This window comes from Aeromonas bivalvium, from assembly GCF_046078285.1.
GTDB classification, from domain to species: Bacteria; Pseudomonadota; Gammaproteobacteria; order Enterobacterales; family Aeromonadaceae; genus Aeromonas; species Aeromonas bivalvium.
Map to the genome: position 1 here is coordinate 277,497 of NZ_JBGXBV010000005.1, position 54,108 is coordinate 331,604.

At 62.4% G+C, this 54,108-nt stretch carries 62 protein-coding genes, 1 other RNA gene and 1 riboswitch (2 of these 64 running past the window's edge); of the genes, 27 read left to right on the forward strand and 36 right to left on the reverse strand.

From position 1 onward, the window contains the following. From flgA to ACEUCR_RS13990, 3 genes are all read left to right on the forward strand, one after another. Nucleotides 1-686, forward strand: partial view of a flagellar basal body P-ring formation chaperone FlgA gene (flgA, locus tag ACEUCR_RS13980; RefSeq protein ID WP_408790897.1) — the 3' portion only. 16 nt of this gene lie to the left of the window's left edge; the window shows 686 of its 702 coding nt (coding positions 17-702); the start codon falls outside the window, past its left edge; the stop codon is at nt 684-686. A gap of 76 nt (nt 687-762) precedes the next feature. After that, complete coding sequence (flgM, locus tag ACEUCR_RS13985; RefSeq protein WP_042001582.1) at nt 763-1,035, forward strand: flagellar biosynthesis anti-sigma factor FlgM; 273 nt, start codon at nt 763-765, stop codon at nt 1,033-1,035. Then, on the forward strand, nt 1,032-1,478 hold the full coding sequence (locus ACEUCR_RS13990) for a flagellar protein FlgN (protein ID WP_408790901.1): 447 nt from the start codon (nt 1,032-1,034) through the stop codon (nt 1,476-1,478). The genes flgM and ACEUCR_RS13990 overlap by 4 nt, the downstream gene beginning before the upstream one ends. Before the next feature lie 8 nt (nt 1,479-1,486). On the opposite strand, the gene lfiJ is transcribed toward ACEUCR_RS13990, so the two are convergent. From lfiJ to rsmI, 16 genes are all read right to left on the reverse strand, one after another. Beyond that, nucleotides 1,487-1,894 carry a lateral flagellar protein LfiJ gene (gene lfiJ / locus ACEUCR_RS13995; protein ID WP_408790904.1) on the reverse strand — a complete coding sequence of 136 codons (408 nt, stop codon included), beginning with the start codon at nt 1,892-1,894 and terminating at the stop codon, nt 1,487-1,489. Between the two features lie 9 nt (nt 1,895-1,903). Continuing rightward, on the reverse strand, nt 1,904-3,238 hold the full coding sequence (gene lfiI, locus ACEUCR_RS14000) for a lateral flagellar FliI-like assembly ATPase LfiI (protein WP_408790907.1): 1,335 nt from the start codon (nt 3,236-3,238) through the stop codon (nt 1,904-1,906). Then, nucleotides 3,231-3,923 (reverse strand): FliH/SctL family protein, encoded by a 693-nt coding sequence (locus tag ACEUCR_RS14005; RefSeq protein WP_042001570.1) that lies wholly within the window; start codon nt 3,921-3,923, stop codon nt 3,231-3,233. Before ACEUCR_RS14005 ends, lfiI begins: the two co-directional genes overlap by 8 nt. 12 nt (nt 3,924-3,935) lie before the next feature. Then, complete coding sequence (gene fliGL / locus ACEUCR_RS14010; protein WP_408790911.1) at nt 3,936-4,964, reverse strand: lateral flagellar motor switch protein FliGL; 1,029 nt, start codon at nt 4,962-4,964, stop codon at nt 3,936-3,938. Next, nucleotides 4,951-6,639 (reverse strand): lateral flagellar M-ring protein FliFL, encoded by a 1,689-nt coding sequence (gene fliFL, locus ACEUCR_RS14015; protein ID WP_408790977.1) that lies wholly within the window; start codon nt 6,637-6,639, stop codon nt 4,951-4,953. Before fliFL ends, fliGL begins: the two co-directional genes overlap by 14 nt. A 62-nt stretch (nt 6,640-6,701) precedes the next feature. After that, nucleotides 6,702-7,028, reverse strand: a complete 327-nt coding sequence (gene fliE / locus ACEUCR_RS14020) for a flagellar hook-basal body complex protein FliE (RefSeq protein ID WP_084205562.1) — start codon at nt 7,026-7,028, stop codon at nt 6,702-6,704. 10 nt (nt 7,029-7,038) lie between these two features. Next, entirely contained in the window at nt 7,039-8,304 is a 1,266-nt protein-coding gene (locus tag ACEUCR_RS14025) for a sigma-54-dependent transcriptional regulator (RefSeq protein WP_408790914.1), read from the reverse strand. Nucleotides 8,305-8,548: 244 nt separating this feature from the next. Next, nucleotides 8,549-8,636, reverse strand: a riboswitch (cyclic di-GMP riboswitch). A 192-nt stretch (nt 8,637-8,828) separates the two neighbouring features. After that, nucleotides 8,829-10,904 (reverse strand): lateral flagellar biosynthesis protein LfhA, encoded by a 2,076-nt coding sequence (gene lfhA, locus ACEUCR_RS14030; RefSeq protein WP_042001557.1) that lies wholly within the window; start codon nt 10,902-10,904, stop codon nt 8,829-8,831. 3 nt (nt 10,905-10,907) lie between these two features. Further along, nucleotides 10,908-12,044 carry a flagellar biosynthesis protein FlhB gene (gene flhB, locus ACEUCR_RS14035; protein WP_042001555.1) on the reverse strand — a complete coding sequence of 379 codons (1,137 nt, stop codon included), beginning with the start codon at nt 12,042-12,044 and terminating at the stop codon, nt 10,908-10,910. Next, a complete protein-coding gene (gene lfiR, locus ACEUCR_RS14040) occupies nt 12,041-12,823 on the reverse strand; it encodes a lateral flagellar biosynthetic protein LfiR (RefSeq protein ID WP_042001552.1) in 783 nt (260 codons plus the stop codon). The genes flhB and lfiR overlap by 4 nt, the downstream gene beginning before the upstream one ends. Next, entirely contained in the window at nt 12,820-13,089 is a 270-nt protein-coding gene (gene fliQ, locus ACEUCR_RS14045; protein ID WP_042001549.1) for a flagellar biosynthesis protein FliQ, read from the reverse strand. The genes lfiR and fliQ overlap by 4 nt, the downstream gene beginning before the upstream one ends. Nucleotides 13,090-13,091: 2 nt before the next feature. Next, on the reverse strand, nt 13,092-13,826 hold the full coding sequence (gene fliP, locus ACEUCR_RS14050; RefSeq protein WP_042001547.1) for a flagellar type III secretion system pore protein FliP: 735 nt from the start codon (nt 13,824-13,826) through the stop codon (nt 13,092-13,094). Then, a complete protein-coding gene (lfiN, locus tag ACEUCR_RS14055) occupies nt 13,826-14,203 on the reverse strand; it encodes a lateral flagellar motor switch protein LfiN (protein ID WP_042001545.1) in 378 nt (125 codons plus the stop codon). Before lfiN ends, fliP begins: the two co-directional genes overlap by 1 nt. Nucleotides 14,204-14,210: 7 nt before the next feature. Further along, complete coding sequence (locus ACEUCR_RS14060) at nt 14,211-15,083, reverse strand: FliM/FliN family flagellar motor switch protein (protein ID WP_392441275.1); 873 nt, start codon at nt 15,081-15,083, stop codon at nt 14,211-14,213. A 218-nt stretch (nt 15,084-15,301) separates the two neighbouring features. Further along, nucleotides 15,302-15,687: RNase P RNA component class A (gene rnpB / locus ACEUCR_RS14065), an RNA gene on the reverse strand. Nucleotides 15,688-15,749: 62 nt separating this feature from the next. After that, nucleotides 15,750-16,583: a 16S rRNA (cytidine(1402)-2'-O)-methyltransferase gene (gene rsmI / locus ACEUCR_RS14070; protein ID WP_111873087.1), complete on the reverse strand. Its 834-nt coding sequence runs from the start codon at nt 16,581-16,583 to the stop codon at nt 15,750-15,752. Nucleotides 16,584-16,668: 85 nt separating this feature from the next. Between rsmI and ACEUCR_RS14075 the strand changes: the two genes are divergently transcribed. From ACEUCR_RS14075 to dolP, 4 genes are read left to right on the forward strand one after another with little or no spacing between them, the layout of a single operon-like run. Beyond that, on the forward strand, nt 16,669-18,597 hold the full coding sequence (locus tag ACEUCR_RS14075; protein WP_408790921.1) for a penicillin-binding protein activator: 1,929 nt from the start codon (nt 16,669-16,671) through the stop codon (nt 18,595-18,597). Further along, the gene (locus tag ACEUCR_RS14080; protein ID WP_084205560.1) at nt 18,518-18,910 is read left to right on the forward strand and encodes a YraN family protein; all 393 of its coding nucleotides are present in this window, start codon (nt 18,518-18,520) and stop codon (nt 18,908-18,910) included. The genes ACEUCR_RS14075 and ACEUCR_RS14080 overlap by 80 nt, the downstream gene beginning before the upstream one ends. A gap of 9 nt (nt 18,911-18,919) precedes the next feature. Continuing rightward, on the forward strand, nt 18,920-19,510 hold the full coding sequence (locus ACEUCR_RS14085; RefSeq protein WP_042001540.1) for a D-sedoheptulose-7-phosphate isomerase: 591 nt from the start codon (nt 18,920-18,922) through the stop codon (nt 19,508-19,510). A gap of 16 nt (nt 19,511-19,526) precedes the next feature. Next, nucleotides 19,527-20,087, forward strand: a complete 561-nt coding sequence (gene dolP / locus ACEUCR_RS14090) for a division/outer membrane stress-associated lipid-binding lipoprotein (protein WP_374704014.1) — start codon at nt 19,527-19,529, stop codon at nt 20,085-20,087. A 57-nt stretch (nt 20,088-20,144) separates the two neighbouring features. Here the strand turns inward: dolP and ACEUCR_RS14095 are convergent, their stop codons facing one another. The 8 genes from ACEUCR_RS14095 to zapE form a co-directional block, all read right to left on the reverse strand. Continuing rightward, nucleotides 20,145-20,570, reverse strand: a complete 426-nt coding sequence (locus tag ACEUCR_RS14095) for a ClpXP protease specificity-enhancing factor (RefSeq protein WP_042001538.1) — start codon at nt 20,568-20,570, stop codon at nt 20,145-20,147. Continuing rightward, the gene (gene sspA, locus ACEUCR_RS14100) at nt 20,567-21,196 is read right to left on the reverse strand and encodes a stringent starvation protein SspA (RefSeq protein ID WP_042001535.1); all 630 of its coding nucleotides are present in this window, start codon (nt 21,194-21,196) and stop codon (nt 20,567-20,569) included. Before sspA ends, ACEUCR_RS14095 begins: the two co-directional genes overlap by 4 nt. A gap of 87 nt (nt 21,197-21,283) precedes the next feature. After that, on the reverse strand, nt 21,284-22,018 hold the full coding sequence (locus ACEUCR_RS14105) for a cytochrome c1 (RefSeq protein ID WP_042001532.1): 735 nt from the start codon (nt 22,016-22,018) through the stop codon (nt 21,284-21,286). Then, nucleotides 22,015-23,232 (reverse strand): cytochrome b, encoded by a 1,218-nt coding sequence (locus ACEUCR_RS14110; protein ID WP_042001529.1) that lies wholly within the window; start codon nt 23,230-23,232, stop codon nt 22,015-22,017. Before ACEUCR_RS14110 ends, ACEUCR_RS14105 begins: the two co-directional genes overlap by 4 nt. 2 nt (nt 23,233-23,234) lie before the next feature. Then, complete coding sequence (gene petA / locus ACEUCR_RS14115) at nt 23,235-23,825, reverse strand: ubiquinol-cytochrome c reductase iron-sulfur subunit (RefSeq protein WP_042001526.1); 591 nt, start codon at nt 23,823-23,825, stop codon at nt 23,235-23,237. 288 nt (nt 23,826-24,113) lie between these two features. Then, on the reverse strand, nt 24,114-24,506 hold the full coding sequence (gene rpsI, locus ACEUCR_RS14120) for a 30S ribosomal protein S9 (RefSeq protein ID WP_005336286.1): 393 nt from the start codon (nt 24,504-24,506) through the stop codon (nt 24,114-24,116). Between the two features lie 15 nt (nt 24,507-24,521). Continuing rightward, the gene (gene rplM, locus ACEUCR_RS14125; protein WP_005336289.1) at nt 24,522-24,950 is read right to left on the reverse strand and encodes a 50S ribosomal protein L13; all 429 of its coding nucleotides are present in this window, start codon (nt 24,948-24,950) and stop codon (nt 24,522-24,524) included. Nucleotides 24,951-25,217: 267 nt separating this feature from the next. After that, entirely contained in the window at nt 25,218-26,312 is a 1,095-nt protein-coding gene (zapE, locus tag ACEUCR_RS14130) for a cell division protein ZapE (RefSeq protein ID WP_408790925.1), read from the reverse strand. 139 nt (nt 26,313-26,451) lie between these two features. Between zapE and ACEUCR_RS14135 the strand changes: the two genes are divergently transcribed. From ACEUCR_RS14135 to ACEUCR_RS14190, 12 genes are all read left to right on the forward strand, one after another. Beyond that, nucleotides 26,452-26,832: a YhcB family protein gene (locus ACEUCR_RS14135; protein WP_408790929.1), complete on the forward strand. Its 381-nt coding sequence runs from the start codon at nt 26,452-26,454 to the stop codon at nt 26,830-26,832. 81 nt (nt 26,833-26,913) lie between these two features. Next, nucleotides 26,914-28,272 (forward strand): DegQ family serine endoprotease, encoded by a 1,359-nt coding sequence (locus ACEUCR_RS14140; protein ID WP_111873085.1) that lies wholly within the window; start codon nt 26,914-26,916, stop codon nt 28,270-28,272. Between the two features lie 107 nt (nt 28,273-28,379). Beyond that, entirely contained in the window at nt 28,380-29,501 is a 1,122-nt protein-coding gene (gene degS / locus ACEUCR_RS14145) for an outer membrane-stress sensor serine endopeptidase DegS (protein ID WP_042001512.1), read from the forward strand. Between the two features lie 294 nt (nt 29,502-29,795). Next, a complete protein-coding gene (locus ACEUCR_RS14150) occupies nt 29,796-30,152 on the forward strand; it encodes a transcriptional regulator (RefSeq protein WP_392441261.1) in 357 nt (118 codons plus the stop codon). Continuing rightward, a complete protein-coding gene (locus ACEUCR_RS14155) occupies nt 30,153-30,518 on the forward strand; it encodes an SFCGS family glycine-rich protein (protein ID WP_042001503.1) in 366 nt (121 codons plus the stop codon). Then, the gene (locus ACEUCR_RS14160; RefSeq protein WP_111873083.1) at nt 30,518-30,814 is read left to right on the forward strand and encodes a DUF4312 family protein; all 297 of its coding nucleotides are present in this window, start codon (nt 30,518-30,520) and stop codon (nt 30,812-30,814) included. Before ACEUCR_RS14155 ends, ACEUCR_RS14160 begins: the two co-directional genes overlap by 1 nt. 24 nt (nt 30,815-30,838) lie before the next feature. After that, the gene (locus ACEUCR_RS14165) at nt 30,839-31,615 is read left to right on the forward strand and encodes a DUF4311 domain-containing protein (protein ID WP_408790932.1); all 777 of its coding nucleotides are present in this window, start codon (nt 30,839-30,841) and stop codon (nt 31,613-31,615) included. Nucleotides 31,616-31,627: 12 nt separating this feature from the next. After that, a complete protein-coding gene (locus ACEUCR_RS14170) occupies nt 31,628-32,278 on the forward strand; it encodes a DUF4310 family protein (RefSeq protein WP_111873082.1) in 651 nt (216 codons plus the stop codon). A 49-nt stretch (nt 32,279-32,327) separates the two neighbouring features. Continuing rightward, the gene (locus ACEUCR_RS14175; protein ID WP_408790935.1) at nt 32,328-33,464 is read left to right on the forward strand and encodes an amidohydrolase/deacetylase family metallohydrolase; all 1,137 of its coding nucleotides are present in this window, start codon (nt 32,328-32,330) and stop codon (nt 33,462-33,464) included. Then, nucleotides 33,448-34,563, forward strand: coding sequence for a DgaE family pyridoxal phosphate-dependent ammonia lyase (locus ACEUCR_RS14180; protein WP_392441254.1), 1,116 nt, complete (start codon nt 33,448-33,450; stop codon nt 34,561-34,563). The genes ACEUCR_RS14175 and ACEUCR_RS14180 overlap by 17 nt, the downstream gene beginning before the upstream one ends. After that, nucleotides 34,563-35,303 carry a 2-dehydro-3-deoxy-phosphogluconate aldolase gene (gene dagF, locus ACEUCR_RS14185; RefSeq protein ID WP_408790938.1) on the forward strand — a complete coding sequence of 247 codons (741 nt, stop codon included), beginning with the start codon at nt 34,563-34,565 and terminating at the stop codon, nt 35,301-35,303. The genes ACEUCR_RS14180 and dagF overlap by 1 nt, the downstream gene beginning before the upstream one ends. 132 nt (nt 35,304-35,435) lie before the next feature. Beyond that, nucleotides 35,436-37,340: a BglG family transcription antiterminator gene (locus ACEUCR_RS14190; RefSeq protein ID WP_408790941.1), complete on the forward strand. Its 1,905-nt coding sequence runs from the start codon at nt 35,436-35,438 to the stop codon at nt 37,338-37,340. Nucleotides 37,341-37,349: 9 nt separating this feature from the next. Here the strand turns inward: ACEUCR_RS14190 and npr are convergent, their stop codons facing one another. The 10 genes from npr to ACEUCR_RS14240 all read right to left on the reverse strand — a co-directional run bounded on the left by npr (nt 37,350) and on the right by ACEUCR_RS14240 (nt 44,167). Continuing rightward, nucleotides 37,350-37,622: a PTS phosphocarrier protein NPr gene (gene npr / locus ACEUCR_RS14195; RefSeq protein ID WP_042001480.1), complete on the reverse strand. Its 273-nt coding sequence runs from the start codon at nt 37,620-37,622 to the stop codon at nt 37,350-37,352. Between the two features lie 19 nt (nt 37,623-37,641). Further along, nucleotides 37,642-38,508, reverse strand: coding sequence for an RNase adapter RapZ (gene rapZ / locus ACEUCR_RS14200; protein ID WP_042001477.1), 867 nt, complete (start codon nt 38,506-38,508; stop codon nt 37,642-37,644). A gap of 47 nt (nt 38,509-38,555) precedes the next feature. Beyond that, nucleotides 38,556-39,002, reverse strand: coding sequence for a PTS IIA-like nitrogen regulatory protein PtsN (gene ptsN, locus ACEUCR_RS14205; protein ID WP_042001475.1), 447 nt, complete (start codon nt 39,000-39,002; stop codon nt 38,556-38,558). A 2-nt stretch (nt 39,003-39,004) separates the two neighbouring features. Further along, entirely contained in the window at nt 39,005-39,292 is a 288-nt protein-coding gene (gene hpf / locus ACEUCR_RS14210; RefSeq protein ID WP_042001473.1) for a ribosome hibernation promoting factor, read from the reverse strand. Between the two features lie 21 nt (nt 39,293-39,313). Further along, nucleotides 39,314-40,753: an RNA polymerase factor sigma-54 gene (locus tag ACEUCR_RS14215; RefSeq protein ID WP_111873077.1), complete on the reverse strand. Its 1,440-nt coding sequence runs from the start codon at nt 40,751-40,753 to the stop codon at nt 39,314-39,316. A gap of 64 nt (nt 40,754-40,817) precedes the next feature. Beyond that, entirely contained in the window at nt 40,818-41,543 is a 726-nt protein-coding gene (gene lptB, locus ACEUCR_RS14220) for an LPS export ABC transporter ATP-binding protein (RefSeq protein ID WP_111873076.1), read from the reverse strand. A 3-nt stretch (nt 41,544-41,546) separates the two neighbouring features. After that, complete coding sequence (lptA, locus tag ACEUCR_RS14225) at nt 41,547-42,071, reverse strand: lipopolysaccharide transport periplasmic protein LptA (RefSeq protein WP_042001463.1); 525 nt, start codon at nt 42,069-42,071, stop codon at nt 41,547-41,549. Next, the gene (gene lptC / locus ACEUCR_RS14230; protein ID WP_042002244.1) at nt 42,058-42,618 is read right to left on the reverse strand and encodes an LPS export ABC transporter periplasmic protein LptC; all 561 of its coding nucleotides are present in this window, start codon (nt 42,616-42,618) and stop codon (nt 42,058-42,060) included. Before lptC ends, lptA begins: the two co-directional genes overlap by 14 nt. Continuing rightward, nucleotides 42,618-43,172, reverse strand: a complete 555-nt coding sequence (gene kdsC, locus ACEUCR_RS14235) for a 3-deoxy-manno-octulosonate-8-phosphatase KdsC (protein WP_408790943.1) — start codon at nt 43,170-43,172, stop codon at nt 42,618-42,620. Before kdsC ends, lptC begins: the two co-directional genes overlap by 1 nt. Further along, entirely contained in the window at nt 43,172-44,167 is a 996-nt protein-coding gene (locus ACEUCR_RS14240; protein WP_408790945.1) for a KpsF/GutQ family sugar-phosphate isomerase, read from the reverse strand. Before ACEUCR_RS14240 ends, kdsC begins: the two co-directional genes overlap by 1 nt. A gap of 206 nt (nt 44,168-44,373) precedes the next feature. Here ACEUCR_RS14240 and mlaF point away from each other — a divergent pair, with 206 nt between their 5' ends. Genes mlaF through murA form a run of 7 tightly spaced genes read left to right on the forward strand, consistent with a single transcriptional unit; the run spans nt 44,374 to nt 48,895 of the window. Continuing rightward, on the forward strand, nt 44,374-45,174 hold the full coding sequence (mlaF, locus tag ACEUCR_RS14245; protein WP_042001455.1) for a phospholipid ABC transporter ATP-binding protein MlaF: 801 nt from the start codon (nt 44,374-44,376) through the stop codon (nt 45,172-45,174). Then, a complete protein-coding gene (mlaE, locus tag ACEUCR_RS14250; RefSeq protein ID WP_042001452.1) occupies nt 45,174-45,953 on the forward strand; it encodes a lipid asymmetry maintenance ABC transporter permease subunit MlaE in 780 nt (259 codons plus the stop codon). The genes mlaF and mlaE overlap by 1 nt, the downstream gene beginning before the upstream one ends. Before the next feature lie 8 nt (nt 45,954-45,961). Continuing rightward, a complete protein-coding gene (mlaD, locus tag ACEUCR_RS14255) occupies nt 45,962-46,453 on the forward strand; it encodes an outer membrane lipid asymmetry maintenance protein MlaD (protein ID WP_042001449.1) in 492 nt (163 codons plus the stop codon). A 9-nt stretch (nt 46,454-46,462) separates the two neighbouring features. Beyond that, complete coding sequence (mlaC, locus tag ACEUCR_RS14260) at nt 46,463-47,095, forward strand: phospholipid-binding protein MlaC (RefSeq protein WP_042001446.1); 633 nt, start codon at nt 46,463-46,465, stop codon at nt 47,093-47,095. After that, a complete protein-coding gene (locus tag ACEUCR_RS14265) occupies nt 47,092-47,364 on the forward strand; it encodes an STAS domain-containing protein (RefSeq protein ID WP_408790948.1) in 273 nt (90 codons plus the stop codon). Before mlaC ends, ACEUCR_RS14265 begins: the two co-directional genes overlap by 4 nt. After that, nucleotides 47,364-47,621, forward strand: a complete 258-nt coding sequence (gene ibaG / locus ACEUCR_RS14270) for a BolA family iron metabolism protein IbaG (protein ID WP_042001440.1) — start codon at nt 47,364-47,366, stop codon at nt 47,619-47,621. The genes ACEUCR_RS14265 and ibaG overlap by 1 nt, the downstream gene beginning before the upstream one ends. A 17-nt stretch (nt 47,622-47,638) precedes the next feature. Then, nucleotides 47,639-48,895: a UDP-N-acetylglucosamine 1-carboxyvinyltransferase gene (murA, locus tag ACEUCR_RS14275; RefSeq protein WP_042001437.1), complete on the forward strand. Its 1,257-nt coding sequence runs from the start codon at nt 47,639-47,641 to the stop codon at nt 48,893-48,895. An 88-nt stretch (nt 48,896-48,983) separates the two neighbouring features. Here the strand turns inward: murA and pmbA are convergent, their stop codons facing one another. Beyond that, entirely contained in the window at nt 48,984-50,327 is a 1,344-nt protein-coding gene (gene pmbA / locus ACEUCR_RS14280; RefSeq protein WP_408790951.1) for a metalloprotease PmbA, read from the reverse strand. Between the two features lie 112 nt (nt 50,328-50,439). Between pmbA and yjgA the strand changes: the two genes are divergently transcribed. Next, nucleotides 50,440-50,964, forward strand: a complete 525-nt coding sequence (gene yjgA, locus ACEUCR_RS14285; RefSeq protein ID WP_042001431.1) for a ribosome biogenesis factor YjgA — start codon at nt 50,440-50,442, stop codon at nt 50,962-50,964. Nucleotides 50,965-51,028: 64 nt separating this feature from the next. Here the strand turns inward: yjgA and ACEUCR_RS14290 are convergent, their stop codons facing one another. Beyond that, nucleotides 51,029-54,108, reverse strand: the 3' portion of a protein-coding gene (locus ACEUCR_RS14290) for a transglycosylase domain-containing protein (RefSeq protein ID WP_408790954.1). 19 nt of this gene lie beyond the right edge of the window; the window shows 3,080 of its 3,099 coding nt (coding positions 20-3,099); its start codon lies beyond the right edge, outside the window; its stop codon occupies nt 51,029-51,031.

Genomic DNA, 54,108 nt, shown 5'->3' on the forward strand with positions numbered 1-54,108 from the left:
CGCTGTCACTGCCCGGGCAGGCTCAGACTACGCCCCGCCTGGATGTCGAGGCCCTGGCCCTGCGCCTGCAGCAAGATGCCACCCGCCTGCTCGATGACTATCTGGCGCTGCAGGGCTGGCAGGCCAGCCGGGTCGAGCGCGAGGTCTGGCTCGCCCCGGCGGCGAGCCACCTGCCCCCCTGCCTGCAGGCGCCCGAGCTGCAGGCAGGGGGTCTCTACCGCCAGCCCTGGGGGCGGCGCCCCTATCTGGTCAGTTGCGCCGAGCCCCAGTGGCAACTGAGGGCCAGGGTCGATGTACGTGTCTTCATGCCGCTCTGGGTCACGGCCAAAGAGATAGACAAGGGCCAGCCCATCCGGGCCCATGACCTGGTGGCAAAAGAGCTGGAGGTGAGCCGTATCCAGCGCGGCTTCACTCCGGCCAGCGTCTCGCTGACCCAGCAGAAGAGCAGCCGCAGGCTGCGCACGGGGCAGCTCATCGGCGAGCTGGATCTGCAGAAGCAGTGGGCGGTGCGTCAGGGGGAAGGGGTGCTGATCCGGGCCGGTCAGGGGGAGTTTGCCGCCACGACCCGGGGCGAGGCCCTGGAAGATGGCGCCATCGGCGATGGCATCAGGGTGAAAAACAGCAGCTCGGGCAGGGTGATCCAGGCCTGGGTGCTGAACAGGGGGGAGGTCGAGACGCGATTTTGAACCCGATGACGCCGCCGATTCAAGTTTTGGCAAGCGGCGGTCGCTTTATGTCAGCAGACCATCAGGAATTGTACCCATGAAGATCACCCGTACCGACCCCGTCCAGATCCAGAGCCCGCTGCCGCGCAAACAGGAGCCGGTTCAGACCGCACCCCAGAGCCGCCAGGGGAGCGAGAGCCAGATCAGCGCCACCGCCCAGACCATGGCCCACGCCAAGGTCGAACTGGCCAGCACCCCGGATGTCGACATGGCCAAGGTGGAGCAGATCCGCCAGGCCATCGGAGAGGGACGGCTTACCCTCGATCTGGCGGCACTGAGCCAGGCCATCCTGGACCTGCACCGTCGATGAACCAGGAGACCAGACCCCTGGATGCCAGACAGAGGGTCAAGCAGCTGCTGCTCGGGATCCAGCGCGATCTCGGCCGCTACAGCGATCTGCTGACCATGCTGCAACGCCAGCACCTGCTGCTGGCGACCCACGAGGTGGATGAGCTGACCCAGCACAACCTGCAGCAGACCGAATTGATGAAACAGATACAGCAGCAGGCCCAGCAACGCTGTCAACATCTGGGAGCCCTGGGACTGGCGCCGGATGAACAGGGCATGGCGAAGCTGATCGCCCGCCTGCCCGAGCCCCTGCGCCAGACCATGACGGGCCAGTGGCAGCAACTGGAGGCCAGCCTGCGTCAGTGCCAGCAGCAAAACGATCGCAACGGTCGCCTGCTGGCGGGGCAAATCGAGACGCTGCACACCCTGCTCGGCCAGACCCAGGAGTACGGCCAGGAGCCCTGAGCCGCCCCTCAGCGATCTCGGTGGCGCTGGCTGCTGAGCTCATCGAGCTGACGCTGCTCCTGCGCCTCCCTCTGCTGCCTGCCTGCCAGCTCTCGCCGCGCCAAGACCCCCTCCAGCCCCTTCACCCGACCAAACTGCCGACGCAGTTGCTGCTCGTGGCGCTCCAGATCGATCCGGGCCAGGGTCGACTGCTGCACCTGATGGGAGAGCAGGCGGCGCAACTGGCCATCCATCTGCTGGCGATTTTGCAGCAGCAAGGGGTGAAAGCTCCCACCCCCCTTGCCCAGGTTGCCTATCACCTCCTGCAGCTGCAAGGCCCGCTGCTCCTCGCGCCGGGCCAGCTCCCGCAGACGCTGGCGCTCCTTGCCCATCTCCTCCAGCGCCCCTTGCTGCAAACCCAGATAGCGAGTGAGCATGGCTTCTCCTTATCCCTGACGACCCAGGGCCTGACGCAGGCCGGCGGGGGCATCGGCCAATGGGGTGACCTCATGAATGCCCTGCTGCAACAGGGCCGCGATGGCCGGGTAGCGCTGCACCGCCTCATCCATCTGGGGATCGGCGCCCGCCTGGTATCCACCGAGGGGCAGCAGCTCGCGCACCTGCTGGTAGCGTCCCCACAGCTGGCGCAGGGTCACCGCCAGGGATTGCCACTCGGCGGGCACCACCTGAGGCATGACCCGGCTGACCGAGGCGCCGATGTCGATGGCCGGATAGTGCCCCTCCTCCGCCAGACGACGGGTCAGCACTATGTGACCATCCAGGATGGCCCGCGCCGCATCCACCACGGGATCCTGCTGATCGTCCCCTTCCGCCAGCACCGTATAGAAGGCGCTCAGGCTGCCGTTCGGCGCCATGCCGTTGCCCGCACGCTCCACCAGCTGGGTCAGCATGCTGAACACGGATGGCGGATAGCCACGGGTGGCGGGCGGCTCGCCGATGGCCAGCGCAATCTCCCGCTGGGCCTGGGCATAACGGGTCAGGGAGTCCATCAGCAGCAGCACATCCTGCCCCTGCTCGCGAAAGTACTCGGCGATGCGATGGCAGAGCTGGGCCGCCCGCAGCCGCATCAGGGGGGATTGATCCGCCGGGGCGGCGATGACCACGGCCCGGGCCAGCCCTTCGCTGCCCAGGCTGTGTTCGATGAATTCGCGCACCTCGCGGCCCCGCTCGCCGATGAGGCCCACCACCACTATCTGTGCCGTGGTGTTGCGGGTCATCATGCCAAGCAGCATGCTCTTGCCCACACCTGAGCCGGCGAACAGGCCGAGCCGCTGTCCCTTGCCGACGGTGAGCAGACCATTGATGGCCCGCACCCCGACGTCGAGGGGCTCGCGCACCGGGGTACGCAGCAGGGGGTTGGGCGGCGAGCTCATCAGGCTGACCCGCTCCCCCGCCTCGGCCAGGGGACGGCCATCCAGGGGTTGCAGCAGGCCGTCGAGCACCCGCCCCAGCAGGTGAGCTCCCACCCGTATGGTTTCTTCCCCCGGGATGGGCAGCACCCTGGCCCCGGCGTAGAGACCACTCATGGGCTGGAGCGGCATCAGATAGGAGACGTCGCGGTTGAAGCCAACCACCTCGGCCAGCAGGGTGGCGCCGCCGGCGCAGTCGACCCGGCAGCGCTGCCCCATCACCAGCTGGCAGCCCACCACCTCCAGGGTGAGCCCGGTCACCCGCACCAGCCGGCCGTAGTGGCGAAAGCCCGGGGCCGGCTCGAAGTCATCCAGGGCCGAGCTGAGGGCCTGCTGCAACCGGCTATCCATTCAGGCTGGCATCCAGGGCGCTGTTGATCTTGTCCAGGCAGGCATCGAGCCGCTCCGCCGTGTTGACCTCGATCACCGCGGCCCGGGTCTCCAGCCTGGCATCGCCGATGGCCAGGGCCCCATCCTGTTGCAGCGGCCAGCCGGCGCACTGGGTGACCCCCAGCTCGGCCAGGCGGCGCCTGTCCCCTTCGCTGAGGTAGATGGTCAGCTCTTCGGGCTGAGTGGGCAGGGTGGCCAGCGCCTGTTCCACCTGACTCAGCACCTGCTGGGGATTGAGGGTGAACTCGGCCTGGATGACCCGGCGCGCCACCTGCTCCACCAGCTGGGCCAGCACCTGCTTCTGTTGCAGCATGCGGGCCCGGCACAGGCTCTCCCACTGTTGCTGCAAGCGGGTGAAGGGCTGCATGGCCTCGTCGAACGAGGCGCGTCCCTCCGCCAGGCCCTGGGCCAGCCCCCTGGCCTGTCCCTGGGCCAGGCCGCGGCTCTCCCCTTCGATCAGGCCGCTGGTGAGCCCCTGCTGGTAACCCTCCTGATAGCCCTGATCCTGACCCTGCTCCAACCCTTGCTGGTAGCCTGACTCGAACCTTTCCTGCTCGCTCGGCGCCCCCTCCCCGCTCTGTCCCAGCTGGGGAAAGCGGTAGCGGCGGGTCGCCCCCGGAGCCAGCTTGCGCATCTTGTTAGGCATGCTCGTCTCTCATCAGTTGACCGTAGGCTCTTCGAACAGCTGGAACTCCAGCTCGCCCTGTTCCACCAGCTCGCGCACCAGCTGCATCACCTCGTCGCGGGCCTGTTCCACCTTGCGCAGGGAGACGCTGCCCTGATCCTGGATCTGGGCCTCGAGGGCCTGGGCCATCCGCTTGGGCATGGCACCGAGCACCACCTTGCGAAAGCCGGCCTCGGTGTTCTTGAGCGCCAGCGCCAGCAGATCGGCGGGCAGCTCCTGCACCAGCCGCTGCAGGGTGTCGTCGCTCTGGCGACGCAGGGCCATGAAGTCGAACATGTTCTTCTCTATCTCGAGGGCCATGTCGCCATCGCGCTCCCGCAGCAGGGCGAGCATCTGCTCCTTGTTGCCCTGATAACGGTTGAGGATGTCGGCGACCTGGCGCACCCCGTTGACCTTGGCGCCGGACTGATCCGCCACATAGGCCAGGCAGCGATCCAGGGTGAGACGCAGTTCCGCCAGCACGTGTTCGCTCACCGAGTTGAGCCCGGCCACCCGCACCAGCAGGTCGTCGTGGAGCGAGCCCGGCAGGGCATCGAGCACGGCCGAGGCGGTCTGGGGCGGCAGGAAGGCCAGCAGCACCGCCTGCATCTGCGGGTGTTCGTTGCGAAAGAAGCGGGCGAGCATCTCGGCGGGGACCCATTGCAGCCGCTGGATATCCTGGCTCATCACGTCCCCGTACAGGCTGTCGAGCAGGCTGCGGGAGAGGCGCTGACCCAGGGCCAGATCCAGGGTCTGCTCCAGGTACTCCCGGGAGGCGCTGGCGATGCCGCTCTGCTCCCGGTACTGGGTGAAGAATTGCTGCAAGGTCCACTTCGCCTCGATGGAGCTGACCCCGGAGAGGCCCGCCATCTTGGAGATGAGGCGCTGCACCTCGTCGCGCGACAGCTTCTGCATCACCTTGGCCGCCGCCTCCGTGCCCATGCTGAGCAGCAGGATGGCGGCCTTCTCCAGATTGTCTATGTCGATGTCTACTGCGCTCTGGTTCATATTAACGTTGCTCATTGCCGCTCACCCATGCCTTCACCACCTCGGCCACCCGGGCCGTGTCCTTGTCCACCAGCAGTTGCAGGTGTTTCAGCTGAACCTCAAGCTCGGAGCCGGGCTCAGGCAGGGCATCGAGATCCAGGGCGGCGAAATGGGGCTCCTGCTCCTCATCCGCACGGATGAGCCCCTTGCCATGGGGCGCGGCCAGGGCCTCGTCCCCCCGGCGCTGCAACGCCAGGCCCAGTTCCGGCTCCTGCTCTTGCTGGGCCTCCTCGTTCGGGGTGGCCACCGGCTGCTGGGTGCGCACCAGGTGCTTGACCAGGGGACGGATGCCGAAGAAGACCAGGGTCAGACCCAGCAGGCCACCGACCAGGTAACGCAGGGAGTCCTGCCAATAGGGGGTTTCCCACCAGCTGGATTCCGGGGGCGCCACCAGCACCTCGTCGGTGAAGTTGAACACCTGCAGGCTGATCTGATCGCCACGGCCCGAGTCGAAACCGACGGCGCGCTCCACCATCTGGCGGATCTGGCCAAGCTGGGCCTGGTTCCAGCCCTCTTTCGGCGCCGTCTGTTCGTTGAGCAGCACGGAGACGTTCATCCGCTCGAGGCGACCCTGCTGATAGCGGGTGTGCACCAGGGTGCGACTGTTCTCGTACTGGCGACTGGTCTCCTCGCGCTCGGTGCGGCTGTCATTCCTGGGCGCAGGTTCGGCCTTGGCCTCCCCTTCCCCTCCCTGCTCGGCCTGGGGGGCCGTCTCGGGGGGGCGATTGGAGAGGGCACCCGGGATCCCGAGCGCCAGGGCATCCACCGTCTTGTCAGACTTGCTGGTCTCCTTGGTGACCACGCCCTGGGGATCGAACTGCTGCTGGGTCTCCTCGACCGCATTGAAGTTGACGTCGGCGGCGATCTGCACCCGGAAGTTGCCGCTGCCCAGCATGGGATGGAGCATGTCGGTGGCCCGCTGGCGGATGTAGTGCTCCAGCTTGCGCACGTACTCCATCTGCTGCACGCTCTGCTTGCCAAAGCCCATCTTGTCCCCCAGCTCGCTGCTGAGCAGCTGGCCGGCCTGATCTATGATGGTCACGGCCCCCGGCTTCATGCCGGCGATGCTGCCGGCCACCAGGTTGGCGATGGCCTCGACCTGGCCCGCTTCCATCGACTGGCCCGGTTGCAGGTCCAGCATGACGGAGGCGCTGGGTTTCTCTTCGTCCCGGCCGACGAACAGGGTGCGCTTGGGAATGGCCAGGTGCACCCGGGCACTGCGCACCGCATTGAGGGAGATGATGGTACGCGCCAGCTCCCCTTCCAGGGCGTGACGATAGCGCGCCCCTTCCATGAACTCGCTGGTGCCAAGGCCCGTCACCGCATCCAGCCCCTCGAGACCGGATGGCATGGCGGCACGCACCCCGCGGGCCGCCAGGGCCATGCGGATGTGGGCCAGCTGGTTTTCCGGCACCAGCACCTGACCCGAGCTCTTCTCGAGCCGAAAAGGGATCTGCTCCTTCTCCAGCATCTCCATGATGTTGGCGGTGTCGTACAGTTCCTGTTTGCCGTACAGGGGCACGTAGTTCTTGCTGGCGGTCCAGAGGATCACCACTATGGTCCCCGCCACCGTGGCGGCCAGCAGGGCTATGGTCAGGATGGATTTGTTGTCACGGGACAGGCTGCGCCAGCTCTTGAGCCACGCCCGCATACGCTGTTGCACGCCCAGGATTTCCCCTTGCGAACCACTCACCAGTTCAGTCATCAGTAACCTCAGAGCGGCATGCGCATGATGTCGTCAAACCCTGTCATCAGCTTGTTGCGCACCTGCATCAGGGCGGAGAAGCTGAGGCCGGCTTTCTGACTGGCCACCATGGCCCCGACCAGGTCATCGCTCTGACCCGCATCGACCGCCGTCATCAGACGGGAGGAGATGTTCTGCTGCTCGTTGACCCGATTGATCACATCCCGCATGGCATTGCCAAAGGAGACCTCCTGTCCCCCCTGGGGCGCGATCTCGGGCAGTTCGCGCGTTACCCGCGTCATCTCCTGCATCTGTTGCAGCAGGCTGGTCTGCTGCGACATCATTTCAATCTTCACTGGCTATCCCTCAATTTTGAATCTGGAGTTCAATGTCTATGCCCTGCTCGCGCATCGCCGCCAACTTGTAGCGCAGGGCCCGGGTCGTCATGCCCAGGGCCTCGGCCGTGCGGGTGCGATGGCCGCTGAAACGGCGCAGGGTCTCCAATACGAACTGGAACTCGGCGTGGCGGCGGGTCTCCACCAGCCCGTCCGGGGGCGACAACGGCTCTGGCTGGCCCGGCTCTGCTCCCCCTGCCCCACCGGGCAACATCAAATCGATTGCCTGAATATGCAATCCTCGCGCCATGATGAGCGCCCGCTGGATGACATTGTCCAGTTCACGCACATTGCCGGGCCAGCGGTAGCTCAGCAGCTGCTGGCGCGCCTGCTGGCTCAGCCAGTAGCCCTGCCTGGGTGCATAACGGGCGATGAAATATTCAGCCAGCGGCACTATGTCCCCCGGCCTGTCCCGCAGGGCGGGCCAGCTCATGGGCAGGACATCGAGGCGATAGAAGAGATCCTCGCGAAACAGCCCCTCCCCCACCTGGGTACGCAGGTCCTTGTTGCTGGCGGCGATGATGCGCACATCCAGGTTGATCAGTTGATGGCTGCCCAGCCGCTCCACCTGCCGCTCCTGCAATACCCGCAGCAGCTTGGCCTGCAGTGCCAGGGGCAACTCGGAGATCTCGTCAAGCAGCAGGGTACCGCCCTGGGCCTGCTCGAACTTGCCGGGCTGGGCCGAGCTCGCCCCGGTGAAGGCCCCCTTGGCGTGACCGAACAGGATGGACTCGATCATGGGCTCGGGGATGGCGGCGCAGTTGATGGCGACGAAGGGCCCGTCTGCCCGGGGGGACATGTCGTGGATGTAGCGTGCCAGTCGCTCCTTGCCGGTACCCGATTCACCGCCGATGAGGATGGTGGCCTGGGTCTTGGCCGCCCGGCGAGCCAGCTGCAACACCTGACGGCTGGCACCGGACTCTGCGATGAGATCCGGGATCGGCTGGCGCAGGCGCAGGGCGCAGCGGATGGCGTCCAGCATCTGCTGGCGAGCGAATGGCTTGATGATGTAATCGATGGCGCCGGCCCCCATGGCCTCGGCGGCCAGATGGCCCTGATGCTCGTTGACCAGGATGACACTGTCGGTGTCGGTCAGCTTGCCCAGAAATCCCTTGAGGTTGTCGATGGGCGTGCTCACGTCCAGCAACAGCAGGTCGACTCTCTCTTCCTCCAGACAGGCCCGTGCCTGTCTGGCCGAATCGACCCTGGATACCCGATATCCCGAACTCTCCAGCATGGCCAGCACCTCTTCCCCGGCAGAAGAGTCTGGCTGAAGCAATAACAGATGAGGGTGCGCCCCAATGCCCGCTGGCGCTGGGGTGCATTTCAGAGAAACGTCCGAAAGCATATGAACCTGAACCTGTGATTGTGTGGTCGTCAATCAACAGAACTGAAGCGTCAAAACCGAGGAAGGAGTACACCACCGGTACGCCGCGCGCGCATCGGTTTGCCAATAGGTGTCATTCGTGACGGTACCTATCCCTGGTAACCCCGCTATCGTCGGCATGGATGCCATTAGACCGGAGGCTTTGCGTCCTGACTTTTCAGTTCAGTTTGCCTTTTTCATGCGATCTGCCCTCGCAAGGGCAGTCAGACTGGCGAGGGGCCGGCCTGAATAGCACTCATCAAATTGTTATAATTATCAGCAGGTTTTGACGTCCAGCGTCAAAACACGGCGCATCATAACAAGTTGCCATGACAGTTCAAGGACATATGCGGAATAGATTTTTCCTATCTGACTGAGATCACGGGCCTTTTGCTTCACCCCAGGGTGCCGATCACTTCCACCCTCAGCTCTTCCGGGATCTCGTTGTAGGAGAGCACCCTGAGCCCCTTGGCGAAAGAGGCCGCATAGCGGGCCAGCAAGGGCCTCAGCTGGGGCATGACCACCAGCACGGGAGGGTGACCCTGCTGCTGCAGCTGCTCCTTGACCAGGGGCATGTGCTGTTGCAGCTGGGACAACAACTGGGGATCGACCGGGAAGCTGTCCAGCGCCACCTTGCCCTGCTGCTGGGACTGGTTCATGGCCGCCAGCAGGGTCTGCTCCAGCCGATCGTCCAGGGTGAAGGTGGCCAGCTGCTCCCGCTGCCCTATCACCTGACGCACTATCTGGCGCTTGAGGGCGCAGCGCACGTCGGCCGCCAGCAGCACGGGATCCTTGGTCAGCTCGCTCGAGTCGAGCAGGGTGGTCGCTATGGTACGGATGTCGGTCAGGCTCACCTGCTCCCTGAGCAGTTGCCGGAATACCCTGAGCTGCTGCATCTGGCTCAGGGCCAGATTGAGCTCCTCCGCCAGACGGGGAGAGAGGGTCGCCAGATACTGGCCCAGCTTGCCCACCTCATCGTGACCGAACAGGGTATCGAGCTGTTCCCGCAGCAGCTTGCTGGCATGGGTGGCGATCACGGTGGCCGAGTCCACCACCGAGTAGCCCAGGTTGAGGGCCTTGGCCTTGTGATCCGGGGCTATCCAGACCGCATTCATGCCGTAGGCGGGATCCTGGGTCAGTTCGCCGTCCAGCACCCCGTAGGTCTCGCCGCTGCTGATGGCCATCAGTCGCTGGCAATCCACCTGACCGCTCGCCATGGGCACGGCGGAGAGCTTGATCCTGTACTGATCCGGTTGCAGTTGCAGGTTGTCGCGTACCCGGATCTCGGGCAGCAGGAAACCGTACTGCTCGGAGAGCGTCTTCCTGATCCCCCGCACCCGCACCAGCAGCTCGGCCCCCTTGTCCGCCTCGGCCAGGGGCACCAGCTTGTAACCCAGCTCGATGGCGATGGGGTCCACATAGGGCAGATCCTGCCACTCCAGTCCCTGGTGTTCCGGCTGCACCAGCTTCTGGCTGAGCTGCTCGGCGGCTTCCAGATCCGGATCCTGCTGGCGACGCAGGCTCACGCGCCAGCCGGTCCAGGCCAGCACGGCGGCGAAGCTGAGGAAGGCCAGCATGGGCATGCCGGGCACCAGCCCCAGGATCAGCATGATGGTGGCGGCGGTATAGATGACGCGAGGGGAGGCCAGTACCTGCTGGCCCACCTGATCGGACATCTCTCCCTCGTCACTGACCCGGGTCACTATGATGGCGGCCGCGGTGGACATCAGCAGGGAGGGGATCTGGGCGACCAGGCCATCCCCTATGGTGAGCAGGGCGTAACGCTGGAAGGCTTCCGCCACCGGCAGGGCATGCTGGAAGATGCCGATGGCCAGACCGCCCACCAGGTTGATGATCAGCACCAGCAGACCGGCGATGGCATCCCCGCGCACGAACTTGGAGGCCCCGTCCATGGCGCCGTAGAAGTCGGCCTCACGGGAGATCTCCTCACGCCGGGCCCGGGCCTGGTGCTGATCCATGATGCCGGCATTGAGGTCGGCGTCGATGGCCATCTGCTTGCCCGGCATGGCGTCCAGGGTGAAGCGGGCCGACACCTCCGAGATACGTTCTCCCCCCTTGGTGATCACCACGAAGTTGATGATCATCAGGATCACGAACACCACCAGACCCACCACATAGTTGCCGCCGATGACCACCTCACCGAACGCCTGGATCACCTTGCCTGCCGCCTCGTTGCCCTCATGGCCGTTGAGCAGCACCACCCGGGTCGAGGCGACGTTGAGGGAGAGCCGCATCAGGGTCGCCACCAGCAGCACGGTGGGGAAGACGGAGAAGTCCAGGGGGCGGCGCGCCGAGACGGAGACCAGCAACACCATGATCGCCAGCACTATGTTGAAGGTGAAGAGCCCATCGAGCAGCCAGCCCGGCAGCGGCAGTATCATCATGGCCAGTATGGCCAGCAGCATCAGGGGGATGGCCGTATAGGACTTGGTCAGGACACGCCAGTTCACAACTTACCTCTCGGGTTGACGCAATTCAGGGGGCACATGCAGGGGCGCCAGCGGGCCGGGTTTCTTGCCCCGTCCGGCCTGGTAGGCCTGCAACTGCAATACATGGTTCAGGACATAGGCCACGGCGGTATAGAGACCGGCAGGCACCTCCTGATCTATCCGGGTCGAGTAGTAGATGGCCCGGGTCAGCTCCGGCAGGCTCATCACCATCTTGTCGTGCTGCCTGGCCACCTGCCGGATCCGGTCCGCCATGCCGTCCACCCCCTTGGCAATCACATAGGGGGCATTGGCGCGGGCGGGATCATACTTGATGGCCACCGCGTAGTGGGTCGGGTTCACCACTATCACATCGGCCTGGGGCACCCGCTTCTCGATGCGGGCCCGGGCCAGCATGCCCTGCACCTGGCGGATCTTCGCCTTGATCTCGGGCCGCCCCTCGCTGTTCTTGTGTTCATCCTTGACCTCCTGCTTGGTCATGCGTAGCTGCTTTTGCATCGACCAGCGCTGATAGGGCACATCGAGCAGGGCGATCAGCATCTGGACGGCGCCGAGCAGGATGAAAGCCTGGGAGAGGATCCCCAGGGCCTGCTCCAGCGCCATCTGGGGCGGCATGCGGTTCATCTGCAACAGGGTCGGCCATTGATACTGCAATAACAGGGCCAAGGTTGAACCGATCAGCACCACTTTGAGGATGGACTTGAGCAACTCCATCAGGCTGTGGCTGGAGAACATCCGCTTGAGCCCCTTGAGCGGGTTGAGCTTCTCGCCGCTTGGCAGCACCTTCTTCCAGGTGAACACCATGCCCCCCGGCACCAGGCTGACCAGGATCAGCATCAAGGCCAGGAAACCGAACAGGGGCAGCAGGGCCAGCAACATGCCGAGCAGGGCCTCGCCGGTCCAGCTCATCATCATCTGGGGATCCCGTGCCCCCTGCCAGTCGAAGCGGATGGGGCGCTTCATCAGCTCGGCGAAGAAGCCGCCAAGCCCGGGTACCATCCATTGCAGCGCCAGGCCACCGAGCAACAGGAGCCCCGCCGAGCTCATCTCCCGGGAACGGGCGATCTGCCCCTCTTGCCGCGCCTTGCGCAGCTTCTGGCTGGAGGCCTGCTCGGTTTTGTCCTGGGCGCTCCCCTGACTCATCCCGCGCTCAATCCTTGCAGCAGCGCCAGCACATGGCTGACCAGGTCGAGATAACGGGCCGGCACCCCGCTGATGGAGAGCGCCAGGGTCAAGAGCCCCAGCAACAGGGTCATGGGGAACCCCAGGGAGAAGATGTTGAGAGAGGGGGCGGTGCGGTTCATCACCCCGAACGTGAGGTTGACCATCAGCATGGCCACCACGGCGGGCAGGGTCAGGATCAGGGCGGCCCCTATGCTCCAGCCAAACAGGCCGACGACCCCCTTGAGATCGAGCTGATAGAGGGAGGCACCGGGGGGCCAGTTGCGCAGGCTCTGCACCAGCACCTCCAGCACCACCAGATGGCCGTTGAGGCCGAGGAACAGCAGGGTCGCGAAGATGAGCATGATCTGGCTGATGATGGGAGCGGACTCGCCGTTGCTGGGATCATTCATCACCGCCATGGCCAGGCCCATCTGCATCGACAGTATCTGGCCCGCCATGGTCATCACCATGAACAGCATCTGGACGCAGAGCCCGAACAGCAGGCCGAACAACAGCTGCTCCAAGGCAATCAGGATGGCCTGCACCGAGAAGGGGTCGATCAACGGCATCCCCTTGAGCATGGGGGCCAGCAGCAGACTGAGCAGAAAGGCGAGCAGCAAGCGGACCTGGGGTGGCACCCGGCCATCGCCGAAGAAGGGCATCACCCAGAAGGCGGCGCCGATGCGAATGAAGGGCCACCACCACTGTCCCAGCCAGGCCGTCAGTTCGGCCGCACTGACCGAGATCAGCGAGTTCATCCAATCAGCCCGGGGATCTTGGCGAAGAGCTCATCAAACAGGGTGGTCACCTGGGCCAGCAGCCAGTGGCCGGTAAAGATCAGGGTCAGCAGGGTCACGATGAAACGGGGCAGGAAGCTGAGGGTCTGCTCCTGGATCTGGGTCGCCGCCTGGAACACGCTCACGATGAGGCCGACCACCAGGCCCGGTACCACCAGCACGGACACCATGATCACCACCAGGTTCACGGCCCCGCCCACCAGGGAGACGCTCTGCTCGGGGGTCATGGCTAGCCCCCCCCACCGAAGCTGGCGGCCAGGGTACCGACCGTCATGGACCAGCCATCCACCAGCACGAACACCATCAGCTTGAAGGGCAGCGAGATGATGAGGGGCGAGAGCATCATCATCCCCATGGCCATCAGCACGCTGGCGACCACCAGATCGATCACCAGGAAGGGGATGAACAGCATGAAGCCTATCTGGAAGGCGGTATTGAGCTCACTCAGGACAAAGGCGGGCAGCAGCACGCCGAAGGGCACCTGCGCCTTGGTGAGGGTGGTTGGCTCCCCCGAGATCCGCAGCATCTGCTCCAGATCCGGCTCCCGGGTCTGGGCCAGCATGAAGCGGCGCAGGGGCTGCTCGGCCCGGCTGACCCCCTCGGACAAGGAGATCTCGTCCTGGTCATAGGGCACGAAGGCGTGCTCGTACATCTCGGTCCAGACCGGTCGCATGATGACCAGGGTCAGGATCAGGCTGATGCCGATCAGCACCCGGTTAGGCGGGCTCTGCTGCAGACCCAGAGCCTGGCGCAAGATGGCCAGCACTATGATGATGCGGGTGAAACTGGTCATCATCAGCAACAGGGTCGGCAACAGCCCCAGCAGAGTCATGAAGAAGAGGATCTGCAACTTGATGTTGTAGTCCTCCCCCCCATCCGCCCCGGGGGCCACCGAGAAGAGGGTCATGTCCGCGCCAAGGCTCGGCAGGGCGACGAACAGCAGCAGCGGCAGCAGGGCGCGCATCAGTCGTCCATGCCACCCAGCAGCTTGGTATCGACCACGTCCACCAGACGCAGGCCGTACTTGCCATTGACCACCACCACCTCGCCCCGGGCCAGCAACTTGCCATTGACCCTCACATCCAGCGGTTCACCGGCCAGCTTGTCCAGCTCGATGACGGCGCCCTCCTCGACCCGCATCAGGTCGCCCAGGGGCACCTCGGCGCTGGCCACCTCCAGGGTCACCTTGACCGGGATCTGGCGAAAGAAGGAGAGATCCCTCGGCTTGCCATTACCGGTCGGCGCCTGGTAATCGGCCGCGCTCGGCATGCCGAGTTCGTCATCAAACAGCTGATCCAGGCCGTCGAGGTCCAGGGGATCATTGATGTTGTGTTCGTTCATCTCGTGCTTACTCCTCTATCACTGCCGTCACCTGATACACCAGGCTGCCTTTTTGCTCGGCAATGCGTCCATTGAAACAGGGGCGGCTGCCGATGAGGGCAGGCACCAGTTCGGGCATGTCCAATGCCAGCACATCGCCGACCTGGAGGCACTCAAGGTCGGCTAGGGTCATGGCCATCTGCCCCATCACCACCCGCAGCTGCACCGGCAGATGGGCCAGGGCCTGCGCCAGCTCACCACCGGCTGGGCGCTGAAAGGTCAACTGCTGCTCGGTTTCCGCCTGCACCCACCACAGGCGCCATTGGTGACTGTGCTCCCCCAGACTCAGGGTCGCCTCGCTGGACCAGAGCCCAGGCCCCAGGGGCAGCGCATCGACAGGCACAGGGGCAAGCTGCCAGCCCAGATCCCCAAGCCCCATGCAGGAGGAAAGAATGTCGACCTGGTATTGGCAGAGGCGATGAAGCAGACGCTGCTCCGTATCGCTGAGGCTCTTGGCCTGGCTGGGCTCCTCGTCAGCCTGTAGCTGACCTCCGAAGAAGATCACCGCGAGCCGATAGATGACCGGCGCCGAGATGGAGAAGAACACCCGATAGTCTTCATCGTGGCGAGCCCTGGCTTCGATCCAGAACTGCTGCTCCTCGGGGGGGAATTGGGCGGCGCTGACGAAATCCTGAAACACCAGATCGCACTCGGCGCTGTTGAAGAGTTGGGCCATGCATCCGGCCGCCTGCAGGGAGAAGGTCGCCAGGTGGGCATTCATCTGCTTGAGATGGCCCTGCTTGGCTCGCTCCACACCGAGCAGATCATAGCGAGGAAGCGCGCGCCCCTGCTCGGCCGGCAGCAGCCGGGAGGGTGTTAGCGTTACGCTGCTAGCTGACATTGCGAATTCACCTTAACCATGTACATGCCGCCCTGACCCCATGCCCGGATAGCGGGACGGGCAAGACGAGGGGACCAGTCGAGTTGAAGCGACCAAAATGGGCGGGAACTGTATTACAAAATCGAAAAAGGCGCCATCGGGCCGAACCGGGCCCATAAAGAAAAATCCCGGACCAGAAGGTACCGGGATTCTTGTGGGTAGCATCTACCCTGGAATAAGGTCGGAGTCGGCCTGTAAGCCGGGTTCTGTACCGGGTTGCCCCGGTGACAATCATTCCTCTAGGCCAGCAATCGCTCACTGGCTCCAGCAACCTACCCGCCCCCAACGCGGGCCGCGCCAATAGGGGCCTATTTGGTCTTGCTTCGGGTGGAGTTTACCGTGCCACGAACTGTTGCCAGTCGCGCGGTGCGCTCTTACCGCACCCTTTCACCCTTACCTGATCCCTTGCGGGCCATCGGCGGTTTGCTCTCTGTTGCACTGGTCGTAGGCTCGCGCCCCCCAGGCGTTACCTGGCACCCTGCCCTATGAAGCCCGGACTTTCCTCCCCTCCGCCCGTCTGTCCCGAGGGACACAACGACGAAGCAGCGATTGTCCGGCCGACTCCGAGGCGCGGATTATAGCCTCGCGAGGCGGACGGGGTAAACCGTCAATTCCGGTTTACGGCAATTAATAATGCTCCAGGCCGTATTTGTAGAGGGCGTTCTTCTTCACGCCGTGGATGTCGGCGGTCAGGGCCGCCGCTTTTTTCAGCGGCAGCTCGGCCACCAGCAGCCCCAGGGTGCGGATCGCCTCGGCAGGCAACGCTTCATCCAGCTTGCTGGCACCGGCGACCACCAGCACGATTTCGCCGCGGCAACGGTTCTCGTCCTCCCCCAGCCAGGCCAGCATCTCGGAGGCGGGCAGGCCGTGAATGGACTCGAAGGTCTTGGTCAGCTCGCGGCACACCACCACCTGACGCTCCCCCAGGATGCGGGCAATGGCCTCCACCGTCTCCTGCACCCGGCGCGGAGACTCATAGAACACCAGGGAGCGGGTATCTTCTATGACGGCCTGCAGCCTGTCGTCCCGGCCCTTGGCTTTCGCAGGCAGGAACCCTTCGAAGGCGAAGCGGTCGGTGGGCAGACCGGCGGCGGAGAGTGCCGTGATGGCGGCGCAGGGGCCCGGCAGCGGCACCACCTTGACTCCGGCCTCGCGACAACGGGTGACCAGGTGGTAGCCGGGGTCGCTGATGAGGGGAGTCCCCGCATCCGAGACCAGGGCGACGCTCTTGCCCTCCTTGATCTTCGCGATCAGGACGTCGGCCTTCTGTTGCTCGTTGTGGTCATGGAGGGGGAAGGTCGCCACCGAGATCTGGTAGTGATGCAGCAATATGCCGGTGTGACGGGTATCTTCCGCCGCCACCAGATCGACACGGCGCAGGGTGTCCAGGGCGCGCTGGGTGATATCCGCCAGATTGCCTATGGGGGTGGGGACTATATAGAGGGTTGGGGTATCACTCATGGGATCTCCGAGCGTCCCGACAATTGTGTCGCCATATTGGCCCGTTTACACTATGGGGAACTTCAACACTGGTCGGGGAATAAACTTGAACCGGGTTACAAAGCAGCTAAGTGTATCACGACTCTTCGGCATCCTACTCGCAGCCTTGCTGCTCGCGGGTTGTGCGTCGGAACCCAATCAACCGTCAGGGCAGGAAGGGGGCCTCTCCGCCTTCGCCAAACTGACCCAGACCCCGGATGCCTATCTCGCCAAGGTGGACCCGGCCAAGCCGGACGAAGCCTTCATCTGGCAGACCCTGGCCGCTCGCAGTTATCTGGCTCAGGGCCAGATCAACCCGGCCCAGGCCCTGTTGCAGCAGTTGCAAAAGCAGGCGAAGACCCCGCAGCAGCAAGCTCAGGCCCAGCTGCTGGAGGCTCATCTGTTGCTGGCCCAGGGCAATGCCAACCAGGCCTTGATCCTGCTGGAGGCCAAGCCGGCGGTGGAGCTCGATGGCGACACCCAGCGTGACTGGTATCGTCAGCGCACCGTGCTGCAGCTCGACATCAACAACAAGTTTGGCGCCGCCAAGTCATTGATCCTGCTCGAGCCCTACCTGAGCCAGGGGGAAATCGCCACCAACCACAAGCAGATCTGGTCCCTGCTCAAAAGCATGACCCCCTCCACCCTGCTGGCGCTGGAAGAGGCCCCGGCCCCGGATGTGGTCACCGGCTGGCTGCGACTGGCGGCCCTGGTCAACGAGTTTGGCGCCCAGCCGAGTCAGCTGGCACGCCAGCTCGACGGCTGGAAGCGTGACTTCCCGAATCACCCCGCCCAGCAGGACATGCCGGCCGGTCTCGGCGACCTGGCCAGCACGGCTGGGCTTGCTCCCCAGCAGATCGCCGTCCTGCTGCCCCTGTCCGGCAACCTGGAACAGCAGGGCTCGGCCATTCGCAACGGCATGCTGATGTCCTACAAGGAGCAAGGCGGTCAATACAGCCTGAACTTCTATGACACCCAGACCAAGGCCATCGGCGATCTCTACCGGCAAGCCCTCCAGGATGGCGCCGACATGATCATTGGCCCCCTGCTCAAGGACAGGGTCGACGAGCTGCTCAAGCTCAATCCGGCCGTGCCCGTGCTCGCCCTGAACGAGCTGGACAAGCCTGTGGTCAATGACAATACCTTCTATTTCTCCCTCTCCGCCGTCGCCGATGCGAGCCAGGCCGCCCACTACCTGTTTGGCCAGGGCTATCGCAAACCCTTGCTGATCGCCGCCCAGGGCCGCATCGGCTATGGCAGCATCAAGGCGTTCGAGCAGACCTGGAACGGCCTGAGCCAGGACAAGCCTGTGGTCGCCACCTTTGGCTCCCGCAAGGAAGTGCCCGGCATGGTGAAGAATGCCCTCAGTGGCCGCTCCACCGCGCGGGCCGGCGAGATAGTGCAGCTCAGCGATGAGACGCCCCGCAGCATAGACGTGGTCTACCTGGTCGCCAACAACCTGGAGACCCGGATGGTGAAGCCCTATGTGGATATCTCGGTCAATCCCATGGGCAGCCTGCCCATCTACACTGGACCGCGCGGCTATGACAGCGGTGCCACCGAGGTCACCTCCGAGCTCAACGGCCTGCACATCGGTGACATGCCGCTGATGCTGGGCGAATTCAACGAGCTGCGCGGCAAGGCACAGCTGCTCTGGCCACAGACCCAGGGCGATCTGCTGCGCCTGTTCGCCCTCGGCTATGACGCCATCAGCCTGAGCCCCAACCTGATGCAGATGCGCAGCGTCGGCGCCATGAAGCAGGCGGGCCTGAGCGGTCAGCTCAGCGTTGGCCCGGACGGGGTGATACAGCGTGAACAGAGCTGGGCCACCTATCGGGATGGCTCCCTGCTCGACGCCGCCGGCAACCCCATCGGCATGGAGCAACCCCAGCTCCCCGACACCCCGGAGTCCAGCGATGAAGCACCGGCTCAAACCCCTGATGCAGCGTTGCCTGAACCTGTTTCAGACGACGCAGACACAGGGTCAGCACTTTGAGTCCGCCGCGGCGGACTGGTTGCAGGCCCGGGGCCTGCAACTGGTCAGCCGCAACTACCGCTGCCGCGGTGGTGAACTGGATCTCATCATGCGCCAGGGCGAGACCCTGGTGTTTGTCGAGGTCAGATACCGGGCCGATGACGGCCATGGCGGTGCCGCCGCCTCGGTCACCCCTGCCAAACGGCGCAAGCTCATGCTGGCCGCGCGCCACTATTTGACGCACCATGGCATCAACGAGGCCAGCCAGGCCTGTCGATTCGATGTGCTGGCGTTCGAGGGCAACCAGCCTGACTGGATCCAGAACGCATTTTAAGAGGACCCCATGACAGATCGCATCAAAGAGAACTACACGGAAAGCATTCAAACCAAGATCGCCGCCGCCGAGGCGCTGCCGGATGCCATTCACACCGCAGCCCAGATGATCACCATCTGCCTGCTCAACGGCCACAAGGTGCTGGCGTGCGGCAATGGTCCCTCCGCCGCTTTGGCCCAGCTGTTCATCAGCGAACTGGTCAACTGCTATGAGACCCAGCGCCCCTCCCTGCCCGGCATGGCCCTGACGGCAGACATGGCCACCATCAGCGCCGTGGCCACCGACCACGGCTTCGAAGAGGTGTATGCCAAACAGATCCGCGCCCTGGGTCAACCCGGCGACATCCTGGTGGTCATCACCACCACGGGCAACAGCCGCAGCCTGATCAAGGCAGCCGAGGCCGCCCTCTCCCGCGACATGACCATAGTCGTGCTCGGTGGCGGCGATGGTGGCGAGATGGCCGGCCTGCTCGGTCCGAATGACGTGGAGATCCGGGTTCCCTCCTCCCGTCGGCCACGCATTCTGGAAGTCAACCTGTTGACCCTGCACTGCCTGTGTGATCTCATCGATCAGACGCTTTTCCCGCAACAAGAGGACTGACATCTTGAAAAAGACCATGATAATGGCCTTGGTGACCGGCACCCTGCTGCTGCAAGGTTGTGCGGCCGTGCTGGTCGGAGGCGCCGCCGGCACAGCATCGAGCGTGGGGGATCGCCGCACCCTGAGTACCCAGTGGGACGATCAGGCCATCGAGCTGAAAGCGGCCAACCTGCTGGCCGACAACAAGGCGCTCTCCGCGGCCAGCAAGATCAGTGTCTACAGCAACAACGGTCGCGTCCTGCTGGTCGGTCAGACGCCGACCGATGCCTACAAGCTGGCGGCGGGTCAGACGGTCGGCCGCATCGAAGGGGTGCGCCATGTCTACAACGAGTTGCGCCTGGGCAAGCCGGTGAGCATAGCCACCCGCAGCAACGATTCCTGGATCACCTCCAAGGTCCGCGCCGACATGCTGGCCGCCAAGAACTTCGACAGTACCAAGGTCAAGGTGGTCACCGAAAATGGCGAGGTATTCCTGATAGGCCTGGTGACCCGCAAGGAGGGGGAGCAGTCGGTCGAGATTGCCCGCCACGTCAGCGGCGTCACCCGGGTCATCAAGGCATTCGAATACGCCCAGTGAGCACCCTGAATAGAAAAACGCAGCCCATGGGCTGCGTTTTTTATTGGTTTCAAGCGATCACTTGATGACCTTGAGGCTCGGTCTGCCGCTCGGCCGTGGTGGCTCGGGATCCGGCAGTTCCTGCTCCTGTGCCTGTTCCAGCCAGAGATCATAGCCAGGCTCGGGCGGGAACAGGGTGCCCACACCGTTTTCCCTGGCATGGATGGCCAGAATGGCCGCCATCGGGATATAGACCTGCTGGGATACGCCGCCGAAACGGGCACTGAAGCTGACCGCGTCATTATCCATGTGGAACTGCATCACCGCCCGCGGCGCTATGTTCAGCACTATCTGCCCATCCTGGGCATACTGCAGGGGCACCTGCACATGGGGGATGTTGACGTTCACCACCAGATGGGGCGTCAGATCATTGTCCAGCAGCCAATCGAAGAACGCCCGTAACAGGTACGGGCGACTCGGCGTCATTGTCGGTTCCATGCTCATACGCCGGCGCGGATCTCGCGCTCGGCTTCGGTCAGGGAGGCCTGGAAGGATTCACGCTCGAACAGACGAACCATGTAGGCTTTCAGCTCTTTCGCGCCACGGCCACCCAGATCGATGCCCAGACTCGGCAGACGCCACAGCAAGGGAGCCATGTAGCAATCGACCAGACCGAACTCTTCGCTCATGAAATAGGGCATTTCGCCGAAGATGGGCGCGATGGCCAGCAGGTTGTCCCGCAGCTCGTTGCGTGCCGCCTCGACGTCGTTACCCGCCAGGATCTTGTCGGCCAGCGAGTACCAGTCCAGCTCGATGCGATGCATCATCAGACGGCTGTTACCACGGGCTACCGGGTAGACAGGCATCAGCGGCGGATGAGGGAAGCGCTCGTCCAGATACTCCATGATGATGCGCGAGGTGTAGAGCGCAAGCTCACGATCCACCAGGGTCGGTACGGAGTTGTAGGGGTTCAGCTCCGCCAGTTCATCCGGCAGGTTGCTCGGGTCAACCTGGCAGATATCTACGCTAACACCCTTCTCCGCCAGGACAATGCGCACCTGATGGCTGAACATATCGTTGGCACCGGAAAACAGCGTCATTACCGAACGCTTATTGGCAGCTACAGCCATTGAACCCTCCCGTCATTAAAAAGCAGAAACGGCAATGAAGTAGCTTGGACCTCATTGCCGTGCATTATATTACTCGGATCTGGTCGCTTAGTGAACGTCGCGCCAGAATTCCTTCTTCAACAGCACAGTGAAGATGAAGAAGATAGCGATAAAACCCAGCACCCAGAAGCCCATGCGTTCGCGCTCCAGTTTGACCGGCTCAGCCGAGTAGACCAGGAAGTTTACCAGATCCAGCACCGTCTGATCATACTCTTCGTTCGTCATTTCACCATTGCCGTCGGATTTGATGCCGACAACCTCGTGCACCTCCTGGCCATCGACCAGGCGGGTCTCCTGTTCCAGACGCGGCGTACCCTGGAGCGGTTCCAGCACGTGGGGCATGCCCACGGACGGAAACACCAGGTTGTTCACCCCGAACGGACGGGTCTCGTCCACGTAGAAGGAGCGCAGGTAGGTGTAGATCCAGTCAGCACCACGCACTCGGGCCACCAGGGTCAAGTCCGGCGGCGGGGCACCGAACCAGCGGGCCGCATCCTTCTCGGCGATGGAGCTCTTCATCAGATCCCCCACCTTGGCGCCGTTGAAGATGAGGTTCTCCCGCATCAAGTCCTCGGGAATATCCAGATCCGCGGCCACACGGTTGTAACGCTGGTACTGGGTCGAGTGGCAGCCGGCGCAATAGTTCATGAAGGTGGTGGCACCGCGCTGCAGGGACGCCTTGTCACTCAGATCATAGTGAGCCGTGTCCAGCGGCACGCTGGTACCCGCCGCCATGGCCAACCCGGGCAACAGCGCGAGCACAGCAAAGATTATCCTTTTCATTTGAATGTGACCCTCTCCGGCAGCGGCTTGGTGTTTTCATTTTTGCTGTAGAAGAACAGCAGGACAAAGAACCCGAAGTAGCCGAGTGAACAGATCTGTGCGATCAGCGTCAGGGTCGGCGTGGAGGGCAGCACCCCCAACACCCCGAGGATGAAGAAGCAGACCACAAACTGAGCGATGTTCAGCTTGTGCAACATGCTGCGGTAACGCACCGAACGTACCTTGCAGCGGTCCAGCCAGGGCAGCAGGAACAGCACCACGATGGAGAGACCCATCATGATGACACCGAGCAGCTTGTCCGGTACCGCCCGCAGGATGGCGTAGAAGGGGGTGAAGTACCAGACAGGGGCAATGTGCTCGGGCGTCTTCAAGCCATTGGCCACTTCAAAGTTCGGCTTCTCGAGGAAGTAACCCCACATGTCCGGCTTGAAGAAGATGATGGCGCAGAAGAAGAACAGGAAACCGGCCACGCCGATCATGTCCTTGACCGTGAAGTAGGGGTGGAACGCGACGGCGTCCAGCGGCCAGCCGTTCTCATCCTTGTGCTTCTTGATGTCGATGCCATCCGGGTTGTTGGAGCCTACCTCGTGCAGCGCCAGGATGTGCATGGCCACCAGCAGCACCAGCACCAGCGGCAAGGCGATGACATGGAGCGCAAAGAAGCGGTTCAGGGTAGCCCCCGAGATGACGTAGTCCCCCCGGATCCACAGGGTCAGATCGTCGCCGATGACCGGAATGGCACCAAACAGCGAGATGATGACCTGGGCACCCCAGAAGGACATCTGGCCCCAGGGCAACAGGTAGCCCATGAAGGCTTCTGCCATCAGCACCAGGAAGATCAGCATGCCGAAGATCCACAGCAGCTCGCGGGGTTTCTGGTAAGAGCCGTAGATCAGACCACGGAACATATGCAGATAGACCACCACGAAGAAGGCGGAGGCGCCGGTGCTGTGCATGTAGCGCAGCAGCCAGCCGTAATCCACATCCCGCATGATGTATTCGACGGAGGCAAAGGCGCCTTCCGCCGACGGGTTGTAGTTCATGGTCAGCCAGATGCCGGTGATGATCTGGTTGACCAGCACCAACATGGCAAGGGAACCGAAAAAGTACCAGAAGTTCAGGTTCTTCGGCGCTGGGTACTTGGCCATATGGTCGTTGTACATGGCCGTGAGCGGGAAGCGATAGTCAATCCAGCCCATCAATTTGGCAAACATGGTCAGGCCTCCTTGCCATCGGCACCGACCAGGATGGTGGTGTCGTTGAGATACTGGTACGGCGGGATCACCAGGTTCAGCGGAGCCGGAACTCCCTGGAACACGCGACCGGCCATGTCAAACTTGGAGCCATGACAAGGGCAGAAAAAGCCAGAGCTGACTCCCTCGACCTGCTCGCCGAAGCTGTCCGGCAGATAGGACGGGGAACATCCCAGATGGGTGCAAATACCGACGGCCACGAAGATTTCAGGCTTGATGGAGCGATATCCGTTGTGAGCGTAATCTGGCTGCTGGGGTTCGTCGGAGTTGGGGTCACGCAACAGTTGGTCGTGGGTGGGCAGGCCATCGAGCGTCTGCTTGGTACGATTGACCACCCAGACCGGCTTGCCGCGCCATTCGACGCGAATGAGTTGACCCGGTTCCAACTTGCTGATGTCGACTTCAACCGGAGCACCTGCGGCCTTGGCCTTGGCACTCGGGTTCCATGATTTTATAAACGGCACTGCGGTAAAAGCAGCCCCTACCCCACCAACGGCGACCGTTGACCAGGTAAGAAATCTGCGGCGACCGGTATCAACTGGCGCATTGCTCATCCAAAAACTCTCCCATGTGGACTCCGCGCATTCTTATAATGTCCCTGTTCCCCTGTGACAACAGCGGCGGAAGCAGGAGTTACAATTGTCACAGAAAAATCGAGGAAATTTTAAAGAAAAGATAACAAGTTGACAAGAAAGACAAGCGGAGGGCAAAAACAATAAAGACACAAATTTTTGTCTTTTGTGACGTGAAGTTAGCAATAGCGTGGAAAATGTTACCAATAAAAAAAGCCTGGCGACCGCCAGGCTTTTTTGACACTCGAAAGAGTGAGTACCAAAAGCGAATTAACGCTTGGAGTACTGCGGACGCTTACGAGCTTTGTGCAGACCGACTTTCTTACGCTCAACCTTACGGGCATCGCGAGTAACAAAGCCTGCTTTACGCAGTTCGGAACGCAGGGTCTCATCGTACTGCATCAGAGCACGAGTGATACCGTGGCGGATCGCACCAGCTTGACCAGAGATGCCACCACCGTTAACGGTGATGTACAGATCCAGTTTCTCGGTCATCTCAACCAGTTCCAGCGGCTGACGAACTACCATGCGGGCAGTCGGACGACCGAAGTACTGCTCCAGGGAGCGCTGGTTGATTACGATTTTACCGCTACCCGCTTTGATGAATACGCGAGCAGTGGAGCTTTTGCGACGGCCGGTACCGTAGTATTGATTTTCTGCCATGTTGCCAGTTCCCGATTAGATATCCAGTACTTGAGGTTGCTGAGCAGCATGAGCGTGCTCGGCGCCTGCGTAAACTTTCAGTTTACGGAACATGGCACGGCCCAGCGGGCCCTTCGGCAGCATGCCTTTGACAGCAGCTTCGATAACCATTTCCGGTTTACGCTGAATCAGCTTGTCAAAGCTGATTGACTTGATACCACCCGGGAAACCGGAGTGAGCGTGGTACATTTTGTCGGTAAATTTCTTACCGGTTACGTGTACCTTCTCGGCGTTTACCACGATGATGTAATCACCGGTGTCAACGTGCGGAGTGTACTCGGCTTTGTGCTTACCACGCAGACGAGCAGCGATCTCGGTTGCGATACGACCCAGAGTTTTACCTTCTGCGTCCACAATGTACCAGTCACGTTTTACGGTTTCTGGCTTGGCAACGAAAGTTTTCATTAAGTTAAACCCAATTACCTGTTACAGACCCAATTGCTTATGGGGGCTCTCCCACAAACAACAAACGATGGCCTACCTGTACCCCTTCGAATACAAGTAAAGCTTTAAAGTATTGCTGTCTTATCGACAGCTGTAACGTGGGCCGGGCGATTATAAGTGAAGTTGCCTTAAATATCACCTGCTAATTTCACTGCCATGAAGCTAGCAAATGTCGCCCGGCCCTACCTGCCGCAGATGCCCATCCGACTGGCAGGCGCGGTATTGTGACTAAGGAAGGTGCACTCTGGCAAGGTATTCGTGCGATTGCATCTCTTGCAGCCGTGAAAGACAGCGCCGGAACTCGAAGTCGAGCAAGCCGCTGCCATAGAGTTCGGCCATGGGAACCGCGGCCGAGACGATGAGTTTGACGTGCCGCTCATAGAACTCGTCCACCATGGCGATGAAGCGACGCGCCGCATCGTCCGAGCCGGCCCCCATGGGCTGAACCCCGGCCAGCAAGACGGAGTGGAACAGCCGCGACAGCTCAATGTAGTCCCCCTGGGATCGCGCCGTGCAGCAGAGCTCGTCGAAGCCGATGTAGAGCACGCCTTCTTCGGCACCCAGGCAGTTCAGTTGGCGGTGGTTTATCTCTATGGCTCCCGGCTGCGCCTGCTTTTTCCCCGCCAACTGCTGAAAATAACGGTCCAGGTTGGTCCTGGCCTGGGCGTCGAGGGGATAATGGTAGATCTCGGCCTGCTCCAGGGTACGCAGCCGGTAGTCGACCCCGCCATCGACATTGAGGATCTCGCAATGCTGCTCGATGAGCGCGATGGCCGGCAGGAAGCGAGCCCGTTGCAGGCCATTGCGATAGAGATCCTTGGGTGGAATGTTGGAGGTGGCCACCAGCACCACGCCATGACCAAACAGCGCCTGAAACAGGGTGCCGAGCAGCATGGCATCCGTGATGTCGGAGACAAAAAACTCGTCAAAGCAGATGATGTCCGTCTCATCGGCCAGGCGACGCGCGATGAGCAGCAGGGGATCGGCCTGCCCGGTCAATCCCTTGAGCTCATCGTGCACCCTGTGCATGAAACGGTGGAAGTGGACTCGCAGCTTGCGCTCCCCCGGCAGGCTGTCGAAGAAGGTATCCATCAGCCAGGTCTTGCCTCTGCCCACACCGCCCCACATATATAACCCCTGGATGGGTTGCCGCCCCTTGGGCTTTTGCCACCACCCCAGCAGGCCGCGGGATCTGGTCGGAGTCGGGCGGGCGCAGAAATCCTGATAGAGTCGCTCCAGGTGTGTCACTGCCATCGCCTGGGCCGGATCGGCCTGAAAATCAGCGCGTTGCAGATCTTGCTGATATTTTTGCTGCGGGGTCATCCTGTCAAACGCCTCCAAGTCCCTGAATTGAGGACAAAAGGGTATCACGGCCTCGGGGCGCACGGTATAGTGCCCCCAGGTCTGACGGCCATCCGAAGCCGTCATCCACATGTTGAATTAGCTGTAACAAGGAGCATCTATGAGTCTGTTAAATGGGATCTTGCTGGCCGTTGCCGCCCTGATTATCGGAGTCCTGATCGGTCGTTTTACCGTGCGCAGCCGCGATGCCGGTCGCCTCGAGCGCGAACTCAACACCGCCCGCAAGGACATGGAAAGTTACCAGGGCCAGATCAACAGCCACTTTGCCGACAGTGCCGCCCTGATGGAACAGCTGGCCGAGCAGTATCAGACCCTGTATCGCCACATGGCCGAGCAGAGCAAATTCCTGGCCAAGGCCGAGGAGCCGCTGTTCCGTGAGCCGGAAGTGGAAGCCGCTCCCGCCGACGAGGAAGCGAACCAGGGCCAGCCTCCGCGGGACTATGCCGGCAGCGCCTCCGGTCTGCTGAAGCAATCCAGTTGACACTTTTCGGGAACTAATCCCTTGATCTGCGGTCAGATCCTTGGCGAAAGTACAGTCAATTAACTGGGAGCTGTTATTCATATGCGTAAACCTCTTTCTCTGCTCAGCGTGCTAGCCCTCAGCGTCGGTATCGCCCTCTCTGCGGCCCCCGCCCAGGCGGCACTGCCCTCCTTGATGGGAAATCAGGATATTCCGAGTCTGGCCCCCGTGCTGGAACAGGTGACCCCTGCCGTGGTCAATATTTCCGTCTCCGGCAAGAAGATCACCAGACAGCGTCTGCCCGAGCAGTTCCGCTTCTTCTTCGGCCCCAACATGCCCAATGAACAGGTGAGCGAGCAGCCCTTCCAGGCGCTCGGTTCCGGGGTCATCATCGATGCCAAGAAGGGTTACGTGATCACCAACGCCCACGTGATCCACGAGGCGGACGAGATCAAGGTCAGCCTGAAGGATGGCCGCGAATTTACCGCCAAGAAGATAGGCGAGGACAAGCAGTCCGATATCGCCCTGCTGCAGATCAAGAGCGATGACCTGACCGCCATCAAGCTGGCAGACTCCGACGATCTGAGGGTCGGCGATTATGCCCTGGCCATCGGCAACCCGTTCGGTCTCGGCCAGACCGTAACCTCCGGCATCGTCAGTGCGCTCGGTCGCAGCGGCCTCAATATCGAGAACTTCGAAAACTTCATCCAGACCGATGCGGCCATCAACTCGGGCAACTCGGGCGGCGCCCTGCTCAACCTGCGTGGCGAACTGATCGGCATCAACACCGCCATCCTGGGCCCCAATGGCGGCAACATCGGCATCGGCTTCGCCATTCCGTCCAACATGGTGCGTGACCTGTCCGAACAGATCATCAAGTATGGCGAGGTGCGTCGTGGCCAGCTGGGCATCACTGGCGCCGAACTGACCTCTGACCTGGCCAAGACCTTTGGTTCCACCAAGCAGAACGGCGCCTTCGTCAACCAGGTCATGCCGGGCTCGGCCGCCGACAAGGCGGGTATCAAGGCCGGTGACATCATCTCCAGCATCGATGGCAAGGCGATCCGCTCGTTCGGGGAGCTGCGCGCCAAGATAGCCACCATGGGCGCGGGCAAGCAGGTCACCCTCGGCATAGTGCGCGATGGCAAGGAAGAGAGCGTCAAGGTCACCCTGAAACAGGCCGATGACAGCGAGGTGCGTGCCAGCGCCCTGCATCCCGCCCTGGAAGGGGCCAAGCTCAGCACCACCACGGATCCGGTGACCGGTGTCGCCGTGTCCGACATCGATGCCCGCTCCCCGGCGGCCGCGTCCGGCCTGCAGAAGGGGGACGTGATCATCGGCGTCAACCGGCTGAGGGTGAACACCCTGGCCGACCTGACCAAGGCGCTGAAGAACAAGCCGGATGTGCTGGCTCTCAACATCCAGCGAGGCGACTCCTCCCTCTATCTGGTGATCCGCTAGGACCACCCCTGCCTTGTAGCCTCCATCACCCGCGACCCAGGTCGCGGGTGATTTTTATTCATCGTTAGTGTTATTCTCTGCTGGCAGCGACCAGCAATGAGAATGACATGAAAATCCCACCTCTGATCAGTTACTTGGGCAAGTCGATCGCCTTTGGCCTCATGGTCGCAGCCCTGTTGCTGCTATTCTTTCCCACCCTCAGAGGCGGCGCCCTGCTGCCCGACCTCATCAGCAACAGCCGGGAGATGAGTTTCTCCTATGCCGCCCACCGCGCCGGTCCTGCCGTGGTCAACATCTATACCCGCAGTTTTGCCGGTGCCCGCGGCGAGAAGGCGGAGCTGAGGCCCCAGGGGCTGGGGTCCGGGGTCATCATGAACCCGCGCGGCCATGTGCTGACCAACTACCATGTCATCGCCGACGCGGACCAGATCATAGTCGCGCTGCAAGATGGCCGGGTGTTCAGCGCCGAGCTGGTGGGGACCGATCGCCTGACCGATCTCGCCGTGCTCTACATCGAATCGGACAACCTGCCTGTGATCCCCCAGGATCCCGACCTGCGCCCGGACGTGGGGGACGTGGTACTCGCCATCGGCAACCCCTATAACGTCGGCCAGACCATCACCCAGGGCATCATCAGCGCCACCGGCCGCCTCGGCCTCTCCAGCATGGGCCCCGACAGCAACGGCCGTCAGGATCTGCTGCAGACCGATGCCGCCATCAATGAAGGCAACTCGGGCGGCGCCCTGGTCAATGCCAACGGCGATCTGGTCGGCATCAACACCGCTGCCTATCACCTCAACGGCAACCAGGAGAGCTACGGCATCAGCTTCGCCATTCCCTATCGCCTCGCCAAACGCATCATGGATGAACTGATCACCAACGGCCGGGTCATCCGTGGCTACCTCGGCATCTCCAGCGTCGAGATCAACCCCATAGTGGCGCGCATGATGAACCTCGGCGATCTGCGCGGCCTGGTCGTGGAGAGCCTGGATCCCGCCGGCCCCGCCGCCAGGGGCGGACTGAGGCGCGGTGACGTCCTGCTCAAGATCAACGGCGAGGCCATCAGCGGGGTGCGAGCCGCCATGGACAAGATTGTCGAGAGCCGCCCGGGTGCCCAGATGACGATTTCCGTCATCCGCGACGGCAAGCCCTTCGAGCTGACCGTCACCATAGAGGAAGATCTGCGTTACCAGAATCAGCAGGCCGCCAGCGCGGCAGGGTCCAGCTGACCCCAGATTCCCGCGGGCGGCCCCTCGCCGCCCGCCTAGCCTCGCGCCGACAACATGATCCGGCTCACACTCTCACCCCGTTCCTGCAGCGCCCCCTTCCTTGCACCATCTGTGAATCCCCTCACAGATCCCGGCCCTCATCGCCGCCTCAAGCCGATCCAGATCAAATAAACACCGCCCCTTCGGCCCCTGCTGACGGATTTCCGCTTGCTGGTGGAAAAACCCTGCCTCCCGCCCGCTCCCGGAGATGACATAGGGTAAGCCCATATCTCGTCGTCATCAGGAGAGCAGAGCGTGCAAACCCCTCATCACAACCTCACCCCGGACAGTGCGCCCATCGGCCGCAAGAGCAACGATGTCCTGGCCCGCATCTACTCGCTGCTGGGGGAGCACGGCATAGTACCCAATGAAGTCCAGCAGCAGATGCTGGCATCCCACGTCAAGGCCATGGTGTGGCGCTCCCATAGCGGCGAGCCCCTGCCGGAGGTCGATCTCTCCCTGTTCGAGGAGATCTCCCCCCTCTCGCTGCGGCTGGCCGAACAGGTCGTCGCCTGGCTGGATCATCTGGCCTATGAAGAAGCCCATCTGTTATCGGTCCACTTCGAAGTGGCCAAAGAGAACGAACTCAGCTCAGTCAAAGGAGAACACTAAATGTCGGCTATCAAACTCGTGATTGGTGATCGTCTCGGCAAGGGACAAAAAGTAGGGGCCGGCGCCGAGGCCGCCGGCGCCAGCGTGACCGTGATCCCCGGCATGGCCGCGGACATGAAGCTTGGCGATGTGATGAACAGGGAGCAGGCGGATCTTGGCATCTCATTCTGTGGCAGCGGCGGCGCCGGTGCCATCACGGCCCAGACCAAGTACGGCTACAAGTGCCGCTATGGCATGCGTTCGGTCGAAGAGGGGGTCACCGCCATCAACGAGGGCTGCGTGGTGCTGGGTTTCGGTTTCATGGACAAGGAAGAGCTGGGTCAGAAGCTGGTCGAAGCCTTCGCCAAAAAGCACGGGCGCACCTGATGAACCACCAGTTCACCAGTGAAGTGAGGGTGAGCGGCAAGGGCGCCACCCGGCAACAGGCCTTCGCCGCCGCCCTCAGCAAGGTGCAGTCGAGCCTGCTCAAGGAGACGGAGCAGGTGCTGCTGCGCGTCGAACCTCTGGCGGTCAAGGTGCTCAAGGCCGAGGAGTCGGTGCGGGTGGAAAAGTTCCTGTTCTTCTTCCTGCCGAGAACCCGTCATGAATTTCGGGTCGAGCTCGAGATCCAAGTCAGCATCAACGCGATCGATACCCGGCAGCTGGAGTTCACCCGGGTGTAGCGCGCTTCAAAAAGGATAGGTTGCATGTTTCTAATCATTTTCATCAAGTCGCTGATCATCGGCGGCCTGGTCGGCGTCGGGGTCGGCGCCGGCGCGGCGCGGATGTTCCATGCCCCGACCTGCCAGGGAATGGGGGCGTTTCGCACCCTGGGGGAGCTCAACTCCTGCGAAGGGGATCCTGCCTCCCACTTCTCCTTCGGCCTCGGCTTCTTCTTCAACGCCTGGGCCTCGACCGTCGCCGCGGGCGCCTTCACCCAGGACGTGGATCACCGCATCATCCCGCACTGGGCCACGGCCGTGCTGATGATCAACAACCGGGACCTGAGCACCACCCTGCACGATCCCAAGAAGATGGCCATCGCCGGCGGCCTCATTGGCGCCATCGTGGTGGCGTTTCTCAACAGCACGGCCGCCGCCGTCCCCGAGGCGCTGCAGGTGACCGCCGTCAAGGTGCTGGTCCCCGCCGCCAACCTGCTGGTCAATACCATCATGCCGGTGATCTTCTGGCTGGCCGCCATTGAGGCGGGCAAGAAGTCCGGCTTCTGGGCCACCATCTTCGGCGGCCTGGCCCAGCTCATCATGGGCAACGCCGTGCCGGGTCTGGTGCTCGGCATCCTGATCGGCAAGGGGGTGGAAGAGAGCGGCTGGAACCATGTCACCCGGGTGATGATGGTCGCCATCGTGCTGCTGTTCGTGCTGAGCGGCTTCTTCCGCGGCTTCGACATGAAACTGATTGAATCCTTCCACCTCGGGGTTCCCCTGTGGCTGGAGAACATCCATAACCTGCTGGTCAGCAAATAAGAGGGCATCACAGTGGATGAGAAATTGAGAAACAACTTCTGGTATGCCGACTGGTCCTTCCCCATTTTCGTGGGACTGCTCTCGGCCGGGGTGTTTGCCGGTACCCATATGTACTACCTGTACGGGGTGGGCGCCTTCAACGAGGTGGCCTTCGTCGCCATGCTCAAGGCCGGGATAGACACGGGCGTCTATGGTGCGGTCGCCGCCTTCGGTGCCAGCTTCCTGTTCGCCCGCATCATTGAGGGCTCTCTGGTGGGGATACTCGACATAGGCGGCGCCATCCAGACCGGGGTAGGTCTGGGGATCCCAGCCCTGCTGCTGGGGGCTGGCATCGTCTATCCCCTGGAGAGCTTCGGCGCCTCCCTGGCCACCGGCATGCTGATCGGCGTCGCCATCGGCGGCATCATCATCCTGGCCCGCAAGTTCACCATCAACCAGAGCGACTCCACCTACGGGGCGGATGTGATGATGGGGGCGGGCAACAGCTCAGGCCGCTTCCTCGGTCCCCTGATCATCCTCTCCGCCATGGGGGCCTCCATCCCCATCGGCCTGGGATCTCTGTTCGGTGCCCTGCTGTTCTATCTCTGGGGCAAACCCATCACGGGGGGGGCCATCCTGGGCGCCATGCTGCTGGGGGCCTTCTTCCCGGTGGCCATCTCCTGACCCTGCCGCTCGTCGCCAGCGCGGCGAGCGGATCCTGCGAGGCACATCCATGTACGACATCATCATCAGAGGGGCCCGCCTGGCTGGCGGCGAGCTGACCGACATCGCCATCCAGGATGGCAAGATTGCCGCCCTGGGGGCGCTCGAGGGGGCTGGCGCCCAGCGCGATATTCGTCTCGACGGCCGCCTCTACCTCAGCGCGGGCTGGATAGACTCCCACACCCACTGCTACCCCCACTCCCCCATCTACCAGGATGAGCCGGACAAGATAGGGGTCCAGGCCGGCGTCACCACCGTCATCGATGCCGGCAGCACAGGCGCCGACGACGTGGACGCATTCAAGGCGCTGACGGAGCAATGTCAGACCCGGGTTCATGCCCTGCTCAACATCTCCCGCATCGGCCTGCTGCGCCAGAACGAGCTGGCCGATGCCGCCGACATAGACCCAGCCCTGGCCCGGGCCGCCATCGCCCGCCACCCCGACTTCATCGTCGGCATCAAGGCGCGCATGAGCGGCAGCGTGGTGGGGGACAACGGCCTGGCGCCGCTGCGCATCGCCAAGCAGATCCAGCAAGACAACGGCAAGCTGCCGCTCATGGTCCATGTGGGCAATACGCCGCCGGATCTCGACGAGCTGGTCGCCCTGCTCGGCGACGGGGATCTGCTGACCCACTGCTACAACGGCAAGCCGAACCGCATCCTGACCCCGACCGGAGAGCTGCGGGTGGCGGTGCGCGACGCCATGCGCCGCGGCATGAAGCTGGATGTGGGTCACGGTGGCGCCAGCTTCAGCTTCGAGGTGGCCGAGCAGGCCATCGCGGCCGGGGTGCTGCCGGACACCATCAGCTCGGATATCTATTGCAAGAACCGCATCAAGGGCCCTGTCTACAGCCTGGCCCATGTGATGTCCAAGTTTCTCGCCATCGGTCTGCCCCTGGAGCGGGTCATCGCCTGCGTCACCAGCCGGGCCGCCGATGCCCTGCGGCTGACCGGCAAGGGGCGGCTCGAGGTGGGCGCCGACGCGGACCTGACCCTGTTCGAGCTGGCCCACCAGCCATGCCTGTTTGCCGATACCGAGGCGCAGCAGCGCGCCGGGGAATACCAACTGCTGCCCGTCGCCGCCCTGGTGGCCGGCACCCTGACACTGACTCAATACGGGAAATCTCACCATGCCTTCTGTCTATGAGAAATATGCGCTCAAACCCGTGATCAACGCCTCCGGGCGCATGACCATTCTCGGGGTGTCGACCCCGGCGCCCGAGGTGCGGGAGGCCGTCGCATTCGGTCTGGATCACTACTTCGAGCTGAAGGATCTGGTCGACAAGAGCGGCGCCTACATAGCCCGCCTGCTGGACGTGGAAGATGCCGTGGTGGTCTCCTGCGCCTCCGCCGGCATCGCCCAGTCGGTGGCCGCCGTGATAGTGCGGGGCGACCCCTACCGCCTCGAGCACCTTCACGCCCACGACCATGGCGTACCGAGCGAGATAGTGCTGGCCAAGGGCCACAATGTGAACTTCGGCGCACCGGTCGGCACCATGGTCAACCTCGGCGGCGGCACCCTGGTCGAGGCCGGTTACGCCAACGAGTGCTCCCCGGCCCAGCTGGCGGCGGCCATAGGCCCGAACACGGCGGCACTCCTCTACATCAAGTCCCACCACTGCGTGCAGAAGAGCATGCTGTCGGTGGCCGAGGCGGCCGAGGTGGCCCGGGCCCATGGGCTCCCTCTCATCGTCGATGCGGCGGCGGAGGAAGATCTGCGCCTCTACGACCGCCTGGGTGCGGATCTGGTCATCTACAGCGGTGCCAAGGCCATCGAGGGCCCCACCAGCGGCCTGGTGCTCGGCAAGCGTCAATATGTGGAGTGGGTCAAGCAGCAAAGCGGCGGCATAGGTCGCGCCATGAAGGTGGGCAAGGAGGGGATCCTGGGGCTGACCCGTGCCATAGAGCGCTACCTGGCCACGGAGCCCGAGAGCGGCGCCGCCATGGTGGCCAAGATGACCCCCTTCATCGAGGGGCTCAATCGCCTGAGCGGCATCAGCGCCCGCGTGGTATGGGACGGCGCCGGGCGCGACATCGCCCGCACCGAGATCGCCTTCGATGAGCAGCAGCTCGGCTACCACGCCAGGGAGGCCGTCAGCGCCTTGCAGGCAGGCAACCCCGCCATCTATTGCCGTGGCTACCGTGCCAACGAAGGCAAGATTGAAATCGACGTGCGCAGCGTCAATCCGGACCAGCTCGCACAGATCCAGGATGCCATCGCCCGACTGGGCCAGGAGAAGCGTTAATGAAACTGACCCCCAACTACTACCGTGACCGTGTCTGCCTCAATGTGCTGGCGGGCTCCAAACACAATGCCGTCGAGGTCCATGCGGCCGCCGAGGGCCATGTGCTGGTCGGGGTGCTCTCCAAGAGCTACCCGGATGTGCCGAGCGCCGTGGCCGACATGGCCGACTACGCCGCCCTCATCGACAACGCCCTCTCCATCGGCCTGGGAGCCGGGGATCCCCGCCAGTCCACCATGGTGACCGAGCTGGCCCGCCAGCTGCAGCCCCAGCACGTGAATCAGGTCTTCACCGGGGTCGGGGCCAGCCGGGCCCTGCTCGGCCAGTCAGAGACCCTGGTCAACGGTCTCATCTCCCCCAGCGGCACCCTGGGCATGGTGAAGATCTCCACCGGCCCCCTCAGCGCCCGGCAGCCCGATGGCATCGTGCCCATCGACACCGCCATCGCCCTGCTCAAGGACATGGGAGGCAGCTCGGTCAAGTTCTTCCCCATGGGGGGGCTGGCCTGCCGCGCCGAGTATCAGGCGGTGGCCGAGGCCTGCGCCCGCCACGGCTTCTGGCTGGAACCCACCGGCGGCATCGACCTCGACAACTTCGAGGAGATAGTGCGCATCGCCCTGGAGGCCGGGGTCGAGAAGGTGATCCCCCATGTCTACAGCTCCATCATGGATCCCGAGAGCGGAGAGACTCGCCCGCAGGATGTGCGCGCCCTGCTCGCCATCGTCAAGAGGTTGCTGGCCTGATGAGACGGGAGGGCGCATCCGTGCCCTCCTTCTCCCGACCCCCAGCTGGTCGGGTTGGGCTATTGAACGATATATCGATATGATTCCCCTCGTGATTCTCCCACGGCCAGCATGGAGCGACCCGATACCCTCATGAAGTTTCCCACACCTCGCCTGAACCAGTTGCTGGACATCCTGCGGGACGAGGCCCTGCCCCAGGAAGAGCTGGCCCGGCGGCTGCATGTGTCCACCCGCACGGTGCGCACCGATGTCGCCACCCTCAACGAGCTGATCGCCGACCATGGCGCCCACCTCATCCATCAGCGGGGGGCGGGTTATCTCCTCAAGATCTATCACCAGGAGCGGTTCGACGCCCTGCTCGCCAGCCGCAGCCAGGAGAGCAAGCTGCCCCGCACCAGTCGGGAGCGGGTGCTCCACCTCCAGCTGATGCTGCTCAGCGCCGAGCAGGGTATCAAGCTCGACGATCTGGCCGACACCTGGTATCTGAGCCGGGCCGCCCTGCAGGGGGACATGACGGAGGTGCGCGAACGGCTGGCCCACTTCGGGCTCACCATAGAGAGCAGGGCGCGCCTCGGCATGCGCATCCAGGGGGAGGAGACGGCCATCCGGGCCTGCCTGACCCAGCTGCTCTATCAGGAGCTGCTCCATAACACCCAGCTGCAGAGCCTGCTGCCGACCCTGTGTCCCAGCAAGACCCTAGAGGTGCTCGGCAACCGCATTCACGAACAGCTCGCCCGCCATCGGCTGCGGCTCACCGATGAGGGCCTGCAGCAGCTGACCATCTACTGCGCCGTGCTGCTGCTGCGCCTGGCCGCCGGTCACGAGCTGACCCGCTTCGATCCCGAGGATCTCACCCCCGCCATGGTGGCGGTGGCCCGGGATATCAGTGCCGAGCTGCCAACCCTGACCCCGCCCGGGGAGAGCGAGCTGGCCTGCCTCGCCATCCAGATCCAGGCGAGGGTGATCGCCGACAACCCCAGACTCAACCCCGCCATGGCGAGGGAAGGAGAGCGGCTGGTCAATCACCTGCTCGACTACATCCACCAGCACTTCCCCTATGATCTGGGCCATGACGCCCAGCTGCGCGAGGATCTGCTCACCCACATCAGCACCATGCTGCTGCGGGTCAAATATCAGATAGGCAGCCACAATCCCCTGGCCGAACACATCAAGCAGCACTACCCCCTCGCCTACGAGATCACCCTGGCCGCCCTCTCGGCCTGGGTCAAACAGACCCCCTATCGCCTCACCGACCACGAGATTGGCTACCTGGTGATCCATATCGGGGTGGGCCTGGAGCGGCACTACGACATAGGCTACGAGCGCCGCCCTCACGCCTTGCTGCTGTGCGACGGGGGCAATGCCACCTTCCGGGTGCTGGAGGCCAGCATACGCCGGGAATATCCCCAGCTGAGGCTCACCAGCCTGGACTCGGTGCGCGAGTACGAGGCCCTGGCGCGGCTGGAGCAGGACTTCGTCATCAGCACTGTGAGGGTGAGCGAGAAGGGGGTGCCCGTGGTCCAGGTCGCCCCCTTCCCGACCCAGTATCAGCTGGAGCAGCTCGGCAAGCTGGTGCTGATCGATCGCACCCGCCCCTACCTGCTCGACAAGTATTTCAGCGAGGAGCATTTCCTGATCCTGGATGCCCCCCTGACCCAGCAGCAGCTGCTGGATCGGGTATGCACCCAGCTGGAGGCGGAAGAGAGGGTCGAACCCGGCTTTCGCGCCTCCCTGTTCGAGCGGGAGGCCATCGTCTCCACCATGCTGGGGGACGGCATGGCCCTGCCCCACTCCCTCGGGCTGCTGGCCAAGCGCACCTGCGTCTATACGGTGCTGGCGCCCCAGGGCATAGAGTGGGGCAATGGCGAGATCGCCAGCCTTATCTTCGTGCTGGCCATCAGCAAGCGGGACTATGAGGAGGCCATGGGCCTGTACGATCTCTTCATCAGACTGATGAACGAAAAGGCCAGCAAGAGTCTGCTGGCCTGTGAAGATTTTGCCAGTTTCAAGGCGCTGGCGCGCACCGGGCCCCACTAGCGGGGTGCCCTACTCCTCGTTGAACCCCGAGGTGAACAGGGCCACCACGGCGGCCAGGGCCGCCTCTTCCTGGGGTCCCTCGGCTTGTACCTCCACCCGCTTGCCCTGGGCCGAGTCCAGCATCAGCATGCCGATGACGCTGTCGGCATCGGCCTCGACGCCCTCTTCGTTGCGCAGCAGCACATGGGCATCGAATCCCTGCACCAGTTCAAACAGCATCATGGCCGGGCGCGCATGCATGCCCAGCTTGTTCTTCACTTCTACCGAGGCGGAGACTGTCATCTGACCTCCCGTTGCGCCATCAATGTTGCGGATCCCGTTTGTCGAGGGTGCGATGGCGGATCTGCACGTTCTTGCCGAGCCCCTCGAAGGTACGCGCCAGCTGTTCGGCGATGAACACGGATCTGTGCTGGCCGCCGGTGCAGCCAATCCCGACCGTGAGATAGCTGCGGTTGTTGCGCTCCAGGGCCGGCAACCAGGTCGCCAGCATGTTCTCGATCTGCAGGGTGAACTGCATCACGTCGGGCTGGCTCGCCAGATAGCGGGCCACCGGCTCATCCTTGCCGGTGAACGGCTTGAGCTCGGGGATCCAGTGGGGATTGGGCAGGAAGCGGGCATCGAACACGAAGTCGGCGTCCTTGGGGATACCGTACTTGAAGCCGAACGACTCGAACACCAGCACCAGCTCATTCTCCTTCTTGCCGAGCACCCGGGTCTTGATGAGCTCGCTGAGGTCATGAATGCTGAGACTGGTGGTGTCGATGCGCAGGTCGGCACTCGCCGAGATCGGCGCCAGCAGATGGGTCTCTTCACGGATCGCCTCGTCCAGGGAGAGGCGCTTGCGAGAGAGGGGGTGCAGGCGACGACTCTCGCCGTAACGCTTGAGCAGGGTGCTGTTCTCCGCATCGAAGAAGAAGCTGCTGTATTGCACCCGACCATCGCCGCGCACCTGGGCCAGCAGGGTCTCCAACCGCTCCGGATCACCGGGCAGGTTGCGCACGTCTATGCTGACCGCCAGCTTGTCGTACTGGCGCTCGACCGAGACGATCAGCTGAGGCAGCAGATTGACCGGCAGATTGTCGACACAGTAATACCCGAGATCTTCCAGTACCCGCAGCGCAACGGTCTTGCCCGACCCGGAGCGGCCACTGACTACGATAAGCTGCATCTTGCAACCTCCACAGCGACGAGTTGATTAGCGTGGGCGACGGCCCATCAGGCGGAGATCATGATCTGGTAGAGATCATCATCGCTGGCAGCCTGGCGCAGCTGGCGGCAGACCGCCTTGTCACCCAATTTGGCGGCCATCAGGGAGAGGGTCTTGAGGTGCTGTTTGCACTCACTCTCCGGCACCAGCAAGGCAAAGAGCAGATCGACGGGCTGATTGTCGATGGAATCGAAGGGGATGGGCTCGGCAAAGGTCATCAGTACCGCCGTCGGCGGGAATTCGTCGCCGATGCGACCATGGGGAATGGCAATGCCGGCACCTATGCCGGTGCTGCCCATCTTCTCGCGGGCAAGCAGACATTCGAACAGGGCCTGGCGCGAGGTGCCCAGCCGCTCGGCGGCCAGCTCGCTGATGATTTCCAGGGCGCGTTTCTTGCTGGTACAAGGGACCGCACTTTTGGTGCAGTCCCGACTCAGTATGTGTTCAAGTTGCATGGTTATTTTTGATTTAACTTGTCTTTGTGCTTGATGATCTGTCGATCAAGTTTGTCGAGCAGGGTATCTATCGCGGCGTACATATCCGCGTGTTCCGAATTGGCGAACACTTCGCCCCCGCTGACGTGTAGCTTGGCTTCGGCAATCTGGTTCAGTTTTTCTACGCTCAACACCACATGAACATTGTTGATGTGGTCAAAGTGACGCTCGAGTTTGGCAAACTTGTTATTCACATAATCACGCAGCGCTTCGGTGATCTCTACGTGGTGTCCGGTCAAGTTAATTTGCATAACGTCTTCCTTCTGTGTTGCCTAAACCAGGCGTTTGCGCTGATTGGACGGTGGTATCAACAAGGATTCACGGTATTTGGCGATCGTGCGTCGAGCCACCATAATACCCTGTTCGGCCAGCAAATCCGCGATCTTGCTATCACTTAGCGGTTTCGCCGGGTTTTCCGCCGTCACCAGCTTCTTGATCAGGGCACGAATTGCGGTCGATGAGCACTCACCTCCTCCCTCTGTGTTGACGTGACTGGAGAAAAAGAACTTCAGCTCGAAGATGCCACGGTGGGTATGCATGTACTTCTGGGTCGTGACCCGGGAGATGGTCGATTCATGCATCTCCACCGCCTCGGCGATGTCGTTGAGCACCATGGGCTTCATGGCCTCCTCGCCGTATTCAAAGAACCCCTGCTGCTGCTCGACGATGCAGCTGGCCACCTTGAGCAGGGTCTCATTGCGGCTCTCCAGACTCTTGATGAACCACTTGGCATCTTGCAGATGGGAGCGAATGAACTGGGTATCCTGGCTGGTGCGCGCCTGGCGAGCCATGGCGGCATAGGTTTCGTTGACGCGAATGCGGGGCGCCGAATCCGGGTTCAGCTCCACCACCCAGCGGTTCTGGCGCTTGACCACGGTGACATCCGGGATTACGTACTGGGAATCGCTCTGTACCACCCGGTTGCCGGGTCTGGGTTCGAGCTGCTGGATGAGATCGATGACCTCCTTGAGCTCCCCCTCCTTGAGCCGCGTCTTGCGCGCCAGGGTGCGATAGTCCCGATTGCCCAGCAAGTCCATGTGCTCACGGACGACCTCACGCGCCTGGGCCAGCCAGGGTTGCTGTGCACTGAACTGACCCAGCTGGATCAGCAGGCACTCCTGTACAGAGCGGGCCGCGATGCCGACCGGATCGAAATGCTGTACCCGCTTGAGCACGGCTTCGATCTCGTCGAGCTCCACCTCGACGTCGTCACTGCTCACCGCCTGCTGGATGTCTTCCAGGGTGCTGGTCAGGTAGCCGGACTCGTCGATGCCATCGATGATGGCCAGGGCAATGGCGGCATCGAGATCGCTGAACGGGGTGAGCCGCATCTGCCACAGCAGATAATCTTGCAGGTTTTCCGTGGTCTCGCCCTGATAGACGCTGTCTTCCCCCTCGAAGACGGGGCCGGCACTCTGGCCGGTGCCGGCGGAGTAGACGTCATCCCAGCTGCTGTCGACCGGCAGCTCGTCCGGCAACTGCTCCTGGGCCATGGCCTCGCTGCTGTCGATCTGGCTCTCGTCCTGCTTAATATCGGTATGAGTCTCCAGCTGCTCGACCTCTTCTTGCTCGAGCAGGGGGTTGCTATCGAGGGCTTGCTGGATCTCCTGCTGAAGTTCCAATGAAGAGAGCTGGAGCAGACGAATCGCTTGTTGTAACTGCGGCGTCATGGTCAATTGCTGACCGAGACGCAACTGGAGTGTCGGCTTCATCTACGTCGGGATATCCTTATTTCAGCGAGGCGATCATCAGGAAACGAAGGGCGATTTCCCCTTACTATAGACTGAATTGATCGCCCAAATAGACACGCTTGACCTGTTCGTCGGCCAGGATCTCGGCGGGGGTGCCTTCCGCTATCATCTTGCCGTGACTGACGATATAGGCCTTCTCGCACACATCCAGCGTCTCGCGCACGTTGTGGTCCGTGATGAGCACGCCCAGCCCTCGATCCTTGAGATGCTGGATGATCTTCTTGATGTCGATGACAGAGATGGGATCGACCCCGGCAAACGGCTCGTCCAGCAGGATGAAACGGGGCTCGGCCGCCAGGGCGCGGGCGATCTCGACCCGGCGGCGCTCGCCACCGGACAGGCTCTGACCCAGGTTGTCCCGGATGTGGGTGATGCTGAACTCTTCCAGCAACTGCTCCACCTTGTCTTCCCGCTCTTCGCGACTCAACTCCTTGCGGGTCTGCATGACCCCCATCAGGTTGTCATAGACGGAGAGGCGGCGGAAGATGGAGGCCTCCTGAGGCAGATAGCCGATGCCATTGCGGGCACGGATGTGCATGGGTTGCAGGCTGATGTCCTGCTCGTCGATGGTGATGAGGCCCGCATCCCGCTGCACCAGGCCGACGATCATGTAAAAAGAGGTGGTCTTGCCCGCGCCGTTCGGACCGAGCAGACCCACGATCTGGCCGGTGCCCACTTCCAGGCTGACGTCACTGACCACCATCCGCTTCTTGTAGCTCTTCTGCAGCCCGGCTGCCTTCAACACTGCCATGGCTTATTTATCCTGCTTTTTGTCGGCGGGTTTGTCGAAATTCTCGACCTGATCGGGCAGGAACACCGTCTTGACGCGATTGGTTTCGCCCTTGCTTTCGGCGATCATCTTCTGTTTCACGATGTCATAGCGGATCAGATCGCCGTTCACCTGGCTGTCTTCCTGCTTGAGCTCGCCGTTGCCCGTGATGGTCACCAGACGATTCTTCAGCTCGTAGCGAATGCTGTCGCCATGGGCATTGACCGGCTTGCCGTTGTCCAGGATCTGGAAGAAGGTGGCGGGTTTGCCATAGGCGGTCATCACCTCGGCACCCTTCTCGCCTGATCGGATCACCACCACCTTGTCCGCCTTAATCTTGATGGTGCCCTGGGTGATGATGACATCCTCGCTGAAGGTGACGCGGTTATCCTGCATCTCGGCTATCTGCTTGACGGCGTCCACATACACCTTCTCGGCGAAGTCGGACTCCTTGGCGCTGACGCCCCCGCACAGCAGCAGGGCGAACGCGGCCAGATTAACGTTTCTCATTGAAATAGATGGCATGGCCTTGGTCCAGTAATTCGAAATATTTGCGATCCAGATGCCCCTTCAGGCCAACGCCCTCGGTCTGGAACTCTTTGGCGACGATGGCGACCTGACGATTACTTCTCACATCCTGGGTCACCAAGTCCAGCTCCAGGTAGGGAGTGTCCAGGGTGGAGATGAAGGAGGTGGGCAAGAGGCCATCGAGATGCACCTTGTCCCTCAGGATCACGTTGTCGTCCGTGTTGAGCACCCCCGTCTCGGCGGTCACCTTCCATTCGGCATCCCCCTTGTCATCGAACAGATAGACGATGGGCTTGTCGAAAGTGGCCTGCTCGAGCAGCTGAAAATACTCGGCATAGACGGACTCCAGTCGCTCGCTGCGCTTGCCCGTCTCGTCGAAGCGGGTGGTCACCAGATCCTTGGCGATGAAGTCCGGCTGATAATGTTCCGTCTTGGGCGCGGCCGGCGGCGCCAGGGTCACATCCCCCAGCTGCCAGATGGCCAGAGCCACGATGAAGAGGGCGGCGAACAGCAGGGTCTGACGACTGATCATGCCGATACCTCGGCCAGCTCATCGGCATGCCCCTGGGCCTGCAAGATGAGATCGCACAGCTCGCGCACCGCGCCCATGCCCCCACCCAGCCGGGTCACCAGATCGGCGCGCGCCACCACCAGCGGATGGGCATCGGCGACCGCCACCCCCAGGCCACAGGCCTGCATCACCGGCAGATCTATGGTGTCATCCCCCATGTAGGCCGCCTGGCTGGCATCCAGTCCCAGTTGCTGCAGCAGGGCCTCGAAATGGGGCAGCTTCTGATCCGCCCCCTGGACCACATGCTTCACCCCCAGGCTCGCCATCCGGTTGCTGACGATGCGGGAGTTGCGCCCCGTGATGATGGCGATCTCGATGCCCGCCCTCATCAACGCCTTCATGCCGGCGCCATCCCGGGTGCAGAAGGTCTTGAACTCCTCCCCCTCGTTGCCCATGTAGATGAGGCCGTTGGAGAGCACTCCATCCACGTCACACACCAGCAGGCGGATACGCGCCGCCTTGTCGTATTGGCAGGCGGTGACCGGACCGTAGGGCGTCGCCATCTGTTGCATCAAATCACTCCCGCCTTGAGCAGATCGTGCATGTTGAAGGCCCCCAGGGGACGTTTGTCGCCATCGACCACCAACAAGCCATTGATTTTTTTGGTTTCCATCAGTTTTACCGCCTCGGCGGCCATCATCTCCGGCCTTACGGTAACACAGTTGACCGTCATCACCTGCGCGATAGGGGTGCTGTGGACATCGACCCGCTGATCCAGGATGCGACGCAGGTCGCCATCGGTAAACAAACCCGCCAGCAGACCATCGCCATCGACCACGGCCGTCATGCCGAGTCCCTTGCGGCTCACTTCCAGCAGGGCCTGGCTGATGGTGGCATCTATCCCCACCTGGGGCAACAGGTCACCGCTGTGCATCAGGTCGCCGACTCGCAGCAGCAGACGCTTGCCCAGCGACCCGCCGGGGTGGGAGAGCGCGAAGTCATCGGCGGTGAAACCGCGGGCCTCGAGCAGGGCGACGGCCAGGGCATCCCCCATCACCAGGGTGGCCGTGGTGCTGGAGGTCGGCGCCAGCCCCAGGGGACAGGCTTCCTGCTCGACCCGGACGCAGAGGTGTACGTTGGCCTCCTTGGCCATGGTCGAGGCCGGATTGCCGGTCATGCAGATAAGCGGGATGCCGCGGCGCTTGAGCACCGGCAGCAGGGCCAGGATCTCGTCGCTCTCCCCCGAGTTGGAGATGGCGATGATGAGATCCCCCCCCGAGATCATCCCGAGATCCCCGTGGCTGGCTTCGCCCGGGTGCAGGAAGAAGGCGGGCGTCCCTGTGCTGGCCAGGGTGGCGGCAATCTTGTTGCCAATATGGCCGGACTTGCCCATGCCGGTGACCACTATCTTGCCGCCGCAACCCAGTATCAGCTGGCAGGCACGATCGAACGCCTCATCCAGGTACTGATGCAGGCCCTCGATGGCTTGTTTCTCTATGTCCAGCACCGCCTTGGCACTGCGACGAAAATCGAACATTTCAGACAGGTTTTCTGGTTTGACAGACATATGGGAACCGCTCCGGGCCGAAATTAGCTGCGGGATTATAAAAAAGTCTGCCCAGATAAGCGAATCCGATGGTTTCTGGCGAGAGCAACGGGGGACAAACGGCCGAAAGCTGTCGCCTGCAAAGGGGGCCAGCCTGTTCAATAGTTGTCCCTTGTTGTTGCTTAGACCTAGACTAGCCCATAAAATTCGCTCTTCATTTGCACCCGATGGACCATTGTTTGAACAACGATCTGATCACCATCTCCGATCTCAGCTTCAGTCACGGCGACCGCCTGCTCTACGACAACATCAGCCTCACCATCCCCCGTGGCAAGGTGACTGCCGTGATGGGGCCCAGCGGGATCGGCAAGACCACGCTGCTGAGGCTGATCGGCGGTCAACTCAAGCCCGATGCCGGCACCATATTGTTTGACGGCGAGGATGTTCCCCGCCTGTCCCGCCGCCGACTCTACAGTCTGCGCAAACGGATGAGCATGCTGTTCCAAAGCGGTGCCCTCTTCACCGGCATGACGGTGTTCGACAACGTGGCCTTTCCCCTGCGCGAGCACTCGGGCCTGCCCGAGGAGCTGATCCACACCATCGTCATGATGAAGCTGGAGGCCGTGGGCCTGCGCGGCGCGGCCTCCCTGATGCCCTCGCAGCTCTCAGGCGGCATGGCCCGCCGGGCCGCCCTGGCCAGAGCCATCGCCCTGGATCCGGACCTCATCATGTTCGACGAACCCTTCGTCGGCCAGGACCCCATCACCATGGGGGTGCTGGTGAAGCTCATCCGCGAGCTCAACGACGCCCTCGGCATCACCTCCGTCATCGTCACCCATGACGTGACCGAGGTGATGGGCATCGCCGATTACGCCTATATCATCGCCAATCGCAAGATAGTGGCCCAGGGCACACCGCAACAGCTGCGGGAAGAGCGCAACCCCGAGGTCGAGCAGTTCCTGCAGGGACTTCCCGACGGCCCTGTCCCGTTCCATTTCCCGGCTGGCGAGCTACTACAGGATCTATGATGTTGATAAGTCAAATAAACCAGTTGGGACGATCCGGCATTCAGATCCTCACGGCCCTGGGCCGTGCCACCATCATGCTGTTTCATGCCCTGGCCGGCCGTCCCCAGCCCCGCAAGCATTTTCCTCTGCTGCTTCAGCAGCTCTATGTGGTCGGGGTCCAGTCGGTCGCCATCATCCTGGTCTCGGGCCTCTTCATCGGTATGGTACTCTCGTTGCAGGGATACAATGTGCTCAAGGACTTCGGCGCGGAAGGGAGCCTGGGGCCCCTGGTCTCTCTCTCCCTGCTGCGCGAGCTCGGCCCCGTGGTGACAGCCCTGCTGTTCGCCGGGCGCGCCGGCTCGGCCCTGACCGCCGAGATCGGCCTGATGAAGGCCACCGAGCAGCTCTCCAGCCTGGAGATGATGGCGGTGGATCCCTTGCGCCGCGTGGTTGCCCCTCGCTTCTGGGCCGGTGTCATCAGCATGCCGCTGCTGGCCTTCATGTTCAGTCTGGTGGGCATCATGGGCGGCAAACTGGTCGGCGTCGACTGGCTCGGCGTCGATGAGGGGGGCTTCTGGTCCGCCATGCAGGCCGCGGTCGACTGGCAGGATGACATCATGCAAGGCGCCATCAAGAGCCTGATTTTTGCCCTGGTGGTCACCTGGATTGCGCTCTTCAACGGCTATGATGCCAAGCCCACCTCGGCCGGGATAAGCCAGGCCACGACCCGCACCGTGGTCAACTCCTCCCTGGCCGTGCTCGGCCTGGATTTTATACTCACCGCAGTCATGTTTGGATAAGGTTAAAGATGAAGTTCAGCAAAGTAGAATTCCTGGTTGGCCTCTTCATGCTGGCAGGCATCGCGGCCATTCTCGCCCTGGCGCTGCAAGTTGCCGGTTTGAGCTTTAAACCGGAGGGAGAAACCTATACCCTGCGCGCCCATTTCGATAATATCGGCGGCCTGAAAGTACGCTCGCCGGTCAAGGTCGGTGGCGTCGTCGTCGGTCGAGTCAGTGACATCAGCCTGGACGAGAAGAGCCAGGTGCCCGTTGTCACCCTGGAGATGCAAAAGAGTGCCGGCGAGTTCTCCGAGACCAGCAGCCTCTCCATCCTCACCTCAGGCCTGCTCGGCGAACAATACATTGGGCTGGCGCCCGGCTTCTCCGATGAGGAGATGGGCACCGCCATGCTCAAGAGCGGCGACATGATCGAAGATACCAAGTCAGCCATAGTGCTCGAGGATCTGATTGGCAAGTTCCTGTACAGCCAATCTTCCGACAGCAAAGAAGAGACCAAGTAAGGAGTGACCATGTTGAAAAAAATGACCCTGCTGATCGGTCTGATGGCCAGCATACTGTTCTCCTTGACCGCCCGGGCAGCCGAGTATCCGAGCGATCCCTATGTACTGGTGGATACCGCGGCCAAGCAGACCTTCGCCCGCCTCAAGGCCGACCAGAACCAGATCAAGCAGCAGCCGGACCACCTGAGGGTGATCATCCGCGAGGAACTGCTGCCCTATATCGACAACCGTTTCGCGGCCTACAAGGTGCTTGGCAATCAGATCAAGCAGACTACCCCGGCCCAGCGCGATGCCTTCGTCAACGTGTTCACCGAGTACATGGTGAGCTCCTATGCCGATGCCCTCGCCCATTTTGACAAGCAGGTGGTCAAGGTCGAACCGGGCAAGCCCGCGACCGGCAACATCACTGCGGTCAGCGTCAGCGTCAAGGAGAGCGGCAAGCCCGATATCTTCCTGGAGTTCAAGTTGCGCAAGAACAACAAGACCGGCGAGTGGAAGGCGTTCGACATGGTGGCCGAGGGCATCAGCCTGCTCTCCGCCAAACAGAGCGAGCTCGGCGGCCTGATCCGCCAGAACGGCATAGACGCCGTCATCGCCCAGCTGCAGGCCCACAACGCCAAGCCGCTGGTGATCAAGTCATGATATTCGGAACCGATCTGCAATCCGAACAGGTCATCGACCTGTGGCGGCGCCGCGATGAGTGGTGGCAGCAGGATAGCCTGGATCTGAGCCGGATAAGCAGTCTGGACTCCGCAGGCCTGGCACTGCTGGTCAAGTGGGCCAAGGCGGTACTGGCCCGTGGTGGTCAACCGCTACTGGTCGGCGCCAGTGCAGACATCCATACCCTGGCGACCCTGTACGGGGTCGCCAGCCTTTTTCAGCCCATTGCGCAACAAACTGAGGACTCATAATGCAAGTCTCTGAAATTGAAGCACTACTCCTAGAGGCCTTGCCCCTGTCCGAAGTGCACGTCAAAGGGGATGGCAGTCACTATCAAGTGATCGCCGTCGGCGACATGTTCGACGGCATGAGCCGGGTCAAGAAGCAGCAGGCCATCTACGGGCCGCTGATGGACAAGATCGCCACCAACGCCATTCATGCCCTCTCCATCAAGGCCTTTACGCCGACCGAGTGGGCCCGTGAACGCAAATTTATCCTGCCCTCCTGATTTGGTATTTAAGTAACATGGACAAATTCAAGATCGATGGTCGTTGCACGCTCAATGGCGAAGTGACCATCTCGGGTGCCAAGAACGCCGCCCTGCCCATCCTGTTCGCCACCCTGCTGTGTGACGAAGAGATCCAGCTCTCCAACGTGCCGCGCCTGAAAGACGTGGGCACCACCCTCAAGCTGTTGGAGATGCTGGGGGCCAGCACCAAGGTCAACGGCAACGTGACCGTGCTGACCGGGGCGGTGAACAACCATGTCGCGCCCTACGAGCTGGTCAAGACCATGCGCGCCTCCATACTGGCGCTCGGCCCCCTGGCCGCCCGTTTCGGTGCTGCGGACGTCTCCCTGCCCGGCGGTTGTGCCATCGGGGCCCGCCCGGTCAACCTGCACGTCCACGGCCTGGAGCTGATGGGCGCCAAGATCACCATCGAAGACGGTTACATCAAGGCCCGGGTTGATGGTCGCCTCAAGGGTGCCCACATCCTGATGGACATGATCTCGGTGACCGGTACCGAGAACCTGATGATGGCGGCTGCCCTGGCCGAGGGTCGCACCGTGATCGAGAACGCCGCCCGCGAACCCGAGGTGGTCGATCTCGCCAACTTCCTCAACGCCCTCGGCGCCAAGGTACAGGGTGCCGGCACGGATACCCTGACCATCGACGGGGTCGAGCGTCTGCACGGTGGCAGCTACAGCGTCCAGCCAGACCGTATCGAAACCGGGACCTTCCTGGTCGGCGCCGCCGTCACCGGCGGCAAGATTGTCTGCCGCAAGACGGATCCCTCCCTGCTGGAAGCCGTGCTGGTCAAGCTGGAAGAGGCGGGCGCCCTCATCGAGAAAGGGGCCGACTGGATCAGCCTGGACATGACGGGTCGTACCCTCAAGCCGGTCACCATCAAGACGGCCCCCTATCCGGCCTTCCCGACCGACATGCAGGCCCAGTTCACCGTGCTCAACGCCGTGGCCAAGGGCACCGGCATGGTCACCGAGACCATCTTCGAGAACCGCTTCATGCACGTGCCCGAACTGGTGCGGATGGGGGCGGACATCGAACTGCAGGGCAATGTCGCCATCTGCCGTGACACCGAGCAGCTCAAGGGTGCCCAGGTGATGGCCACCGATCTGCGCGCCTCCGCCAGCCTGGTACTGGCTGGCTTCGTGGCCGAAGGCACCACCCTGGTCGAGCGCATCTATCACATCGACCGTGGCTACGAAGACATAGAACACAAGCTGCAAGCCCTGGGTGGTCGCATCGAGCGTATCCCTGGCTGATATAGCAACGGGACAAAGCCCATATGAAACGGCCCCCTCGCCATGCGAGGGGGCCGTTCTGTTTGCGGCAAGGCTACACTGATGATGGTCAGTGGCCGGCCAGCTTCATGCTTTCAACCAGCACGGACCCCGTCTTCAGGCTGGAACGCTCATCCTGATCCGTGCCCACGGCCACTATCTGGCGGAACATCTCGTTGAGGTTGCCCGCTATGGTGATCTCCTCGACCGGATAGGCTATCTCCCCATTCTCGACCCAGAAGCCGGCGGCACCGCGGGAGTAGTCACCGTTGACGATATTAACTCCCTGCCCCATCAGCTCGGTCACCAGCAGGCCGGTGCCCATCTCCCTGAGCAGGGCGGGCAGGTCCTGCCCCGTGTTAGACACCTGCCAGTTGTGGATGCCACCGGCGTGCCCCGTGGTGGTCAGCCCCAGCTTGCGCGCCGAGTAGGAGGTGAGCAGCCAGCTCATCAGGTGGCCGTCGCGTATGATGTCGAGATCCCGAGTGCGCACCCCTTCCCCATCAAACGGGGAACTGGCCAGGCCGCCCGGCAGGTGGGGAAACTCCTGGATGGTGAGCCAGTCGGGCAGGATCTGCTGCCCCAGCCGCTCTTGCAGAAAGCTGGACTTGCGATAGAGATTGCCGCCACTGATGGCCATGACCAGATGGCCCCACAGGCCGGCGGCGGTGTCGGGATGAAACAGCACGGGCGCATGGCGGGTCGCTATCTTGCGGGCACCGAGCCGGGCGACGGTGCGGCTCACCGCCTCGTCGGCGATCCGTGCCGGGCTCCACAGCCCGGCCAGATCGCGACTGGAGGAGTAACCGTAATCCCGCTGCATGTCGCCATCCTGCTCGCCGATCAGCATGCAGCTCAGCGAGTTGCGTGATGCCGCATACCCCTTCAGAAAGCCGTGGCTGTTGCCGTAGACCTTGATGCCGAGGTGGCTGGAAAAACCGGCGCCGTCCGAGTGCTTGATCCGGCTGTCGCTGCAAAGCGCCAGTCGCTCGCACTCGATGGCCAGCTCGATGCCCTGCTGGGGATCCAGCAGGGTGGGATGGCAGAGTTGCAGATCGGGGGCATCCCAGGCCAGCAGCTCGGGATCGGCCAGACCGGCGCAGGCATCGGCCGAGGTGTGACGGGCTATCTCGATGGCGGCCTCGACGGCGGCGCGGATTGCCGCGGGACTGAGGTCCGTGGTTGACGAGGAGCCCTTGCAACCATCGCGGTAAACGGCGATGCCGAGCGCCCCATCCTTGTTGAATTCGATGCTTTCCAGCTCGCAGCCGCGCGCGTTGACCGACAATCCGGTCTGCTTGCTGATAGAGACTTCTGCCAGCGAGGCACCCAGCCCTTTGGCAATCTCAAGCGCCTCGGCAACCACGGCCTCCAGTTGCGCCTGATCCTGGCGGATTTGGTCTTGCTGATCCATAACTCAAGTCTGCATGAAGAAAGGAAAGGGGCTCAGCATATCAGACCCCTGCGCCCAGCGGGAGAAGCTGGTACCATATCGCCCAAATATGAATGACAGGACATAAAGACCAATGAGTCACTTTAACGACGAGCAAGAGTTCGAGGACTGGGGCCCCAGCAAGAGCCAGCTCAAGCGCGAAGCCGAGATATTGCAGAAGATGGGCGATGAACTCGTCGACCTCAGCCACAGCGAGCTGGAGAAGATCCCGCTGGATGAAGAGCTGGCCGAGGCGGTCGAGCTGGGCCGCAGGCTCAAGCCCAAGAAGGATGAGTCTTTCCGCCGCCACCTGCAGTTCATCGGCCGACTGATGCGCAGCCGCGACATAGAGCCCATCGCCGAGGCCCTGTCGATCATCAAGAATCGCCACTCCACCATCAATGCACGCCTGCACCGGCTGGAGCAGTGGCGCGAGAGGCTGATCGTCGAAGGGGATGAGGCCCTCAACGAGCTCATGTCCCAGTTCCATGAGCTGGATCGCCAGAAGCTGCGCCAATTGATCCGCAACGCCAAGAAAGAGCGTGAGCTGAACAAGCCGCCGGCGGCGTTTCGCGAGATCTACCAGTATCTGCGTGGCGAGATAGAAGACAAGCTGTGAGCCTTGCGTCTTAATACCATAACCAACGGGGCCTGTCGGCCCCGTTGTCGTTTCGATGGCAGTCTCAACCCGCCTCGGGTGCCAGACACTGGGTCTGGGTATGGGGCACCAGATACGGGGTCAGCAGAGGAGCCATCCCCTTGAGCACCTGTACCGGCAATGCGGAGGTGAAGCGGAACTTGTCCGACTGGCTACCTGGCACATAGGCGGTCAGGGTACCGAAGTGATCCTCGCCGATGTAGAACACGAAGGTCGCGGTCCGGTTGCGAGCCAGCGAACTGGTGACATTACCATAGCGTCCCACCGTCTCGAGCCGGTTGTCTCCCGTCCCCGTCTTGCCTCCCAATGCCAGCACAGTGCCATCTGGCAGGGTGAAGGCCCCCGAAATGCGTCGCGCCGTGCCCCCTTCCACCACCTTGGAGAGGGCGCCACGCAGGGCCGTTGCCACCGCAGATGGCAGCACACGCACGCCCTGACCATGGGCGGGTTCAAACTCCGTCTCGAATGGCGTGTCCTTGGCGAAGGAGAGGTGCTCGATGCGCAGGGTCGGCGTCCGGATGCCGTCATTCTGGATGATGCCCATCAGTTCGGCCAGGGCGGCGGGTCGATCCCCCGAGCTGCCGAGAGCCGTCGCCAGGGAGGGCACCAGATGGCCGAATGGATAGCCGAGCTTGGCCCAGCGCTGATGGATGTCGAGGAAGGCTTCCACCTCCAGCATGGTGCGCACCCGGGTGTCACGGGCGCTGCGATGACGGGTCTTGAACAACCAGCTGTAGACCTCCTGACGCTCATCCCGGCTCGCCATGACCACGTCGTTGAAGGTCGCCTTCTCGTAGGCCTTGAGGTAAGAGACCAGCCAGAGCTCGAGGGGGTGGACGCGGGCGATATAACCCTGATCCGGTAGTGAATACTTACCTGGTCCATAAGAGTCATACAGCTGGGCGATCCGCCGCTCGTTCAGTTGCTTGCGCAGTACCTTGGGCAGCCGACCATCGAGGAAGGCGGTAAAAGTCGCCAGATCTGCCTCCGGATAGAGATAGCGGTGCACCGCTGCCAGCCGGATGGCGCTGGGTCTGAGGCCATCGAGGAAGGCATCGATCCGCTCGGCCGGCGTCTTGCCCTGATACTTGCGCCAGAAGCGTAGCAGATAGGTCTGGCCCTCCTTGTCTGCGAACCGGACCAGGTACTCGGTGCGACGGGGATCCCTGTCATCCTTGAGCAACTGGCTGCGGTTGCCATCCTTGTAGAGGGTGTAGCGCACCAGGTCCCGCATCAGCCGCACGAACGGCAGGTTGATGGACTCGCGCAGCGCGTCCCGCAGGGACGGATTGCGATTGTTGTCGTACTTGTTGAAGTTGTTGAAGGTGTGCATGCCGCCGCCGGTAAAGAAACCTTCATACGGGCTGGCCGAATACTTGCGATCTAGGGCCGCCTCCAGCATGGGGGGCAGGCTCTTGTCTCTGACATTGATCAGATAGGAGACGGCCCAGCGGCTGATGTTGTCCTGGGGGGATATCTCCAGTTTGCGCAGGCTCTCGGCTGGCATGTCGGCGTAGCTGTCATGGAGCTCCGCAACCATCTGCAAGTAGGTAGTCAGCACCCTCAGCTTGGCGGTAGAGCCCAGCTCCAGCTTGCTGCCTTCGTTGATGTCAAAGGGCTGATCCGTGTTGTCGGTCTGCACCCTGACCTTGAAGCCATAGGGCGATTTCTCGAACAGGGTGAAGCTGTAGCGCACATCGGCCGTTTTCTCCGGCGAGAGTAACCGCTCACCATACAACCCGATTTTCTCGGCGAAAGCGGGGTCGGCAAGCTGCTGCAGATAGCCGGTGATCTCTTTTTGCAACGGCATGTTGAGGCTGGTCTCGGCGGTCAGATCCATCCGGTCCAGATCGTAGAGCTGCACCCCAAGATGACTGCTCAGACGGGTGCGCGCCACCTGCAATCCCTTGTTGTTATTGACCCGGGTGATGGCCGGTGACTGCAGGAAATCACGATAAGTGATCTTGGCCTTGAGGGCGGCGGCCATCAGATCCGGCGTGATCATCCCCTCCTGCACAAACAGGCGCAGATAGCTGTCGGTCAGCGCGGCCAGTGCATCCCGCCCCTGGGCAAGGTAGTAGGAAGGACGGCGATGGGCAATCATCAGGGAAACCACCTGACGCAGGGCCAAGCCCTTGTCATCCAGGGGGGCATCCTGATTGCGGGCGGGATCGAGCAGGCGGTTCACTTCGGCCACATCGGCCCCAAACCATACCCAGAGCCCATCCCCCAACCCATGGACCTCACCATGACCCGGCGCCGCCGAGAGGGGCACTGAGTTGAGATAGGCCCAGGCCACCAACTTGCGGGCCTCCAGGGTCTCGGGACCGAGGCGATAAGCCCGTACACTGGCCGAGATCATCTGACGAATCTTCTCGGTGGCCGACACCGTCAGACCATCGGGGGAGTGTCGGTACTTCTCGACCTGGGTCGCCAGCGTGCTGCCGCCGGCCGACTGGCCCTCCATGTCCAGCGCCTTGCCCAGCTGCGACACGGCTGCCTTGGCAAAACGTGGCCAATCGACGGCCGGGTTGGCCAAGGGCTGTTCATCGCTGAGCAGATCCCGGTTCTCGATAAACAACAGGGACTGCACCACCAGGGGTGGAATAGAGGCAAAGTCCGGATAGTAGTGGCTTGGATAGTGGAAATCATAGAAAGGAGCAGCCCGACAGTCATTCAGGGTCAGTCCGGCCTGAACCTTCTCGGTGTAAGGCACGAAGAAGCCACGCTTGGCATAGTCATAGAGTGCATCGGAGAAGCGAACCTGCTGACTCACCTCGTAGCCGCGCTTGAGCAGCCGCTCCTGCATCATGGGCAGCAAGACATAACCCAGTCGCTTGTCGAAAGGGCCATCATCGGGAAAGATGATCTTGTCGCTCGGACCCGGCTCGACCCGATAGCTCAGCTTGGCGGCATAATGGGAGATCTCCTGGGACTGCAACTTGGAGGTCTTCATCTCATAGCCAACCAGCAGAGCCACCGCTACCAGGCAGAGCAAGAAGAGCAGGCAAAGCAACCAACGCCACCAGGAGCGAGGCTTGCGCTTTTTGGGGCCGTCCTCTGTGGGGACGGGAAACTCTTGAGGTGCCACTTTATCCAGATCCG

What these genes read in the sequence shown, in the direction of transcription:
- ACEUCR_RS14110 (WP_042001529.1), bottom strand. Translation starts at nt 23,232, where the DNA reads ATGTTTGCCAAATTGATGGGCTGGATTGACTATCGCTTCCCGCTCACG.
- fliQ (WP_042001549.1), bottom strand. Translation starts at nt 13,089, where the DNA reads ATGACCCCCGAGCAGAGCGTCTCCCTGGTGGGCGGGGCCGTGAACCTG.
- yjgA (WP_042001431.1), top strand. Translation starts at nt 50,440, where the DNA reads ATGAGTCACTTTAACGACGAGCAAGAGTTCGAGGACTGGGGCCCCAGC.
- lfiN (WP_042001545.1), bottom strand. Translation starts at nt 14,203, where the DNA reads ATGAACGAACACAACATCAATGATCCCCTGGACCTCGACGGCCTGGAT.
- ACEUCR_RS14080 (WP_084205560.1), top strand. Translation starts at nt 18,518, where the DNA reads ATGAAGCACCGGCTCAAACCCCTGATGCAGCGTTGCCTGAACCTGTTT.
- ACEUCR_RS14025 (WP_408790914.1), bottom strand. Translation starts at nt 8,304, where the DNA reads ATGCTGGAGAGTTCGGGATATCGGGTATCCAGGGTCGATTCGGCCAGA.
- ACEUCR_RS14265 (WP_408790948.1), top strand. Translation starts at nt 47,092, where the DNA reads ATGATATTCGGAACCGATCTGCAATCCGAACAGGTCATCGACCTGTGG.
- hpf (WP_042001473.1), bottom strand. Translation starts at nt 39,292, where the DNA reads ATGCAAATTAACTTGACCGGACACCACGTAGAGATCACCGAAGCGCTG.
- fliFL (WP_408790977.1), bottom strand. Translation starts at nt 6,639, where the DNA reads ATGCGGGCGTGGCTCAAGAGCTGGCGCAGCCTGTCCCGTGACAACAAA.
- npr (WP_042001480.1), bottom strand. Translation starts at nt 37,622, where the DNA reads ATGACAGTCTCCGCCTCGGTAGAAGTGAAGAACAAGCTGGGCATGCAT.
- ACEUCR_RS14215 (WP_111873077.1), bottom strand. Translation starts at nt 40,753, where the DNA reads ATGAAGCCGACACTCCAGTTGCGTCTCGGTCAGCAATTGACCATGACG.
- ACEUCR_RS14190 (WP_408790941.1), top strand. Translation starts at nt 35,436, where the DNA reads ATGAAGTTTCCCACACCTCGCCTGAACCAGTTGCTGGACATCCTGCGG.
- mlaE (WP_042001452.1), top strand. Translation starts at nt 45,174, where the DNA reads ATGTTGATAAGTCAAATAAACCAGTTGGGACGATCCGGCATTCAGATC.
- rpsI (WP_005336286.1), bottom strand. Translation starts at nt 24,506, where the DNA reads ATGGCAGAAAATCAATACTACGGTACCGGCCGTCGCAAAAGCTCCACT.
- ptsN (WP_042001475.1), bottom strand. Translation starts at nt 39,002, where the DNA reads ATGCAACTTGAACACATACTGAGTCGGGACTGCACCAAAAGTGCGGTC.
- zapE (WP_408790925.1), bottom strand. Translation starts at nt 26,312, where the DNA reads ATGACCCCGCAGCAAAAATATCAGCAAGATCTGCAACGCGCTGATTTT.
- ACEUCR_RS14180 (WP_392441254.1), top strand. Translation starts at nt 33,448, where the DNA reads ATGCCTTCTGTCTATGAGAAATATGCGCTCAAACCCGTGATCAACGCC.
- lfiJ (WP_408790904.1), bottom strand. Translation starts at nt 1,894, where the DNA reads ATGCTCACTCGCTATCTGGGTTTGCAGCAAGGGGCGCTGGAGGAGATG.
- ACEUCR_RS14005 (WP_042001570.1), bottom strand. Translation starts at nt 3,923, where the DNA reads ATGCCTAACAAGATGCGCAAGCTGGCTCCGGGGGCGACCCGCCGCTAC.
- rsmI (WP_111873087.1), bottom strand. Translation starts at nt 16,583, where the DNA reads ATGAGTGATACCCCAACCCTCTATATAGTCCCCACCCCCATAGGCAAT.
- kdsC (WP_408790943.1), bottom strand. Translation starts at nt 43,172, where the DNA reads ATGCAACAGATGGCGACGCCCTACGGTCCGGTCACCGCCTGCCAATAC.
- ACEUCR_RS14155 (WP_042001503.1), top strand. Translation starts at nt 30,153, where the DNA reads ATGTCGGCTATCAAACTCGTGATTGGTGATCGTCTCGGCAAGGGACAA.
- fliP (WP_042001547.1), bottom strand. Translation starts at nt 13,826, where the DNA reads ATGCGCGCCCTGCTGCCGCTGCTGCTGTTCGTCGCCCTGCCGAGCCTT.
- ACEUCR_RS14085 (WP_042001540.1), top strand. Translation starts at nt 18,920, where the DNA reads ATGACAGATCGCATCAAAGAGAACTACACGGAAAGCATTCAAACCAAG.
- degS (WP_042001512.1), top strand. Translation starts at nt 28,380, where the DNA reads ATGAAAATCCCACCTCTGATCAGTTACTTGGGCAAGTCGATCGCCTTT.
- lfiI (WP_408790907.1), bottom strand. Translation starts at nt 3,238, where the DNA reads ATGGATAGCCGGTTGCAGCAGGCCCTCAGCTCGGCCCTGGATGACTTC.
- sspA (WP_042001535.1), bottom strand. Translation starts at nt 21,196, where the DNA reads ATGGCTGTAGCTGCCAATAAGCGTTCGGTAATGACGCTGTTTTCCGGT.
- dolP (WP_374704014.1), top strand. Translation starts at nt 19,527, where the DNA reads ATGATAATGGCCTTGGTGACCGGCACCCTGCTGCTGCAAGGTTGTGCG.
- ACEUCR_RS14105 (WP_042001532.1), bottom strand. Translation starts at nt 22,018, where the DNA reads ATGAAAAGGATAATCTTTGCTGTGCTCGCGCTGTTGCCCGGGTTGGCC.
- mlaD (WP_042001449.1), top strand. Translation starts at nt 45,962, where the DNA reads ATGAAGTTCAGCAAAGTAGAATTCCTGGTTGGCCTCTTCATGCTGGCA.
- murA (WP_042001437.1), top strand. Translation starts at nt 47,639, where the DNA reads ATGGACAAATTCAAGATCGATGGTCGTTGCACGCTCAATGGCGAAGTG.
- lptB (WP_111873076.1), bottom strand. Translation starts at nt 41,543, where the DNA reads ATGGCAGTGTTGAAGGCAGCCGGGCTGCAGAAGAGCTACAAGAAGCGG.
- ACEUCR_RS14240 (WP_408790945.1), bottom strand. Translation starts at nt 44,167, where the DNA reads ATGTCTGTCAAACCAGAAAACCTGTCTGAAATGTTCGATTTTCGTCGC.
- flhB (WP_042001555.1), bottom strand. Translation starts at nt 12,044, where the DNA reads ATGAGTCAGGGGAGCGCCCAGGACAAAACCGAGCAGGCCTCCAGCCAG.
- fliGL (WP_408790911.1), bottom strand. Translation starts at nt 4,964, where the DNA reads ATGAGCAACGTTAATATGAACCAGAGCGCAGTAGACATCGACATAGAC.
- lfiR (WP_042001552.1), bottom strand. Translation starts at nt 12,823, where the DNA reads ATGAACTCGCTGATCTCGGTCAGTGCGGCCGAACTGACGGCCTGGCTG.
- dagF (WP_408790938.1), top strand. Translation starts at nt 34,563, where the DNA reads ATGAAACTGACCCCCAACTACTACCGTGACCGTGTCTGCCTCAATGTG.
- ACEUCR_RS14135 (WP_408790929.1), top strand. Translation starts at nt 26,452, where the DNA reads ATGAGTCTGTTAAATGGGATCTTGCTGGCCGTTGCCGCCCTGATTATC.
- mlaF (WP_042001455.1), top strand. Translation starts at nt 44,374, where the DNA reads ATGGACCATTGTTTGAACAACGATCTGATCACCATCTCCGATCTCAGC.
- rapZ (WP_042001477.1), bottom strand. Translation starts at nt 38,508, where the DNA reads ATGCAGCTTATCGTAGTCAGTGGCCGCTCCGGGTCGGGCAAGACCGTT.
- rplM (WP_005336289.1), bottom strand. Translation starts at nt 24,950, where the DNA reads ATGAAAACTTTCGTTGCCAAGCCAGAAACCGTAAAACGTGACTGGTAC.
- ACEUCR_RS14165 (WP_408790932.1), top strand. Translation starts at nt 30,839, where the DNA reads ATGTTTCTAATCATTTTCATCAAGTCGCTGATCATCGGCGGCCTGGTC.
- ACEUCR_RS14160 (WP_111873083.1), top strand. Translation starts at nt 30,518, where the DNA reads ATGAACCACCAGTTCACCAGTGAAGTGAGGGTGAGCGGCAAGGGCGCC.
- ACEUCR_RS14060 (WP_392441275.1), bottom strand. Translation starts at nt 15,083, where the DNA reads ATGTCAGCTAGCAGCGTAACGCTAACACCCTCCCGGCTGCTGCCGGCC.
- ACEUCR_RS14095 (WP_042001538.1), bottom strand. Translation starts at nt 20,570, where the DNA reads ATGAGCATGGAACCGACAATGACGCCGAGTCGCCCGTACCTGTTACGG.
- lptA (WP_042001463.1), bottom strand. Translation starts at nt 42,071, where the DNA reads ATGAGAAACGTTAATCTGGCCGCGTTCGCCCTGCTGCTGTGCGGGGGC.
- ACEUCR_RS13990 (WP_408790901.1), top strand. Translation starts at nt 1,032, where the DNA reads ATGAACCAGGAGACCAGACCCCTGGATGCCAGACAGAGGGTCAAGCAG.
- ACEUCR_RS14175 (WP_408790935.1), top strand. Translation starts at nt 32,328, where the DNA reads ATGTACGACATCATCATCAGAGGGGCCCGCCTGGCTGGCGGCGAGCTG.
- ACEUCR_RS14140 (WP_111873085.1), top strand. Translation starts at nt 26,914, where the DNA reads ATGCGTAAACCTCTTTCTCTGCTCAGCGTGCTAGCCCTCAGCGTCGGT.
- ibaG (WP_042001440.1), top strand. Translation starts at nt 47,364, where the DNA reads ATGCAAGTCTCTGAAATTGAAGCACTACTCCTAGAGGCCTTGCCCCTG.
- petA (WP_042001526.1), bottom strand. Translation starts at nt 23,825, where the DNA reads ATGAGCAATGCGCCAGTTGATACCGGTCGCCGCAGATTTCTTACCTGG.
- flgM (WP_042001582.1), top strand. Translation starts at nt 763, where the DNA reads ATGAAGATCACCCGTACCGACCCCGTCCAGATCCAGAGCCCGCTGCCG.
- mlaC (WP_042001446.1), top strand. Translation starts at nt 46,463, where the DNA reads ATGTTGAAAAAAATGACCCTGCTGATCGGTCTGATGGCCAGCATACTG.
- pmbA (WP_408790951.1), bottom strand. Translation starts at nt 50,327, where the DNA reads ATGGATCAGCAAGACCAAATCCGCCAGGATCAGGCGCAACTGGAGGCC.